The organism is Variovorax sp. P4_B11 (assembly GCF_056402355.1).
This window is the reverse complement of the sequence record NZ_JBFUHO010000013.1, coordinates 56154-112205: the sequence shown is the minus strand read 5'-3', so window position 1 is coordinate 112205 and position 56052 is coordinate 56154. Positions and strand designations below refer to the sequence as shown.

Here is a 56052-nt window from a genome sequence, read left to right as displayed (position 1 = left end):
ACCGGCGACCACACGCCAGTGCACACCGACGAGGCCTATGCCCGCACCACGCCGTTCGGCACCCGTGTGGCCCACGGACTGTTCGGCCTGTCGGTGGCCGATGGCCTGAAGACCCAGAGCGACATGCGCTTCATGCCCGGCATGTCGCTGGGCTGGGAATGGAGCTTTGTCGCCCCCATCAAGTTCGGTGACACGGTGCGGGTGAGGTTCCATGTCGGCACCAAGCGCGAGTCGAAGAGCAAGCCGGGCTGGGGCATCCTGGTGCTGCCGTCGGAGCTCATCAACCAGCGCGATGAAGTCGTGCAAAAGGGCGAGCACCGCGTGATGGTGCCGAGGAAGACGGCATGAACGCGGCACCACAACAAGCGCTGCCGCTGGCCGGCATCCGCGTCATCGACTACAGCCACTTCCTGGCCGGCCCTTACGTCGGTCGATGCCTCGCGGCACTGGGCGCCGAAGTCATCAAGGTCGAGCGCCCCGGTACAGGTGACGCCGGTCGCCAGCATGCCTGGTTCGTGGGCGACCACAGCGGCTACTTCCTCCAGCAGAACATGGGAAAGAAGGGACTGTCGGTCAACACCAAGGACCCGCGCGGCCGCGCCTTGATGAAGAAGCTGGTCGACAGCGCCGACGTGTTCGTCGAGAACTACCGCCCCGGTGCGCTGGACAAGCTGGGCTTGGGCTATGCGGAACTGGCCGAGACGAATCCGGGCCTCGTGTACTGCTCGATCTCCGCCTATGGCCACACCGGACCGGACTCGCATCGCGCCGGCTTCGGCCTCATCGCCGAAGCCAAGAGCGGCATCATGCAGATGGTCGGCAACCCCGGCGAGGCGCCGCCGCTGCTGCGCATCTCGCTGGGCGACATGTACACCGGCATCCACGCCGTCGCTGCGATCAACGCCGCGCTGCTGGGTCGCGTGAAGTCGGGCCGCGGTCAGCACATCGACATGGCGCTGTACGACACGCTGGTGTCGATGCACGAATACGCGGTGCAGTGCTATACGCTCTCGGACGGCAAGGAAGTTCCGGTGCAGACCGGCCACGACATGCCCAACTCGACGCTCTACGGCGTGTTCCGCGCCCAGGACGGCGATCTGGTCATCGCCGCGCAGGTGGACGATGCGTGGAAGCGATTCGCCGCCCTGGTCGAGCACACTGGCGGGCCGGCGGGCTTCGGCAGCGACACGCGGCTGCATGCCGCGGCCGGGCGCAATGCGAATCGCCTCGAGATCCTCGAAGTCGTTCGCCCCTGGGTTGCAGCGCGCCCCGTCGTCGACGTATTGCAGATGCTCGATGGCATCGACGTGCCCTGCGCCAAGGTGCAGCGCATCGACGAGGTGCTGGCCGACCCGCAGATCCAGGCGCGCGGCATGGTGGTGGAGCAGGACCATCCCGTGCTCGGCAAGATCCGCCTGCCCAACCTGCCGTTCCGCATGTCGGGCTGCGACACCTCGATCACGCAGGTTGCGCCTGAACTCGGGGAACACAACGCCGAGATCGCCGCCAGCCTCGGCTTCGACGCCGCGCAGATCGCCGACATGCAGGCCGACGGTGTGCTGTTCAGCGCATGAGGAGGCACGCACCATGACCGACAAGTACGCCGTCATCGGCAACCCCATTGGCCACACCAAGTCGCCGATGATCCACGCCAGCTTTGCGAAGGTGACCGATCAGGACATCGACTACATCGCGATTGAAGGCTCGCTCGAGCACTTTGCGGACGACGTGCATGCATTCCGCAAGGCAGGCGGCCTGGGCATGAACGTGACCGCGCCGTTCAAGCTGCAAGCCTTTGCGCTGGCAACGGATCGGCTCGAACGTGCCGAACTGGCCGGTGCCACCAACGCGCTGAAGTTCGAGGGCGACCGCATCATTGCCGACAACTTCGATGGCGTCGGCCTGACCAACGACATCCAGTGCAACCTGGGCTTCCCGCTCAAGGGCGCGCGCATGCTGGTGCTGGGATCCGGCGGCGCGGTGCGCGGAGCTTTGCTGCCGTTCCTTGCGCAGCAGCCGGCCGAATTGGTGCTGGCGAACCGCACCGTGTCGAAGGCAGCCGATCTTGCCGCGCAATTCGCCGTGCAGGGTCCCGTGCGGGCTTGCGGCTATGGTGATCTGACCGGGGAGAAATTCGACATCGTCATCAACGGCACCTCGGCCAGCCTGAAGGCCGAGTTGCCGCCGGTGCCGGCCGAGGCGCTCCGCAGCGCGAAGCTGGCCTATGAACTGGCCTACGGCAAGGGCCTGACACCCTTCCTGCGTCTGGCACGGAACGCCGGCGTGCCCAAGCTCGCCGACGGCGTGGGTATGCTGGTCGAGCAGGCTGCGCAAGCCTTCGTCTGGTGGCGCGGCGTGCGACCCGACACCCGGCCGGTCATCGAGCGCATGACCATCCCGTTGGTTTGAACCCGCGACAAGAAGGAGACACTCCATGAAGATCCTCATGCTCCACGGCATCAACCACAACATGTTCGGCAAGCGCGACCCGAAGCAATACGGCACCACGACGCTGGCCGAGATCGATGCACAGTTGCAGGCGCTGGGCAAGGAACTCGGCGCCGAGATCGAGAGCTTCCAGACCAACGGCGAAAGCGCCATGTGCGAGCGCATCCACCAGGGCTTCACCGATGGCGTCGACGCGGTGCTGATCAACGCCGGCGCCTGGACGCACTACAGCTACGGCATCCGGGATGCGCTGGCGATCCTCACGGTGCCGGTGGTCGAACTGCACATGTCCAACATCCATGCGCGCGAGGAGTTCCGCCATCACTCGGTGTTTGCGGAGATCGTGAAGGGCCAGATCTGCGGCTTCGGGGTGGACAGCTACCTGCTCGGCTTGCGTGCTGCCGTATCGGCGGCGCGGGTCGCTGCCTGACAACAGGGCAAATCCTGGCATTGACTTGATGGACCGCAGTATCGTTCCCCATCGAAGCAAGGAGACTTCCCCGTGATCATCAAGACCCAACAAGACGTGACGGCCGCAGTGCTGGCCGAGGTGGCCCGAAGCGAAAACCCGCGCTTCAAGGAACTCATGACCGCAGCGGTGCAACACCTGCACGGCTTCGTGCGAGATGCCAGGCTGACCGAGGCCGAGTTCCACCAGGCTTGCGGCTTGATCGCCAATCTCGGCCAGTTGACCACTGCATCGCACAACGAAGTGGTGCTCATCGCCGGTTCGCTGGGCATCTCGTCGCTGGTCTGCCTGCTCAACAACGGCGATCACGGACAGACGGACACGACCGCCAATCTCATGGGCCCGTTCTGGCGCAAGGACTCGCCGGCGACGGCGAACGGTGAATCCATCGTTCGCTCGCCCACGCCCGGCGCGCCGATCTTCGTCAACGCCTGGGTGCGCGACAGCCAGGGCCGGCCGGTGGAAGGCGCCGAAGTCGACGTGTGGCATACCTCAGCGGAGGGCTTCTACGAGAACCAGGACCCGGGGCAGACCGACATGAACCTGCGCGGCAAGTTCACCACCGATGCGCGCGGCCGCATCGCCTTCAGGAGCGTCAAGCCGGCTGGCTACCCGATCCCTTTGAGCGGCCCGGTCGGCGCGCTGTTGCGCGCACAGGGCCGTCACAACATGCGCCCGGCCCACATCCATTTCATGATCTACAAGCCGGGCTTCAAGACGCAGTTCTCGCAGGTCTATTCGAGCGACGACCCACGCCTTGAAACCGATGTGCAGTTCGGGGTGACGCAAGCTCTGATTGGCCAGTACGTGCTGCATGCCGACGAGCCGGCGCCGGCCGGCGATGTCAGCGGGCCGTGGTATTCGCTCGACCATCACTTCGTGATCGAACCGGGCGAGGCCAGGCTGCCGAAGCCGCCGATCACCGGCAAGGCGAACGGCGAGCGGCCGACCTTGCAGGTGCTGGAGCGCAAAGCCTGAAGCCCTCGGCGCACCGATGCCACGCGTGAGTGACAGGGGGATAGCGCGCGCTCTACTCCGCCTTGATGTTGTTGTCCTTGACCACCTTGCCCCAGCGCTGGGTCTCGGTTTGCATCCATTGCGCGATCTGCTGGCGGTTCATGGTCGATGGCTCGGAGCCGAGTTCCTGCAGACGGGTGGCGAAGTCGGGGCGCGTCACGATGCGCTGCACGGCCTCCTGCAACTTGTCCAGCACCGCTGGCGGTGTGTTGGCGGGCGCCAGCAAGCCCTGCCAGGAACCCGTCACGAAGTTGGGGATCTGCGAGGCGACGGTCGGCACACCCGGGGTCGCTGCAAAGGGCTTGGCGCTCGTGACCGCAATGGCCTTGACCTTGCCGCCCTGCACCAGTTGGTTGGTGGCGACCACGCTCGCCATCGCGCTGTCGATCTGGCCCCCCGCGAGATCTGCCAGGGCCTGGGCGCCGCCCTTGTAGCCGATGACGTTGAATTCGAAACCGCGGTCCTGCGCGAGCAGGATGCCCGCCAGTTGACTGATGGAGGCCAGCGGCGTGCCGAAGCTCACGGGCTTGCCGCTCTTCTTGGCGTAGGCGGCGAGCTCGTCGATGTTCTTCACCGGCAGATCGTTCCGGACCACCAGGAGGTGCGGTGAATACGCCGGAATCGCGATCGGCGTCAGGTCCTTCTGCGGGTTGTAGGGCAGTTGCGCCACCACGCTGGGGCCGATGGTCAACACGCTCATGTCCAGCAGCAGCAGGTTGTAGCCGTCCGGCGCAGACTTGGCCACGAACGCCGCACCGATGTTGCCATTGCCTCCGGCCTTGTTCTCCACAATGACCGGCTGCTTGAACATCTCGCCCAACTCCTTGGCCAGCAGGCGCCCCAGCACGTCCGAGGTGCCGCCCGCCGGGTTGGGCACGGTGATGCGGATCATCTTGCTGGGGTAGCTCGCCGCGTCCTCTGCGTGGACCGGCAGGGACGCGCCTGCCAGCATCGCCACGGCGGCCATGCCGAGCAGTGCGCGCCTGGCCCGGGGGAGGGCGGACGGGGTCGTTGAAGTCTCGGCTTTCATGGGTATCTCCGTTGAAGGTGGTCAGGGCGCCTGGTAGATCACGTTGAAGAGCGGCTGCCCCTGTTGCAGTCGCACGATGTTCTGGGCCATGAAGCGGTAGCGCCTCTCGAGCAGCGCCGGCGTCATGGCCGAGATGTGGGGCGTGGCGCGGACGTTGGGCAGTTCATGCAGCGGCCAGCGTGAGGGGTTCACTGGCGCCCCGCCCTTTTTCGGGTACTGGTACCAGACGTCGAGGACGGCCCGTCCCAGTTGCTTGTCACGCAGGGCTTCATAAAGTGCCTGCTCGTCGACGACTTCTGCGCGGGCCACGTTGACCAGCAAAGAGTGCGCGGGCAGCAATGCAAGCTGGCGCGCGCCGATCAGGCCGCGGGTGCTGTCGTCCAGCGGGCAACAGACCACCAGGACTTGAACCCGTGCCAGCACTTCGTCCAGCGCCGACACCGCGACGTATTCATGCGCCAGTTCCTCCGGGCCCTGTTTGCCGCTGCGCGTCACGGCCATCACGTGCATGCCGCAGGCCCGCGCGCGCCGGGCAATCTCCTGCCCGATGTGACCAAATCCCAGGATGGCGACGGTCTTGCCATTGGCCTCATCGTGCTGGGCGCGGCTGGCGTAGGCCTGCGCCCAGGCGCTCGCGTCCAGTTGCGACGGGTACTGCCAGAGTTGCAGGAAGTGCTCCAGGATGGCGTGCAGGGTGAACTCGGCGATGGGCACCTCGTGACCGTGCACATTGCACACCGTGGTTCCCGGGGGCAACGACCGGCAGGCGATCTGTTCCGATCCTGCCCCAGGCACATGCACCAGCCGGCAGCGCAGGCGGTCGGCTTCGTCGGCGCTGATGCTGTTGCTGATGACGACGTCCGAGGGGATAACGCCAGCCTCGGGAAAGGCGTGACGCGCCTCGACCTCGTGCCCGGGGCCGAGGAGCGCGCGCAACCGGGGCGCGTTGGGCGCATGAAGGCCGACGATCTGGATATGCATGGGAAGTCTTGCGAAGGCGTGGTCGAGACGGCGAGGCAATGCCCGCTATCAGCTTTCGCGGACGATGAGGTCCGGTCGCTGCTTGAGGCTGTCCTGCAAGCGCGTACCCAACCCAGGCGCCACGGGCGGCTGGGCCATCCCCTCACGGATCACCGGCAGGTCGGTCACGATGTCGCGGTACCAGGTGGCCAGCGTGGCGCGCACCACCTCCTGGTAGATGGCCGTCGACGCGTGCAATGCCATCTGCAGGCCTGCCATCAACGTGACCGGGCCGGTGCAGTCGTGCGGTGCCAGCGGCCGGTTGTAGGCTTGGGCGAGCGCTGCGATCTTGCGCCCTTCGGTGAAGCCGCCGCACCAGGCGAGGTCCAGCATCACCACGTCGAGCGCGTCGCTGGCAAGCAGGTCGCGAAAGGGGCGCAGGCCGCCCAGCGTCTCACTTCCGCATACCGGCACGCGCGTGCGGCGCCGCAGGTCGGCGAGGCCGGCGGCGTCGTCCATCTTGCACAGCGGGTCTTCGACCCAGAACACGTTGTAGTCCTCCAGCGCCTGGCAGATGCGCAAGGCCGAGTGGCCACCGAAGAGGCTGTGCAATTCGCACATGACCTCGATGCGGTTGCCGACGGCATCGCGAATGCGCCGGAACGGCTCCAGGCCCTTTTCCAGGTCCGGCAGGCTGATGAGATGGCCGCCGCTTCCGGGCGCGTAGATGTCGAAGGGCCAGATCTTCATGGCCTTGTACCCTTCGTCCAGCAGGCTGCGGGCGAGCGCGCCGGCGTCGCGCATGAAGGCCACCTGGTCGTCGTAAGGCCCCTGGGACTGGTCGTGCGCGCCGATGTCGCGACGCTTGCCGGTGGTGTTGAAGCTGTAGCCCGCGCAGGTGTTGTAGACCGGCACGCTCGGGCGTGCCGCGCCGCCCAGCGCCTCGTGGATGGGCACGCCCTGACGCTGGCCCGCCAGGTCCCACAACGCGATGTCGACAGCACTGGCTGAGCGCACTTCCACACCCGAACCGTTGTAGCCGACGTAGGGCGTGAGCAGATGGCGCGAGATGCCTTCGATGTGCCGCGCGTCGCGCCCCAGCAACCAGGGAGCGAGTTCGTCATGCAGGCAGGTTTCGACCGAAGCGGCCCCGCGAAAGGTCTCCCCCAGCCCGACGAGGCCATCGCTCGTTTCCAGCTCGAGCCAGATCAGGCTGGGCCGGTCCGGCAGCCGGTAGGTACGAAGACAGCGGATGGTTGACATGATTTACAGCTTTTTATATCTTCAGGGGCAAATCTGGAGATTTTTCGAGCGAGTTGGGTCTGAAGTGAATTGTCTGTGTGTAGGCGCTTGAACTTTTGGCCGATTACCCTGTAAATAGCTGTTATATGCAAGAACCCGTTTCAGACGCCACGGATCTGGCCATGCACGCACACAGGGCGGACCGGTTGCTGGGCGACAAGGTCTACGAGGACCTGATGCAACTTCTCGGCACGCCGGGCTTCGAGCCGCGCGCACGGCTGCCCGGTGAAACGGCGCTGTCACAGCGCCTCGGCGTGTCGCGCCCGGTGCTGCGCCAGGCGCTGGCGCGCCTTCGCGACGAGGGCCGCATCTACGCGCGCAAGGGCTCGGGCACTTTCGTCACAGATGCGCTGCCTCAGGCCAAGCCCATCTCGCTCAGCACGCTGGAGAACATCGCAGACATCCGCGCCTTTCTGGAATTCCGCTGCTTCATGGAAGGCGAAGCCGCCGCCCGCGCGGCGCTGACGCGCACCACCGATCAGATGCACCATATCCGCCTGTGTCGCGAGCGTTTTGAGCAGGCCCTTGCGGACGGAAGCGATGCCGTGGAAGAGGACGTCGCCTTCCACGACGCGGTGGCCCAAGCCTGCGGCAACCGCTTTTTCAGCATGACGATGAACGCCCTGGCGCCGCAGACCCGCTTCAGCATCGGACTCTCGCGCAGCCTCGCGGGGCGGCCGCAAGGGCAGCGACGGACTGGCGTGTGCCAGGAGCACGCGGCCGTGGAACTGGCCATCGAGCAGCAGAATGCCGCCGCCGCACGGCAGGCCATGGAGGCGCACCTGCGCGGGGGCATCGCGCGGCTGTTCGGCCACTGACTCTCGGCGGATCAGACTTTCGCTAGTGGACGAACATTTTTCGATGAAGGCGCCGCAGCGACCACCAGATACTGGTCGCAACGAGTGGAATGGCCAGTGCAGCCGTGGTCTCCGGCGACAGCGGCCAACCGATCTGCTGAGCACCCTTGGCGAGGTAGCTGACGAGGCCAACGATATAGTAGGTGATGGCCGCAACCGAAAGTCCTTCGACGGTGGCCTGCAGCTTCAGTTGAAGGTCCTGACGGCGGTTCAGCGCCTCCAGCAGGGCTTGGCTGACTTGTTGCTGTTCGATCTCGACGCGGGTGCGCAGCAAATTGCTCATTCTGGAGACGCGTTGCGACAGCGAATCCTGTCGCTTGGCCGCCCATTCGCACGTTTTTCTCGCGGGGGTCAGGCGTCGGTCCATGAACTCGGCAATGCTCTGGAGACCATCGAGCTTGGCTTCGGAAATCTGCACGATGCGCTGGTCCAGCAGCTCGAAATAGGCGCTGCTGGCGGAAAGGCGTGAATGCGTGGCGGCGTGCTGGCTTTCGACCTCCCCGGCGAGGCGCGTGAGCCGGTCCAGCAGGGCCGGCTCGGCGTCGCGTTGAGCGCTGCGAATGGCTTGCGCGAGCGCAGCCAACTCGCCTTCCGCGCTGCCCAGAGCCTCACCTGCTTGCCGCGCCGCCGGCAGTCCGAGCAGGGCCGCCAACCGGTACGTCTCGATCTCGAGGACCCGCTGCACCATTCGGCCGAGTCGACGAGGCTCCAGCGCATCCGAGAAAAGCAGGATGCGGGAGGAGCCGTCCGCGTGGATGGCGAAGTCGGTGTACACCTGTGCCTGCCCGGCCGCGACGTTGGAGCCCACCAGCATTTGCTCGTTGAGCATGTCCTTGACGTACGGGTCGTCGACGCTTCCTCGCGCCGGAAATACCCAGAGATTGAGGCTGCAAAGGCATTGTCCGGGAAGCCCGGCGAGCCATTCTTGCGGTACGGCGCTGAAGGCACTGGCTGGCAGGCGGGGACGGCGTGCTTCTGCGGGTTCTTGTAACGTGAATGTCCAGGTGACAAACTCCGTGTGCAGTTCCCAGCGCAGGCGAATCGATCCGAACTCGACCCGCAGGTGCGTGGTCTTCTCGTCCGGTGGCGTCAGATGATGATCACGCAACAGCCTTGCCAGATGGGCCTGGCTCTGGGCGCGTTGCGACGTATCCGCGAGCATAACGACATGCGCAATGCTCAGGGCGCCCGTCAGCGCTTCGGGCGGACGGGCGTGGACTTCGTTGTGCAGCTCGGCGCGCTGCGGATGCTGGGTGAGGCGGCTGGTAAGGGGCATGGGCGACGAGTGAAAGATCGGGCGATGCCCAGTTCAGCGAGCATACGGATTTTTCAAGCACATCCGCCGTCACTGTTCGACTCGGAGCTGGAGCTGCGCCGAATCGGTGAGCGTTTGCAGCAATGCGGTTTCGAACTTCACCCTGACAAGACGCACATCGTCTACTGTCGGCACGTCAACCGACACGAAAGTCAACCGCACCGAGACCACCTGCGGCAGGCGGCCCAGACCCCCACCTTGCGCTCATACCGCTCATGCGCCAAGCCATTGTTCGACCTTGTCACGGCTGGGCACACCCCCGGCATGGACCACCTTGCCGTCGATCACAACGCCTGGGGTCGACATCACGCCGTAGTTCACGATGTCGCGCATCTCCTCGACCTTCTGCAGCGTGACGCTGACGCCCTTGGCCTTGGCAACCTGTTCGATCATTGCGACCGTACTCTTGCATTTGGCACATCCCGTGCCGAGTACCTTGATGTCCATATCAATCTCCATTCAGGGTTGAAGTCTCAAGTGGCCGCCCCGGCGCGTGCACGTCTATTGCATTCGGCACACTCGAAACTCGGCCACCTGATAGCAGGGCTCGCATTTGCGCATGCTCTGCAGTTGTCGGCCAGCTTGCGTCCTCGGGAACGGTCGCTGAGCCAGGACGGTGCGGGTGCGCCGCCGGCGTGCCAGGCCAGTCGATGCGTCCCTGGGCGTCAAATCGGACCAAGCTGTACGTCTCGTTGACCACTGTGCCGGCCTCTCCGGGCGCTTCGCGCACGTACCAATCGGCCAGTCGCAGGGTTCGGCCCGCCAACGCGGGTGCTGTGGCCTGGCCGCGAGCAAGCGCCACGTACAGGGCATGGGGAACGGGATGGACCCCGCTGTCTTCATCGAGCAGGAAGACGTAGGAGGCGTGCTCATTCGCTGCGACGCCATCTGCGCCATGCGGGAGGCTGCGGCCCGAAATGTCGACCGTGCTGTACACGGGCGCAAAGCCGCCGCCCGGCGTTCGAAAGTTCGTGGTCTGGCCTTGGTACAGGCGCGCCGCCACCCACTGTACCGACCCCTCGTAGGCATAGGCTCGCAGGTCGAACTTCAGGGGCCGCACGGCCTCCCCCTTGTCGAGCTTGCGTTCACCCGGCGCAACGATGGTCTGGGCGACGTAGTCACCGCCGAGAATGTCCGCCCAGACTCGCTGTGTCAGTTTGTCGCCTCGGTACGCCGCGCGGCTACCAAAACCGGCCACGGGCTTGAAGAAGAGGTTGCGGCGCGCCGCCCACAGTCGATCGGCGTTCGCCGCAGAGACCACCTCGGTGTGCGGCACGCAGGACAGCAATATCTCCTGTGTTGCCGGCGGCACGCCCAGCGCCTGGAGACGAGCCGGATCGCTGAAGAGCGCGAGCTGTCGCTTGTCGGCATAAAGGGCGTGCGCTTGCGGGTGAGGGGTCAGCACCGCGCCGCGCTGTTCGTAGGCGTCACGCAGCGCAGCACTGTCCGGTTGTTCAAGGTAGAAGTCGGTCAGCCGGTTGTAGACCAGATCGATCGCGAGCTCGTCGCACCAGAGCACGCCGTCACGCCACACAAGCTCCGACGGATCGGCGATGACAGCACGCAGTCCGTGTCGTTCGAACAAGCGCTGGAACAGGACAAATTCGGGGTACAGGTATTGATCTGCAGGCGCTGCGTCGACGATCGCTATGCTTGCCAGCGGTCGCGCCGCGCGGCCTTGGCCTGCCAGTCGCCACTCTCGGCGAAACATGTCGACGATGCGTTGCTCGAACGCCAACACGCTGGCTGGCGTGGGCACCATGGCATCCATCGCGTCGCAGCAGGCCCGCTGCGCGCGCGCCAGCACCGCGTTGAGCATGGCGCCGCCCGCATTGGTGTTGATCTCGATGAGGCCCAGGCGCCCCTGGTCGAGGTGAAAGTCGTATCCGAGGAACACGCCGTGCGGGCCTTGCCCGCCCAAGCGAGCGATGGCTGGTGCCGCTGCCAATGTCTGCTCGCGGTACGCCGGCATGGCTACCACCGATTCGATGGCCTGCACCAGCTGCGCCATGCGCTGCAACTGCGCTGCGGCCACGAACACCGGTTGGGCGGAGAACACGAAGGGACAGCGCCCGCGAATGAGATCCGACAGGCCCGGCCGCCCCAACTCGGCATCGAGCGCATGCGCCAGCGCTTCGCGGTCGAGGCTGAAGCAAAAGCACTCGCTGTTGAGCAGTGCGATCGAATCGCCCGTGCGTGCCGATTTCATTTGATCAAAGCAATGCGTTGAAAACGTAGCCGACCGTCAATATGCCGGCGGCCACCACACCTGCGAAGGTGGCGATCAGGCGCACTTTCAGCACCTTGCGCAAGATGATCATCTCGGGCAAGGAAAGCGCGATCACGCTCATCATGAACGCCAGCACGGTGCCGAGTGCCGCGCCCTTGGCCAGCAATGCCTGCACGATCGGGATCACACCGGCGGCGTTCGTGTACATCGGTACGCCAATGAGCACCGCGAGCGGCACCGACCACCACGGAGCGTCTTTGCCCATGAACGAAGCCATGAAATCCTCTGGTACCCAGCCGTGGATGCCTGCACCGATGGCGATGCCGGTCAGGATGTAGGGCCAGACCTTGCCGACAATCTCGTGCACGCTGGCAAAGCCGGCATCGATTCGCTCGGTGAGCGTCATGCCCTGGTCACCGGCAGCCGCCTGCACCTTGGGCATGTCGCGCACCCAGTCTTCCAGGTGCCGCTCCATCTTCATCCGGCCGATCACCCAGCCCGCCACAATCGCCACGCTGAGGCCCAGGGTGAGGTAGAGCAGCGCAATCTTCCAGCCGAACAGGCTGAGCAGCAGTGTCAGCGCCACCTCGTTGACCATCGGCGCCGAAATCAGGAACGAAAAGGTCACGCCCAGAGGCACGCCGGCCTGAACGAAGCCAATGAACAAGGGCACAGCGGAACAGGAACAGAAGGGCGTCACGATGCCCAGGCTGGCGGCCATCACGTTGGCCACGCCTTCGGTCCGGCCGGCCAGCAGGGCGCGCGTGCGCTCAGGGGTGAAGTACGAGTTCACCATGCCCATCACGAACACCACCGCCGTCAGCAGCAACAACACCTTGGGCGTGTCGTAGAAGAAGAACTGCACGGCCCCGCCCAGGCGGCTTGTCCGATCGATCGGCAACGCGGCGACGAGAGCCTCTGACGCCGGCGTCAACGCCTGGTAGAGCACCCACCAAACCAGCGCGGCCATCAAAAGAAAGACGCGGGGGTGCTGTCTCGGCAACTGCAGAGTTCGTTGGCGTAGCGTGGAAGCGGTCAGTTCGGTCATGGTCCGTCCTCTCCAAAGCGGAGATGAAGACCTGCAAAAGGATGCAGCAACTGGATTTCTGACGTTTGATCGACGTCAAGCCACGGGGCCGTCAATCGCAAGGAATTCGCGCAGCGTTCTGATCGGCGCGGCCTACGGGCCTGTTTCGCAACACGCTCAAGAGGTATTTGCGTTCGGGCGCGGCGTCGAACTCCATGAACGCCTTGGCGATCGAGGATTGGTTTGGAATCGTGATCATTCGCTTCCAGCGGCCGAGCCGCGCAGCTGGTTCACCGCATTGAACGACTGGGAGCCGCCCGACACCTGCATGACCGCGAGCGTTTCCCCTTGGGTTGGCCGCACGGCGCACACGCTCGAAGGGATCCAGTCGATCTGCGCCTTCATGATGCCAGTCGGTTCACGCCAACCAGCACGTCGACCACTCTGATTGCAGCCTTGGGACTCATGATCAATCCTGATCCCTCGCGATACGCCGGAGCCACGCGAGCCTTGGGAAATGCACGGGGCGGGGCGAGGCTAGAGTGCTTGAACATTTTGAAGGAACGGATCGTCGAGACCGGCGCCAGGGAATTCCCGCTGAGGGTCATCCGGTCCGGCAGAAATCTAATGTGACCGCGAGACCTTCGGCGAAGCTTAAGACCATCCATGGCGTGTGACGTGGCAACTTCTCGGTCATCTCGGAATCCAAATCGCGGCAGCTCACTTTGGCTGTATGCAATAGTTCGATTGGGCCAAGGAGGCTTCGTGTACCAACATATCCTGGTTCCCCTCGATGGCAGCGCCACCGCCGAGCGTGGCTTGCAGGAAGCAGTGCAACTCGCCGTCGAGCACAAGGGAACGTTGCGACTGCTGCATGTCATCGAAGACGCTCCCGACCTCGATGAGATGTCGGCCCTATCCAGTCTTGATGAATCCAGGCAGAAGAAACGCGCACTCGGCGAGGAAGTGCTTACAACCGGCAAGCGATGGGCCGCCAAGGCCGGCATTCAGGCCGAAGTCGTCCTGAACGAGGGAATACATGGCAGCATTGCGAGCGTCATCGTGGACGAAGCCAGGCGTTCCGGCTGCGACCTGATCGTCATGGGCACGCACGGGCGCCGCGGGCTGAGGCGCCTCACCTTAGGTAGCGAGGCAGCGGCGGTGGCACGCAGTAGCCCGGTGCCAGTCCTGCTCGTCAAGAACGATCTGGCTGTCGACTGAACAGCAATGGAGGTGGCCGTCGCGAGATTTCACGGCGTTCCTTCGATTGCTGTAGGGCTGGGCGTGCAACAGTCGAGCGAAGTCGATGTCGTTCCGTGTCACTCGAAAGAAGGCGAAGTGGGCGATGCTACGGGCTTGCCGGCAGCGACCCAGGCGTCAAACCCGCCCGCTATCGACTGCACCTGCAGGTAGCCCATGTCGTGCATGGCGCAGGCGGCCAAGGCCGCGCGGCCGCTTGTCTTGCAATACAAGACCACCTTGAGGTCGCGCGATGTGAGTCGAGGACTGCTGCTGAGCTTGAATTCCAGCAGTCCGCGCGAGGCATGGACGGCACCTGGCAGGTGTCCTGCCTGGTACTCGTCGGTCTCGCGCACGTCGATGAGAACGTCGGCCTCGCGGATGGCTTGTTCTGCCTGGTCGATGGAGACTTCCTGGACGCGAGCCTTGGCGGCGGCAACGAGATCGTGAGCAGATTTCATGACGATTAACTTATGTGAATGATCAATGTCACCGGTTCAGTGCACAGGAAGCGCGTTGACCGGGATACGGAGGTAGGCGACCCCGTTGTCGTCGGGGGGCGGAAGCTGTCCGCCCCGCACGTTCACCTGAATCGAGGGAAGGATGAGCGTCGGAACATCCAGGGTTGCGTCCCGGGCCGTGCGCATGGCGACGAAGGCGTCCTCGCTGACGCCGTCGCGGACATGGATGTTGTGGGCTCGTTGCTCGGCGACGGTGGTCTGCCATCGGGGCTGTCGAGACCCCGGTGGGTAGTCGTGACAGACGTACATCGTGGTCTCGGGCGGCAGGTCCAGCAGTCTGCGCATCGAGGCGTAGAGCTGGCGTGCGTTGCCACCAGGGAAGTCCGCGCGCGCGCTGCCGACGTCGGGCATGAAGAGCGTGTCGCCGACGAAGACGGAGCCGTCCACCAGGTAGGCCATGTCAGCCGGGGTGTGACCCGGCACCAGCAGTGCGGTGGCCTCGACGCTGCCAATCTTGAACACCTCGCCGTCCCTGAGGAGGTGGTCGAACTGGCTCCCGTCCGGCAGAAAGCTGCGCTCGAGGTTGAAGAGCTTCTTGAAGGTCGCCTGCACGGTGCGGATGTTCTCGCCGATGGCGATCAGGCCGCCGACCTGGGCCTGGACGTAGCGTGCGCCGGACAGGTGGTCGGCGTGCGCGTGGGTTTCCAGAATCCAGTCGACCTGCAGGCCTTTCTCCCGCACATAGGCCAGCAGCCGGTCGGCCGAAGCCGTGCTGGTGTGCCCCGACTTGAAATCGTAGTCCAGCACCGGGTCGATGACCGCGGCTCGTCCCGTCGCATCGTCCCAGATGACGTAGGAAACCGTCCACGTGTGGGGGTCGAAGAAGCCTTGGGTCGTCGTGCGGGTCTTCATGGGATCACTGGGTCACCGATTGACGTATATTATCGATGTATACATAATATGTCAATCGAAACTGTCCATTTCTTCTCTTTATGAAGGCTTCCGCTTTGGTCATCGATCCCGACGCCCTGCGCGGCGCCGCAGGCAAGGCTGTTGGCGCTCTCAAGGTGCTCGCCAATGAAGACCGACTGCTCCTGCTTTGCCAGCTCTCGCAAGGAGAGATGTGCGTGAGCGAGCTGGAACGCGCACTGGACATTCGCCAGCCGACCCTTTCACAGCAACTGGGCGTGTTACGCGGCGAGGGAGCTGTCCATACGCGCCGCGAGGGAAAGAGCATCTTCTACAGGGTGGCCGATACCTCGATGCTTGAGATCCTCGCGCTGCTCTACCGTCTCTACTGTCCGAAGGAGACCTGATGCCTATGGACTGGAACCGTCTACCGGCTGTTTGCGTCGCTGCCCGAGCTGCAGATTGATGCCTGAGGCCTGAGCCCCACTCTGTTCGCGAGGCGGGCGCGGCAAGCCCCTCCGGCTCAAAGGACATGGCCGGATCGGATTCTCGCCAGATTCCTGGCCTGGTTCTCAACCGCGTTCGCTGGAAGGCCCTCCGAGACCCGCTGGAGAACGCGGCCTCCGCCGCCGCCCGGCGGGCGCGGCGAATGCGGCCCGCTTCGGAGCCGTTCGCTCGAACTGCCGCGCAATGTTGCCGCACACCAGATCGCACAGCTCGTAGACCGCGGCATCCGCGATGCGGAAGTAGGCACTGTTTCCACGGGTTTCCCGCGACACCAGCCCGTGCTGCGTCAACAGAGTGAGGTGCCGTGAGATGTTGGCCGAGCTGTAGCCGCACAGCTGCGCCAGCTCGCCCACGTTTCGCTCCTGCTGGCGCAGGAGATTGAGAATCTGCAGCCGAGTCGGCTCGGCCAGCGCCTGGAAATACGCCGCCACCTGCACCAACGCTTCGTCGGAAAGGCCTTCCATGCTTGGACATGCCTGAAGTTGATCTGGCGCAATCATGCCTCAGTGCTCCCTTCTCATACTCGTCTCCGCGCAATCAGTTACTTACACACTTGACTATTTAGCTATGTGCGCAAATACTATACAAAACATCGGTGCTGTTCCAGTCCCAGCGTATTCGGACTGGGCACCGCCCTCTGAACTGTCCGTATGCTCAAGATTCGCTCGATCACTCTCACAGCCCTTCTCGCCGGGGTCACGCTGGCCGCGTCCGCCTGGGCGGCCGCTGAGCCATTGAGTGCCGTGACGGCCCGGCCTTCTGCGACCGCCGCATCGGGTTTTGACGGCGTCGTCGAAGCTGTGCGACAGACGGTCATCGCCGCGCAAGTGTCTGGCGCGGTGGTCCACCTTGACGCCAGGGTCGGCGACTCCGTCAAGGCCGGCCAAGTGCTGCTGCAGATCGATGCCAGGGCAGCCGACCAGAACGCCGCTGCAAGCGATGCTCAGGTCCAGGCCGCACGCGCATCGCTGGAGGTCGCGACCAAGGAATACGAGCGGCAGAAGCAGCTGTTCCAGAAGAACTACATCAGCCAGGCGGCGCTGGAACGCGCCGAATCCGAGTTCAAGGCGACCCGGGCGCAAGTCGCGGCACAAGGCGCCCAAGCCGGCGTGGCACGAACGCAGAGCGGCTTCCATGTCATCCGAGCGCCTTATGCAGGCGTGATCGCGGAAGTCCCGGTGTCGTTGGGCGACATGGCGATGCCGGGCCGTGCCCTGATCACTGTCTACGATCCTTCCGCCCTGCGGATTACCGCAGCCGTGCCCCAGACCGTAGCAGCGCAAGTGGCGACCGGCCAGTTGCCGCGGGCGGAATTGCCCGGACTGACCGCACAGCGCCAATGGGTCACTCCGGTACGCATGCAGATCCTGCCCACGATTGACGCAGCCACCCATACGGTGCAGTTTCGCGTCGATCTTCCGCCCGGTCTGGACGGTGTCGTACCCGGCATGTTCGCGCGACTGTGGCTGCCCGTGGCCGGCGGGGGTGCGAGCGCCATGCCGAGCCTGTCGGTCCCGCTTTCCGCCATCGTGCGCCGTGCTGAGCTGACCGGACTCTACGTCCTCAATTCGGAAGGCCGTCCCATGCTCCGCCAGGTGCGGCTGGGCCGTGTCGACGGCGACAAGGTCGAGATCCTCTCGGGCCTGATGCCCGGCGAGAAAGTGGCCACCGACCCGCAGGCCGCCGTTCGCATCCGCCAGACCACGCCATGACACAGCAAGGGCGGTCCTCGTCGCTGGGCATTTCAGGCCGGATTGCGGCGTTCTTCCAGAGCGCCCAGATCACGCCGTTGCTCGCACTGATGGCACTTCTGCTCGGCGCGTTCGCCGTGCTGGTGACGCCGCGCGAGGAAGAGCCGCAGATCAACGTCACGATGGCCAATGTGCTCATCCCCTTCCCGGGTGCGAGCGTGCGGGACGTCGAGCAGATGGTGGCCGGGCCGGCCGAGCAGGTGCTGGCCCAGATCTCAGGCGTCGAGCACGTGATGTCCGTGTCGCGACCGGGCCTGGCCGTGATCACGGTGCAGTTCAAGGTCGGCGTGCCGCGTACCGAAGCCCTGGTGCGCTTGTACGACACGGTCAACGCGAATGCCGACTGGCTGCCCAAGGGCCTGGGCGTTCTCGATCCGATCGTCAAGCCCAAGGGCATCGACGATGTGCCGATCGTGACACTGACGCTCTTCAGCAAGAACGCCGCGGTCGGACCCTACGATCTGGAGCGCGTGGCACACAGCATCGAGGCTGACTTGAAACGCGTGGCAGGCACCCGCGAAGTGAACACGATCGCCGGAGCGGGCCGCGCCATTCTGGTTGAACTCGACCCCGCGCGCATGGCCGGCGCCAGCGTCACCGTGTCAGACCTCCGAACCGCGCTGCAATCCGCCAACCTCGGGTTGCCGGTCGGAGAACTGATCTCGGGGAACCAGGCCGTGGCCATCGAATCCGGTCCGTTTCTGCGGCAAGCCAGCGAGGTCGGCGAACTGGTGGTCGGCGTGCATGGCGGAAAGCCGGTGTTCCTGCGCGATGTCGCCACGGTGCGCGATGGCCCGCTGCCGCCCAGCCGCTACGTCTGGTATGGCGAGGCTGGCAAGGACGGTGCCGGCGCGGCTGAGTTTCCAGCGGTCACCCTCGCGGTCACCAAGAAGCCTGGCGAAAACGCCATCGATGTCGCCAACGCCGTGATGCGGCGCGTCGACGTTCTGCGCAATGCCGTGATTCCCGCCGACGTACAGGTTGCCGAAACCCGCAACTATGGCGCGACTGCCAACGACAAGGCCCAGAAGCTGATCCAGAAACTGCTGTTCGCCACCGCCTCGGTGGTGGCGCTGGTGTTCCTCGCGCTGGGTCGGCGGGAAGCCGCGATCGTTGGCGCTGCGGTGATCCTGACGCTGACGGTCACGCTCTTCGCATCCTGGGCCTGGGGCTTCACGTTGAACCGGGTGTCGCTGTTCGCCCTGATCTTCTCGATCGGCATCCTGGTCGACGACGCGATCGTCGTGGTCGAGAACATTCACCGCCATCAGAAGTTGCATCCCGAGCGCACGTTGGCGCAGATCATCCCGGGCGCGGTGGACGAAGTGGGCGGACCGACCATCCTGGCCACGCTGACGGTGATCGCCGCGCTGTTGCCGATGGCCTTCGTGTCCGGCTTGATGGGGCCCTACATGAGCCCGATCCCGATCAACGCGAGCATGGGCATGCTGCTGTCGCTGGCGATCGCTTTCATGGTCACGCCCTGGCTGGCACGCCTCTGGATGAAGGCAGCACCGGCCCACGTTGCCAAGGCCGATGGCCCCAAGGCTGCTCACGGCCTGGCAGCCAAGCTCGCGCCGCTGTTCGCACGCGTGTTCCGTCCGCTGCTCGATGAACAGCGCGGCTCGCGCAATCGCCGCCTGCTCGGCCTTGGCATCGGCATCCTGATCGCGCTCTCCCTCGCGCTGCCCGCGACTGGCCTGGTCCTGCTGAAGATGCTGCCTTTCGACAACAAGTCGGAGTTCCAGGTCGTCGTCGACATGCCGGCTGGCACCCCGGTCGAACAAACCGCCGCGGTGCTGCAAGAGCTGGGCGCTTACCTGACCACCGTGCCCGAAGTCACCGACTACCAGGCCTATGCCGGCATCGCTGCGCCGATCAACTTCAATGGACTGGTGCGCCAGTACTACCTGCGCGCCGGCGGCGAAGTCGGCGACCTTCAAGTCAATCTCGTCGACAAGCACCAGCGCAAGGCGCAGAGCCACGCGATCGCCACGCGCGTGCGGCCCGCTCTGCAGAAGATCGGCGAACGCTTCGGTGCCAACATCAAGGTGGTGGAAGTTCCCCCAGGCCCGCCGGTGCTGTCGCCGATCGTGGCCGAAATCTATGGACCCGAGGCTGAAGGGCGGCAGCGGGTCGCGAAGGCCGTACGCGCAGTGTTCGAGAAGACCCCGGGGGTGGTCGACGTCGACGACAGCAGCATCGCCGCGGCACCGAAGACCCTGCTGCTCGTCGACCGCCAGAAGGCGGCGATGCTGGGCGTGCCGCAGCAGGCCATCGTGACCACGCTCAGGGCGGGCCTGGCTGGCGAGGCCACGGCTTACCTGCACGACCAGAGCAAGTACCCCGCCGCGGCAACGCTGCAGTTGCCGGCCGAACGCCAGGGAGACCTGAATGCGCTGCTGCAACTCACGGTGCGCAGCGCCGCGGGCAACCTGGTGCCCATTCGCGAACTCGTCAAGGTGACGGACACCGTGCGCGAGCAACCGCTCTATCACAAGGACCTGCTGCCGGTGAACTATGTCGTCGCCGACATGGCCGGGAAGCTCGACAGCCCGCTCTACGGCGTCTTTTCGATGCGCAGTGAGCTGGCCAAGATAGCGACACCAGGTGGAGGCTCACTTGTCGAGTATTTCATCCGCCAGCCCGAGGACGCCTACCGCGATTACGCGCTCAAGTGGGATGGCGAGTGGCAGATCACCTACGAGACCTTCCGCGACATGGGTGCCGCCTATGCCGTCGGCCTGATACTGATCTACCTCCTGGTCGTGGCACAGTTCGGCTCCTATCTGACGCCGCTGATCATCATGGCGCCGATCCCGCTGACGATCATCGGCGTGATGCCCGGTCATGCGCTGCTGGGCGCGCAATACACGGCGACCAGCATGATCGGCATGATCGCGCTGGCCGGGATCATCGTGCGCAACTCGATCCTGCTGGTGGACTTCATCAACCTCCAGGTCCGCGAGGGGATGCCGTTCAAGGACGCCATCGTGCACTCGGCCATCACGCGAGCCCAGCCGATCATGCTGACCGGTCTTTCGGCGATGCTGGGCGCCTTCTTCATTCTCGACGACCCGATCTTCAACGGACTGGCGATCTCGCTGATCTTCGGCATCTTCGTCTCCACCGTGTTGACGCTGGTCGTCATTCCGATCCTCTACTACGTCGCCTATCGCAACCGCCTGGGCGCGATCACTGGGTCTGTACAACCAGACTCGTCGTCTTTCTCTGTCCTACCTGAAGGAGCTTCATCATGACTTCCTGGCAACTCGTGCGTCTCGTCGCCGGCTCATTCATCCTGCTGTCGTTGGCACTGGGCATCCCTGGCAGCCCGATCTTCGTCAGTTCCTGGTGGCTGGCCTTCACCGCGTTCGTCGGTGCGAACCTGCTGCAGAGCGCACTGACGAAGTGGTGCCTCATGGAGACGATCATGCGCAAGCTCGGTGCGCGCCCGGGCGCCTGAACGTGGCAGCACGCGGCCTCACCGTCGGGCAATCGGCGAGTGGAGCGAGCCCGGCCGCTGCCCGAAGGTTGTCGATCCCGCGGGGCTGGCTCCTGGTTGGCGGGATGGCGCTCGCCTGCACCTCGCAGGCAGCCCGTGCGGACGACCTGATCGAAGTCCTGCGGGCGGCCGAGCAGAGCGATATGGACTACGCCGTGGCACGGGCTACACATGAGGCCGCGCTGCCGCGCCGCGACCAGGCCGCAGCACTCTGGCTGCCGCGTGTCAACGCGAGTGCCTCGGCCGGATTCGCCACCCGTGACACGGAGACCCGCGGTGCGCAATTCTCCGCGCCCGGTTTCGGCGTCTCGAACAACGTGAACTTCAACACGTCGGTCAATGGAGGCACGGCGGGACGTTGGGCGCTCACGGCAAGCCAGCCCCTCTACAACCCCGAGCGACGCGCCCAGCAACAACTGCTCGGCTTGTCGGTCGACCTGGCCGACCTCGAGTGGCAGACTGCCCGGCAGTCCCTGATGCTGCGCACCGCGCAGCGCTATTTCGACCTCGCGCTGGCGGAAGAGTCGCTGCGCGTTCTGAAGCTCCAGCTGGATGCCGTGCAACGAGCTTCGACCGAGGCGAAGGACCGTTTCACGATGGGCGCGACACCGGTCACCGACACGTATGAGACGGGCGCCCGACTGGCTGGCATTCGGGCGCAGGTGCTGGCAGCCGAAAGCGATGTGCAGCTCAAGCGCAACCTGCTGGCCGACAGCACCGGGATGCCGGCCCCGACGCTGTCAGCCCGCCTGCCGGCCGGCCGCTCCGCGGACACCCAGCCGCGGCCATTGGCGGCGTGGCTGGCCGACGCGCAGGCCGGCAATCCCGACATCCGCATCCGGGAACTGGCCTCCGAAGTCGCGAAGCAGGAAGCGTCGAAATTCAGCCTGCAGTCGTCCGTCGCGGTGGACGTCGTTGCTCAGGCCTCGCGCGAGCAGCTCAACGGCAGCGGTGACTTCGGCTCCGCCTCCAACAAGGGAACGGACCGCATGATCGGGGTGCAGATCTCCGTGCCCCTGTTCACCGGCGGCTATCGCAGCGCCAAGCAGGAAGAGGCCCTGCGCCTGGCCGACAAGGCAGCCACGGAAGCCGATCGCAGTCGGCAGACGACCGCACAGCAGGTCCGGTCCGCCTGGCTGGGCTTGAGCGTCGGTGCCGAACGGGTGCATGCCCTCTCGGATGGCGTGAAGGCGAGCGAGGCGCGGCGGGATGCAACGCACCTGGGACACCAGGTCGGCCAACGCACCACCCTGGACCTGCTGAACGCCGAGAACGATACCGCCGCAGCCCGCCTGGCGCTGGTGCAGGCCCGCGCCGGACTCTTGATGGATCGGCTACGCCTCGCGGCGCTTGTCGGGCAACTGGACGACGTCTCCTGGCGCTCGGTCAATGAGGACCTTGAGCCGATCCCGGCGCCTCGGCAATAACCACCCGCTTCAGACCACTTTCACTACCGATGGCCGGGCACACCGGCAACGAGGAGACACAACCATGGCCCACATCGTCATTCTTGGTGCCGGTACCGGCGGCATGCCTGCCGCCTACGAGCTACGCGGCGCACTGGACAAATCGCATCGCATCACGGTTGTGAACGCCGTCGACTACTTCCAGTTCGTTCCTTCCAACCCGTGGCTCGCGGTGGGCTGGCGGGAGCGCAGCGCGATCACCTTCCAGATCCGCCCCTACCTGGAGCAGAAGGGCATCGAGTTCGTCGCCCAACGCGTGACGCGCATCGATGCAACGGGCAACGCGCTCGAGCTGCAGGACGGCAGCAGGCTCACCTACGACTATCTCGTCATCACCACCGGCCCCAAGCTCGCCTTCGACGAGGTGCCTGGCGCCGGCCCGGATGGGCACACCCAGTCGATCTGCCTGGTTGACCATGCCGAGAAGGCCTGGGCGCAGTACCAGCAGTTCCTGAACGACCCCGGCCCGGCAGTCATCGGTGCGATGCCCGGTGCATCGTGCTTCGGGCCTGCCTACGAGTTCTCTTTCATCTTCAACACCGATCTCAAGCGCCGCAAGCTGCGCAACAAGGTGCCCATCACATACGTGACCAGCGAGCCCTACATCGGCCACCTGGGGCTGGGCGGCGTTGGCGACTCCAAGTCGATGCTCGAAAGCGAGTTCCGCAACAACGACATCAAGTGGATCACCAACGCCAAGGTCACGCGAATCGAGCCCGGCAAGATGTTCGTCACCGAGATGGACGAACACGGTCAGCCGAAGAAGGAGCACGAGCTGCCTTTCAAGTTCAGCATGATGCTGCCTGCGTTCAAGGGCGTCGACGCGGTGGCTTCGGTCGAGGGCCTGTGCAACCCGCGCGGATTCGTATTGATCGACGAGTACCAGCGCAGCAAAAATTACCGAAACATCTTTTCAGCCGGGGTCTGCGTCGCCATTCCGCCGGTCGAAGTGACCCCCGTTCCGACGGGCGCACCGAAGACCGGCTACATGATCGAGACCATGATCACAGCCATCGTGCACAACATCGTCGCCGAACTCAACGGCCGGCCGGCAGACGCCAAAGGCACTTGGAACGCGATCTGCCTTGCCGACATGGGAGACACCGGCGCTGCCTTCGTGGCACTGCCGCAGATCCCGCCGCGCAATGTCAACTGGTTCAAGAAGGGCAAATGGGTCCACCTGGCCAAAGTCGCATTCGAGAAGTACTTCATGTACAAGATGAAGAACGGCACATCCGAGCCGATCTACGAGAAGTATGTCCTCAAGGCGCTCGGCATCGAGCGGCTCGAGCGCTGATTCATCGGTTCCGGAGACCATCGATGGAAGCTGGCGCCGCGAGGTCTCAGGTTCGCCGGCGCAAGTTCGTCAAGTCGAACGACCCGGTCCGCGCGCCGGACGGCCTGCCTCTCAAGGCCGGCATCCGGCGCCGAGGTGCCAAGGCAGGCCTCGACGATTTGATTTCCGTCAAGGTCGGTCTCGGGCAAGCAGCCTAGGCTGCAGTTCGACAAACATGGCGTATGGGAGCAGCGGATGGACATGCTGGACTGGGCGAGAGGGCCATTGTTCTATGCGGCATTGGCGATTTTCGTGTTCGGTGTGGCATGGCGACTGTTCGCCCTGGTTCGACTTCCGGCCGCGCCGGAGCCAGCCCCCGCCCGCAAGCCCTTCGGCAAGACCGACGCGTTTCGCGCAGCGCTCATACGAATGTGGCCACGCCAGGGCATGCCGGGCAGCGCAACGCTGGTGACATTCAACCCCTATGTGTTCCACATCGGTCTCGCGCTGATCTTCTTCGGCTATGCACCGCACATCGCCTTCATTCGCTATCTGACCGGCCTGGGATGGCCGGCACTGCCCGACTTCGTCATGTATCTCTCAGCCGCAGCGACCATCGTCTCCCTGTTAATGGCGCTGATGTTCAGGCTGACTGACCCCGTGCTCAAGAAGATCTCCCGAGCCGACGACATGGTGACCTGGGCAGTGACGATGCTGCCGCTGATGACCGGCATGGCGCTGGTGGGCGAGCCTTCCTCAGCCATCCTGGCGCAGCACCATGTTCTGTATCGCGGGCCGCTCGCGATCCATCTGATGAGCCTTGAGCTGCTGCTGATCTGGTTTCCATTCGGCAAGCTGATGCACGCGTTCCTCTTCCTGCCTGCGCGCATGCAACTGGCCACCTTCCTCGGGCGCCGCGGAGTACGGCCATGATCGACATGGCCGTCTTCAAGCAGTTCCAGGAGGCCATCGAGCACCTGGGCGAGATGGCGAGGCCCGAGCCGATGGCCGACGAGGAGCGGGTCATCCGGGCCAAGGCCGTCATGCGACGCAAGACCGACCGCGCATTGGCGCTCGATCTCGAGGCATGCGTGAATTGCGGCTACTGTTCCGAGGCCTGCCATTTCTACCGGAGCACGCAGGATCCGAAGTACACCCCTACGCGCAAGCTGGATCTTCTACGGCGCGTGCACGCCCGGGAGGGCTCGGCGTTCGCAGCCATCCGGCGCTGGTTCACACGTGACATCAGCGCGGATGATCTGCGGGAATGGCAGGAGTTGGTCTACGACTCATGCACCGAGTGTGGCCGCTGCAGCATGGTCTGCCCCATGGGCATCAACGTCGCTCGCGGCGTCAACGTGATGCGCGAAGCGCTGTCGGAGGCGGGCCTGGTGCCGCTGGAACTCATGGCGGTTGCGCAGGAGCAAGCCGGACGCTGCACAGTGTTCGGCGTTGGGCCGGCTGAACTGGCACACGTGGTGGAGGTGCTGCGCGCCAGGGGCATCCGGATACCGCTCGACGAGCCACGGGCCGACGTGATGCTGGTCACGACAGTAATCGACGTGCTGCTGTTCCAGGATGCCTTGGCCGCAACTGCAAAAATCCTGAACCATCTGCATATCGACTGGACATTGCGCAGCGCAGGGTTCGAGGCGGCCAACTTCGGACTGTTGTCCGGAAACGAGGCATTGCAGAGAGCGGCGAGCAAGCGACTTATCGACGAGGCCGTTGCAATCGGCGCCAAGGCAGTGATCCTGCCCGAATGCGGCCATGCGTACCCGGCGCTGCGCTGGGACGGGCGGCTGCCCGATGGGAAAGCGTTGCCATTCGAGGTGTTGGCGGCTGCCGAGTTTGTCGGACGTGAGATCCGCGACGGACGTCTCGCGTTGGTGCCCGGTGATCCCGATCGCAAGTTGACCTATCACGACGCCTGCAAGCTGGCGCGCCATGGCGGCGTTCTCGATGAGCCACGAGCCGCGCTGAATGCGCTGGGCGTGGATTTTCGGGAGACCTCGCCCACTGCGGAGCTGAATTGGTGTTGCGGCGGAGGCGCCGGGGCTTTCCTGATCAACCGCGCAGCGCCTCTTCGACACAAGGCCTGGCAAATCAAGCGCGCGCAGATCGATGCCACGGGCGCCGACACGGTCGTGCTGTCCTGCGCAAGTTGCCGCCTCAATTTCATGGAAGGTGCCGAGGCCGAGCAAGCGCAGATCCACATCGAAAGCCTGGTCGAGACGGTCGCGGCCCAGTTGCCGCGAGAACCTAAGCAAGCCGCCATCGATGTCTAGGGGTCCACAAGAAGAACAATCGTAGGGCAAGCACGTGAAGCCTCCTCGCCCCCTCATTGACGTCGAAGTGATGAGCGGCCCACAACATGCACACCGGCATGCAATGCGGCGTTGATGCTCGCGACCGCCGGCCTGGCGGCGGCCTACGGGCCCCTGGGGTGCGCGTGAACGCGGTCAACCCGGCGCTGACCCTGACCGAGGACACGGTGCTCCGCTTTCTGGCCTTTTACCTTCATCTTCTACGGAGGGAGGAGTTTTGTTCGTACATGGTCGACGAATGCCCGCAGCTTCGGAGATGAGTGCCGCGAGGTAGGCCAGACGGCCCAGAACGTGACCGGGTCGTCGATGAATTCGTCAAGCACCTTGCGCATATCGCCCCGGGCAAGGTCGTCCGCGACGCCGTGACGATCGAGGTATACGCTCGATGCAGCCAGCACTCGGCGTGAGGTGCCGATCTTGCGCGATGCCAGTCTCGAGTCAGCCTGATCGCCGGTGCGGATCACGACATCGAAGCCTTCCTCGATGATGTCGACCATGCGATCGGAGAGATCCAGGTCGACGTCGATCTCGGGGTAAGCATGCATGAAACTGTGAATTGCTGGCATGACGAGCTCCGTGAGCTGCGGCGCACTGATGCGCAGTCGTCCCCTCGGTGTGCCGCTGGCGTTCGACAGCTCGGCTTCCGCGGCAGCGACCTCGTTGAGGATGCGGTGGCAGCGGGTGAGGAACATCTCCGCCCGATTCAGCGCAGCAGTTTGTCGAACGCGAAGGTCATGAAGCGGTCGAACGCCGCGGGGCTCCTATCGACGCGAGCACGCAGGATCGCTCCCTCATAGGCGTCCAGGAGAAAGGCGGCGAGATCGGCTGCGCTCGTGTCGCTCCGGACTTCACCGCGTTGCTGTGCTTCGGCGATTGCAGTCTCGGTTTCGGCGGACCAGCGGGCAAAGAGCGCAGACAAGCGCTCGCGGATTGCCGGGCTCGAATCGGCCAACTCCGCACTGAAGTTGCCCAGCAGGCAACCGTTCGCGAATCCGGCGTCCGAATACATCTTGTTCAGGCCGCAGAAGTGCCGCCGCAGGCGCTCCAGCGGCGGCAGGGATTCGTTCTTGAGGTCTTCGCGATGCCCGGCGCCCTCGGCATAGAGATCGACGATCTCTGCGCCGAGCGCCTCCTTGCTTTCGAAGTGGTTGTAGAACGATCCCTTTGGAACGCCGGCCTCTTCGGTGATGTCCTGAACGCTGCTCGCAGTGAAGCCTCCGCGCAGGAACACGCGGAGGCCCGCCTCGACGATCAAATGACGAACACTGGGTCTGCCCATAGGCTCATTGTGCGACCGGCCATCTTGAATCGAGGTGCATCAAGATCAACCCGCCACGAATTCGTCATTGAATTTCAGGGCGAATGCGCCATTGTCCGGCCCGACCGCCGCGCGCAGCGGCTTGGCAGCATCGACGACGAGTTCGTTCTCGTCGGTGGCAACCAGCGCCATCGTCTCGACGACGAACTGGGCAAGGGGCATGGCGCGAGGCTCGTCGTTGCTGCCGAGCAGGTCGGTTTGCACCCAAGGGGGGGCGATCTCGCGCACTTTGACGGAAGTGCCCTGCAGGCGCCAGCGCAGCGACTGGCTGTACGAGTGCATCGCAGCCTTTGTCGACGAGTAGACCGCCGAAACGGCCAGCGGAACAAACCCCAGAACGGACGACACATTGAAGATCGTCGCGTCAGGTTGCTTCTTGAGGTGTTCAACCAAGGCGGATGTCACGCGAATCGGGCCCAGCAGGTTGGTGGAAACCGTTGTCAGCATCAGCTCTTCATCAATGGCCGCCGATGCATCGTCGATGTGCATGACGCCAGCGTTGTTGATGATGACGTTGAGCTTTGGGTACTCGTGCGTCAATTGAGCCGCCACGGCTGCGATGCTGGCGGGGTCGTTGACGTCCATTTCAACGGACGCCATCCCTGGATTGGCTGCCGTGGTGGCGTCCAAGTGGCTCTTGCGACGGCCGGAGATGATGACCTGGTTGCCTGCCTGATGCAGCGCCTCCGCCAAGCCGCGACCGATGCCGGAACCGCCGCCGGTGATGAAGATGGTGTTTCCTGTGAGTTTCATGATCGCTCCTTGGGTGCGAGGGAATGTAGAAGATGTACGTAGTATATGACCGGTCATCTTAAATTGATTCGCCCACTCCGAGCGTAGGGTTTTCTGGTCGCTCACCGGTCGCCAACCCTCTGCACGGGTGCCGCTCAGAACATGGTGTTCGTGTTGTTGCCGGTCTCGGGCACGGGCTGCAGCACGTCCCAGTGCTCGACGATCTTGCCGTCCGCGTCGAAACGGAAGATGTCGACGCCTGCGGTTTCCTTGCCGCCCCAGTCGAGGTAGCGCACGTGGACGAAGGCAAGGTCGCCATCGATGGCGACTCGCTTGACCTCACACGGAACTTTTCCAACCTGCTTGAGGAAGCCGACGATGAAATCGGTGCCGTTCGGGAATTGAGGGTTGTGCTGGATGTAGGGCCCGGTAACCAGGGGCGGAAGCAGCTCGCCCCGGCCCTCGTTGAAGATCTTGTCGTAGATGGTGGCCACGGCGGCCTGCATTTTTTCGCGTTGCATGATTGCTCCGGTAGTTGAACTTGGCACCCCCTCGCATGCGGGGATGTAGAGGTATTGGATCGATCACAAGGGAGATGAACAATGTGCATAAGTCGCTATTCCATAGCTGTTCGTCGCATTTGGACTATGATGGAGCGATGCAAGCACTCGATGGTTGGCTCAAGGCCGTGCGCGGCGATGGCATCGTGCTGGTGCGCACGCGCATGGCCGGTCCGTGGGGCTTCGCTGTTGCGCCGCGTGACGCGGCGGTCTTTCATTTCGTCGCCGAGGGGCGCGCCATCGTGCGCCAACCCAACGCAGACGCCATCGAGGTCCTGCCCGGCGAACTCATCTTGTTCCCACGCGGCAGCGCGCACGAGGTCGCGCATTCGGCGCGAGGAAAGACACTGCCGCTGGCCGAGTTCATGGCGTTGCGCCATGACGTGGTCGACTCGGCAATCCGAACCAGCACGCTGGTCTGCGGCGAGTTCGGCATCGACCGGCATCTGGCGTTGCCTGCCATGCGTGCCTTGCCCAACGCCGTGCACATGCGCGCAGATGGCGCGTCCGGCAGCTTCGCACTTGGCGCCACGCTTCGCCTGTTGCGCGCCGAGGTCGAGGCACCGAACTTCGGCAATCAGATCGTCGTGCGCAACCTGCTGTCGTTGCTCTTCGTCTACTTCATGCGTGAATGGGCTGAAACTGCCGCGCCCGACGCCGGCGGCTGGTTCTCGGCGGTGCGCTCACCGCACACCGCACGGGCGCTCGCTTGCATCCACGAGTCACCCGAACACAATTGGACTCTGGAGGCGCTCGCCAAGGAAGCCGGTCTTTCGCGCGCGGCCTTCGCCCGCCAGTTCAATGCCGCAGTCGGTGAGCCGCCTCACAACTACCTGACGCGGTGGCGCATGGGAATTGCCGCGCGATTGCTGCAAGAGACGGACTTTCGGTTGTCGGAAATTGCGGCACGTGTCGGCTACAAGTCGGAGTTCTCCTTCAGTCGAACCTTCAAACGCTGGCGCGGTGTGGCACCGGATCGATTCCGGCGAGCCGCTGTCCCTGCGGCGAGTTGATGAGCGGCGGGCATCTCGGAAACGATCCAGAGTGCTCGCTCAACGAGTCTCAGGTACCGTCCGTTGCGGCCGCACCCTTCTGTGGCTCGTCGATCAGCTTCCGGTCCCAACCTCCGCCCAAAGCCTGGAACAGCGTGACGTATGCATTCAACTGTTCCGCCGAGACTTGCGAGAGCAAGAGTTGGACACTGAGCAAGCTGCGTTGGGCGTCGAGTTGGTCGAGGAAAGGCGAATAGCCCGCCTTGTAGCGCTGCGACGAGATCTGGACCGTCCGCTGCAGCGCTTGCCTTTGTGCTTCGAGCGAGCTGAGTTGTTCGCGCAGTCGCTGCGTTGCCGAGAGGGCATCCTCTACTTCCGAGAAAGCACCCAGCGCTGTCTTGCGATAGGCATATGCGGCCTCGTTGCGTCGGGCGGCGGCGACGCTTTGCTGGGCCTGCAGGCGTCCGGCATTGAAGATCGGCGCCAGGATGCTTGCCCCGATCGTGAAGACGTTGATGGGGTGATCGAGCAGCGTGGAGTGCACACGGCCGAGGTCCCCGGACAGTTCCAGGTTCGGCATGAAGGCGGCGCGAGACGCATCCAGCGTGTGATCGGCAGCGACGATGCGTTCTTCCGCGTCGACGATATCGGGCCGGCGTCGCAAAAGCGATGCAGGCAGCGTTTGCGGAATGGGCGGCAGCTTCGGCGCGAGCGCTTGCCCTTCGCGCTCGATATCGCCCGGATTGCGCCCGACGAGAACACAGAGCGCGTCTTCGGCGCGACGGATGGCAAGCTGCGTGGCCGGGATCTGCTGGGCAGTGCTCTGGTACTCGGCCTGCGCCTGCGCGAGATCGAGTTGCGCAGCATAGCCAACGGCCACTCGTCTGCGCACGAGCTCGACCGTCTGCTCTCGCGCGACCAGCGTTTGCTCCAGGATGGCCAGACGTTGATCCAGCGAGCGCAATGTGAACCAATCGCGTGCGGCGGTGGAGGCTACCAGCAGCTTGACGCTCGCCTCCGCCGCCTGAGTCGCGAGCAGATTTGCACGCGCGGCTGCCGTCGCCGACCGAAGACGGCCGAACAAGTCCGCATCGAAGGAGAATGTGAGCAGCGGCTCGGTCGCGGTCTGAACCTGTGGAACGCCGAATGCGGGATTGATGCTGCGATCCCGCTCCAGGACAAACCGGCCGTCAACCTGGGGAAATTGCTGCGCATGCGCGAAGTCTGCCTGCGCCATCAGCGCTTCGACGCGCTGCGCCGCAATGTTGATGTCGTCGTTGTTCGCCAATGCCTCTGCAACGATACGCGTCAATCCCGGATCATCGAACCCCTCCCACCAATTCGCCGACAGCCTCACGCCCGGCTGGCTGGCCGAGCTTCGCCACTCGACAGGTGGCGTCACGCGGGCCTCGGACGGAGCGGGTGGCCGCGGTCCGGCACATCCGGCCAGCACAGTCAGGGCGACGATCGTCAGCCTATTGCGCATTCGCCGTATCCACATTGGCCTCGACGGACATCCCGGGCCGCAGTTCACGCAACTGCGGGTTGGAGGCATCCAGCCGCAATCTGACGCCGATGCGTTGCGGGATCTTGACAAAGTTTCCCGTTCCGTTGTCCGGCTTGACGACCGAGAATTCCGAGCCTGCAGCGGGGGCGACTTCTTCGACCTGACCGTCGAACCGATGCCCGCCCAGCGCATCGACAGTGATCCAGGCCCGCATGCCGGGCCGCATGCCGAAGGTCTGGGCCTCCTTGTAGTTCGCGATGACCCATCGGTCTGCCGGTACCAAGGGCAGCAGCTGCGTTCCATTCGTCACGTATTGACCCAGCCGAACGCTCACCTCGCCCAGCTGACCCTTTTCCGGCGCACGGATGACCGTGTTCTCGAGGTCGATCTCGGCCGCACGCAACTGCGCAGCCGCGGCATCTATCTGCGCGGTGAGACCGTCTCGGCTGACTTCTACAGTTCGAACATCCTGGCGAGCGATCTCGTGAGCCGCGTGCGACTGATCGAGTTGTGCATTCGCCTGGGCGAGTGCCGCGCGCAGCTGATCACGTTCTCGCATCGACACAGAGCCGTCGGAAACGAGTTCGTCCACCCGTCCCAGATCACCGCGCGCTCGAATCAGCTGCGCTTTCGAGTTGGCGATGGCGGCGGACTGCGCTTGAAGCGCTGCGACTCGCGACGCATGCGCTTGCTCGAGGTTCGCCAATGCGGCCTTCTGCGCCGCGAGTGCGGCGCGCGCCTGGTCGACTTTTGCTCGATATTGCCGGTCATCGATGCGCACGAGCACCTGGCCCGCATCCACGAACGCATAGTCGCGCGCCAGGACCGCCGTCACGTAGCCGCTGACCTGCGGTGCAATGATCGTGGTGCGACCACGGAGATAGGCGTTGTCGGTCGCGCGAACGCCACTCTCGAACGGAGGGAGTTCCCAGGCGCGGAGCACAGCCAGCAAGGCCAGCCCGGCCGCTGCGACGATGGCAACGATGACGAGGGGGTGCTTCCCAGGCAACGGCCAATGCTGGCGGGGCCCCGAGGGGGTCGACGAGGCGGAGGGTGCCGGATCAGTCATGAGGGTTCACTTGAACGTAAGCGCCGCAGGGCGCCGAGCAGCACCAGGAGCGCGGCCAACAACGCCGTTCCAAGTGCCAGTTGGCAGACGAACCGAAACACGTCGTTGAAAGCGAGAATGTTTGCTTCCCTGGAAAGCGACGCTGAAAGCAAGGCGCCGCCCTGTTGCGAACGGGCGGCCGGATCTCCGACAACGCCGTTGAGCGACCGCGATGACCGTTGGGTTCGATCGGCAACCTGCTCGTTTCCGACCACGATCTTCTCGGCAAGTTCCTGGTAGTGAGAGCGCGCGGCGATCGTCTGATAGCTGCCCAGGAATGCCGAGCCGATCAGCCCCCCGACGTTCTGCGTCATGCTGAAGACGACCACCAGGGTGACGAGATAGGCGGGCCCCAGGCGTACGACCTTGATGATTCCGTGCGCTAGCGTCGGGCCGATGAACAGACTGGTCCCAAAGCCAATCAGGGCTTGATTGAGATAGAGCTGCTCAGGCCGGGTCAGATTGTTCGCGTGACTGTCCATCCATGCACCAAGCGCAATCGCCAGGGCAGCACCGATGACTTGAAACGGAAGGGCCCGCTCGGACAGCGTCAGCACGCAAGTTGCTATGCCGAGCAGCATGCCGACGATGACCCACAAGAACAACCGACGCAATTGGTCGTTGTCGAGGTTGCCTGCCGTCAGCAAGCCAACAGCCCCGTAGGTCTGCTCTGCGAGCGCAAGCCGCATCAGCAACGCGATGGCCGCGAAGCCAAGGAACTCTCTGGTGCCCATCCAGGCGATGCGGATCAATGGGCGTGTGCGCACCGTCTCTATCAAGATGGCGGTCGCCAGCAAGGGAATCGCAATGGCCAGATCGATGCCGAGCCAAGGCGTATCGGTCCACCAGGCCAGACGACCGCGATTGAGGATCCCGCAGATCAGCAGCATGGCCGGCAGCAGGAAAGCGACGGTCACGAAGTCCAGCGGTTGAAACGTGCGCAGACGGGGGGTTGGCGGGAGTGGCAACAGCAATGTCAGCGCGAGGGCCACCAATGCGGATGCCAGCTCGATGAAATGCTGGCCGCGCCAACCCTGGGCGGACAGGAGATCGACGGGCAACAGACGGGCGAGAGGCGTTCCCAATTGAGTCATGCCCAGGCCCGTCACCAGCGCCACCGCGCGTGCCTTGGGCGGCACTGCCTGCAGCAAATAGTAGATGCCCATCGTCGTCATTCCCGCAGCGACCACGCCGCTCACGAATCGAACAACGACTTCCGAAGACATGCCGGGCCACACGAACCTGAGTGCTGCAGCGATCGCGTACAGGATCAAGAGCACCCGCATGACGTTCTGCATGCTGAACTGGGCGCGGGCCTTCACAAGCATCGTGTTCGCGCACGCGTTTGCCGCGACATAGATGGCCGGCAACCAACTCAGCTGCGCGACGTAGGTTGCCAACTCACCGGACAGATAGGGCACATTGACGGTGATGGTCGCGTTCGCAAACGTCGCGGTTGCACCGATATAGAGGCCGACGGCTGCATAGCCGATACGGCGAAGCGGAGGGTGCGGTGGCGAAAACGGGCCGCCAGGGAAGGTCGGCTGGTCTTCGGGTGCGAAATCGTAGGCGTCCCCGCCAGGTGGATTCGCAGGCGGTCGGATGACTGCCACAAGGCTAGGCGCCATGGCTCAAGATGTCTCCCGGTAGTCGCCTCAAAAGAAAGATCTCCTTGATCAGTTCAAAGACATCGTCGCCCTTGCCGGGGAAGGCTCCCGCTTCCCCATGCAGCATGTGCGGCAAGGGTCGGCCAACGCGCTGATCGCCGATCGCCACGTCTTTGCATGTCTAGTCTGCCCGCGCGGGCGCGGTGGACCTATCCCCCGTACGGGGCACCAGACACCTCGGCGCGGGTGCGTCACCCAATCGGGGGATGCCGCGTCGCGGCTTCAATGGAGAGACTGCGCCTATTTCGTATGTTGTCGAATTCCGGTCCCGCAGTCTCGATGGTGGCCCATATGAGCCTTGCACTGGTGCTTGGCTGGTTCGTGGGCTATGAACGGTATTTCAGCGGCCGTGCGGCAGGGACCCAGGTCTACTGTCTGGTCTGCACGACTTCCTGTGCCGTCACGCTGTTGGCCGGATATCCTTCGCTTTGGTACTGGGGGAGCTCACACGAAGCTGCTGGAGGAGATCCGACGCGCGTGATCGGCAGCATTCTGACGGGCATCGGTTTCCTGGGCGCGGGCATCATCGTCCAGAGCGGTCTCAACGTGCGTGGACTGACAACGGCCGCGTCGATCTGGGGCACCTCGGCGATCGGGATTCTGGTTGGCGTCGGGTTCTATCTCCCGGCGCTCGGACTCGCGCTTCTGTTCGTGCTGTGCATGGCCGTGATCCCGAGACTCGAACACAGGCTCCCGGCGCATGGCGCCATTGCAGCGACGCTGAGGTTCCGTGAAGGATACGAACTCCGTACCGAAGAAATACATCACTTCCTGGCCGAGCGGGGTCTCAGCATTCCACCGGACAGCATCAAGATCGCCTACGGCAAGACTGGATTCGAGTTGCAGTGCTTGATCATTGCGGATTCGGTGGCGCGTGCCAACGCCCTTGGAAGGATTGCACTCGAGTTGCCGAAGATTTCGGAGATCGAGAGTTTTTCCGTCACGCATTCGAGTCGCGCCTGACCGGGAATGGCGCTAGCCGGCAGTCGCCCAAGGAGCTAGAAACCGGGGCCGCACGCACTGTGCGCAAGATACCGCGGCGCGACCTGCGCACGCACTAGATGATGCCCAGGCTCAGTGAGCGTGATACGGCCTCGACGCGAGTTTGAGCCGCGAGCTTTTGAAGAATGTGCTTGGCATGCGACTTGACTGTCTCCGGAGCGATGCCGAGCTGTTTCGCGATGCGCTTGTTTGACAAGCCATGACTCATCAGCGAGACGATGTGACGTTCGCGTGGCGAAAGCGATTCACCCGACCTGTGCCTGTTTCGTGCACCCTTGGTGGTTTCGGCGCGCCCGGGAAATCCGGTCAACAGGGCGCGCACATAGGGTCGCAGTTCGGCGAGGATGCCGCCGTCAGCCGCACTTCGATCGTACATCGAGGCGAGAAGCTGACGGACCGGCTCGCCGCCATCCAAGAATGTCCGATACAAGCCGCCTGCTGCGCCGAGTTCGATGGCGCGCGTGAGTTCGATCGAAGCCTCATCGAGTTCACCGAGACCGTGCAGGACGCACGCGAGCAACAGCGTCAATTCCACGGCAAGGTAGCGCTCGCGGCGAAGCATGCTTGCCGACACCAGCGAGCGCAGGGTTGCCGCAGCATGCGTTGAGGGCCCTTTGGCGAGGGCCAGGTATGCATCCGCGATGGCCGATTGGCGAGAGAGAAGCTGGGCGTTCGCCGCAATCGTTGAATTGGCTGCCGCCTCGGCCAGTCGCCTCGCGCAAAAGTCGGCTTCCTTGAGTTGCCCATCGGCGACGAGAAGGCGCACGCGCTCGGCGAGACTGGCGGCGACGAGGCGTGACCATCCGCGTTCCTCGGCGAGAATTTCGGCTTCGCGAAGCATGAGCACGGCAAAAGGTGTTTGCTGCCGCGCCGCGGCGACCCTGGCCCCGACGATGTAGGCAATGAGTGCGCCTTCGATTCCTCCCTGCGATCCGCTCAGCATGAGTCGATCGCGGATCAGCTGGTCGGCGGCGTTGAAGTCGTTCTGTTCGTACAAGATTCGAGCGTTGAGCGCGGCAGCGAGACGCGATCCCGAGAAGCCGGGTCCGAAAGCTCTTGCAGACAAGTCAAGCGCCTCGACAGCAAGCCGTTGGGCGCTGACCAGGCGCAACTGCTCGAATTCGAAAGCAGCCTCCATCGAGAAATGATGAATGGTCGATAGCGCTTCCCGACGCTTGGTGACTTTCTGGTGCGGCGGGCGCGCCATTTCGCAGAACGCATCGATACGTCGTGCCTTCCAATGGCCGTGACGCAGCAAAATTGACGCTGCCGGATGGTCCACTCCGGATTGATGCCTCGCTAGCGCTTGTTCGACCAGGTCCTGCGCAGACTCCGCGTCATCGTTCAGTGCCGCCAGAGTGGCATGCAACAAGTCGATTTCGAGCGCGAGTGAAGGAGGGGCCTCAACGACGGCCGCGCGGAGCAGCTTTTCGATGGCGCTGAGCGCAGACAGCCCGTCGTCGACCCTCGTGTCCGCAAGCGCCGACCACGCTCGACAGACCAGTGCGCTCACTGGTCTGCTGCTGGCAGGGTTGAAGGTCATTGACGCATCCTCTTTTCAGACAAGCGCCGGCCTTCCGGCCGCCGGTGCGAACTCATGCATTGCGCACCTCCCAACTCAGATACCCTTCCTCGGCCTGCGAGGCGAGCAGCTGGCGGGCACCGAAGGCCTGGACTGGCGACACGAAGCCCGTGGCCAGCAGTTGCCCTCGGAGCACGCGACGTGCCGCTTCCGCACCGAACACGCCGGTCTGCGCGTAGGGCGAATTGCCCCGGATGACGACTTCGATCGCGGCCGTGTTGCCGCGGCCGTGGCAGGCCAGCACGCAGCGATTGAGTTGCGGGTCCTCGCGGGACGGCTCGGAGGTGGTGATGCCCGCGCCCCACGCATTGGTGGTCGCCTCTCGCTCGGCCTGAGGCAGTTGACGGCATTCGGCCTCGAACTTCTGCAGCAGCTCGAACACGCCGGCAAAGAGCCGCTGGTTTCTGAAGGAGACCAGCACACTGCAGTTGCGCACGCGGGCATCGTCCTGGTACCACAGCGGCTCGCCGCCGCCGCTCCAGGGCAGCGCATTGAAGACCTTGACCTCGCCGGGCACGGTGACGGTGTAGTTGGTCGCGTAGGGCCACATGACCAACTGCCTGTTCTGCAGGTAGTGCTGCGGGTTCGTGCACATGCGCAGGAAGGAGGCGGTCGAGGCCTCGCTCACCGGCGAGTCACCGAGGTAGGCGATATCCAGCGTGTCGATGCCCGGCGTCTCCAGCGCGATCTCGGCGGCGATGTTTCCCTCGGCCCACATGTAGGAGTTGGCCGGGCACAGCGCAAGCCCCTTTTCCTTGAACCGGGGGCCAAACTCGTGCTTGAGCATCTGCACCCAGTCCATCTCGCCGGTGGTGTCGAAGTAGTGGCAGCCTGCATCCAGGCAGGCCTGGACCACCGGCAAGCCCAGCTGCATGAAGGGGCCGACGATGTTGATCACGACCTTCTTGCCTGCGAACAGGGCGGCCAGGGCCTTGCGCTCGTGGGCCACTTCGACGCACTGGTAGTCGGCACCCTTGAGCTCGGGGACCTTGTCCAGCTCCATCTTCAGCCGCTCCGCATTGCGCCCGGCCGCGATGAAGGGGATGCCGCGCTCGGCGAGCTTCCAGACGGTCAGCTTGCCGGTGTAGCCGCTGGCGCCGTAGACGACGACCTGATAGTTGGTGTTGCTCATGATGAAGTCTCCTTGGGGGTTGTCGAAGGGAAGAGGGGTGAAGGCGCTAGCCGCGCTGCTCGGTGAAGACGCTGGCCGGCTGCGTCTCGAAGCGCTCGATCAGGAAGCGCTCCTGGGGCTTCTCGGAAGCCGTCTTGGGAATCTGGTCGAGGACCTGGATGTAGCGCGGGACGAAGTTGGCCTCGAGCCGCTGGCGGCAGGTCCGGAACAGCGCCTGCGCGTCGAAGCTGGCGCGGTCCTTCGGCACCACCGCGGCAACGGGGTCCTTCTCGCCCGGCACGCCGGAGCTTGCAGGCACGCCGTAGACATAGACGTCGTCGACCTCGGGACATTCGGCGATCGCCTTTTCCACGAAGGCGGAGTTGATGAAATCGCCGTTGCATCGGATGCCGCCGCCCTTGCGGTACTGGAAGAAGAGCCAGCCCTCGGCGTCTTCGGTCACCACGTCGCCCATGCGCAACCAGCCGTCCGCGGTCTTCTTCGCCGAGGCCTCCGGGTTGTTCCAGTACTCGACCTGGAAGGGCGCGCCGTCGGCATGGCGGAACAGCAGCTCGCCCGGCTGGCCTGGCGCCACATCCTTGTCGTTGTCGTCGACGATGCGGTGCCGCAGCGAGGGGATGGTCTTGCCGATGCTGCCCTCGGGCCCGACGCCGATCGGCTTGACGGTGAGTCCGCCTTCGGCCGCGCCGTAGAACTCGAGGATCTGCAGGTCGAAGCGCCGCTCGAAATCCGGCCAGATCGCCTGCGGCATGCCGGCCGAGACGACGAAGCGCACCGGGTTGTCGCGGTCGTCCGGCTTCGGCGCCTCTGCATAGACTGCGGTGGTCATGCCGCCCAGCAGGCTGAAGCTGGTGCAGCCGTAGCGGCGGGTGATGTCCCACAGCCTCGACTTGGTGAAGCGGCGCGACATCACGCATCGCAGGCCGGCCGCGAGCGATGCGCCGAGCGTGACCAGCTGGGCATTGGCGTGCGTCAGCGACAGGCCCGAATAGGGACGATCGTCGGCGCGATAGCCGAACAGGCGCGAGGCCACCAGGGCGGTGTCGCAATAGCGCTTGTGGGTCATCACGATGCCCTTGGGGTCGCCGGTGGTGCCCGAGGTGTAGATCAGCTGCATCGGCGATTCGGGGTCGATCGCCGCGGCCGCGAAGCCTTCGGTCGACATGGCCAGCAGCCGGGCGTACGGCACGATGCCGTGCGCCTTCAGCTGCTCGGGCGTGGCTCGGCCCTCGTCGGTGGCCAGGCCCACCACCCATCTCAGCTGCGGCAGCCGGTCACGGACTGCGGCCAGACCCGGCAGCGCGTAGTCGGCGGCGATGACGCCCACGCAGTTCGCTGTCTCGAGCATGTAGGCCAGCCGGTCGCCCTTGGTGCGCGGATCGACGGGCACGAACACGGCGCCGGTGGCCCCCGCGGCGACCATGGCCTCGACGAACTCGGCATGGTTGGCCATCACCAGGCCGAAGCGTTCGCCCTGCCGCAGGCCCAGCTCGCGCAGTCCGGCGCCGAGTCGGCATCCGCGGTCCCACAGCTGCCCATAGGTGCGGACCTCGTCGGGGCGCTGGCCGCCGCCTTCGAAGGTGAGAACGTCCAGGTCGGGGTTCGAAGGGGCACGGTTGGCGATCAGCCCGGCGAACGTCAGTCCAGAGTCGGTCGTGCTCATTGGGTAAGCTCCGTGCTTCGCACTGCGGTGCGAGCTTGCTTGGAGCGGTTCGGTGCGGTGCTCATGCCTCACTCCTTCTGCAGGACGGAGATGACGATGGCGGCCACGTCCTTGCCGATGAAGCCGCCGCCGTTCTCGGCCATCGCCGTGCGTGCGCCGGCCACCTGGCGGGGGCCGCAGCGGCCGCGCAGCTGGTCCACCAGCTCGACGATCTGGCCCGCGCCCGAGGCGCCGATGGGATGGCCCTTGCGCAGCAGGCCGCCGGAGGGGTTGACCGGGACACGGCCGCCCAGCGCAGTGGCGCCGCTCTCGATCAGGGCCACGCCCTCGTCCTTCTTCGCGAGGCCCAAGTATTCGTAGTAGATGAGCTCGGCCGGCGCCGAGGCGTCGTGCAGCTCGACCACGTCGAGATCGGCCGGGCCGACGCTCGCGGCCTCGTAGGCCAGCCCCGCGGCGTATTCCGGAACGGTCTGCGCGCCTTCCTCGTAGTCGAAGCCGGTGGCCAGCACCGAGGAGAGCACCCGCACGCGGTCCTTCAGGCCCAGTTGCTTCGCCTTTTTCTCCGAGACCAGCACGAGGGCCGCAGCCCCGTCGCCGATCGGCGAACACATCAGCAAGGTCATCGGGTCGGAGATCATGGGCGCCGACAGCACGTCTTCGATGCTCACCTTGTCCTGGTACTGCGCCTTCGGATTCAGGCTGCCGTGCACCGAGTTCTTGGCCGACACCATCGCGAAGTGGCGCGCGGTCGCGCCGGTGCGCTGCATGTAGGAGCGCGCCATGCTCGCGTAGATGTCCATGAAGAGCGAGCGCCTGGAGCCGGCGCCGTCCAGGTCTGTCCGAGCCCCCGTCGCCCGCATGTTCCTTTCCAGATCGCCCAGCACCTGGTCGATCGCCTCGAGGTCCACCGCACCCTGGAAGACCGAGAAGGTCTTGCGCTTGTCCTCGTTGTAGAGCTTCTCGAAGCCGCAGACCAGGACCACGTCGTACAGGCCGAGCGTGATCATCTGCGCCGCCTGCTGGAAGGCCGTGGCGGACGTGGCGCACGCATTCTCGACATTGACCACCGGGATGCGCCCGATGCCCATGCCGCGCAGCACGGCCTCGCCCGGGATCAGCACCTGGCCGGTGGTGACGCCCGCGGCGCCGTTGCCCATGTAGGCGGCCTGCAGATCCGAGGCCTGGATGCCGGCGTCTTTCAGCGCCTCCTCGATGGCCTCGGCCGCCAGCGACTTGAGTCCGCGGTCGAGGAACTTGCCGAAGCGCGTCATGCCGACACCGGCGACGTATGCGTTCATTCGCATGGAAATCTCCTGCTGTGTGGATCGAGAGCGTGGTTCGCTGCGGCGGCGCCTTACAGGCGGCTCGGGTCGGCGAGAAAGCTGCCGCCCTTGATCGCCAGCATCTCGTTGCAGCCGTCCTCGATCAGTGCGGAGCGCGCATCGCGCAGCAACTTCTCGACCGGGTACTCGCGCGTCACGCCGTTGCCGCCGAAGAGCTGGATCGCGTCGGAAGCGACCTCGAAGGCGGCCTGGGTGCCGGTGATCTTTGCGGCGATCGAACCCTGCAGCGCGCCCACCGGCATGGTGTGGTTGTAGAACATCACGCGCCGCGACATGGCGCGCGCCGCCTCCACCTTGCGGAACATGTGGAAGAGCCGATAGCGCACGTTCTGGTGCTGGATGATCGGCACGCCGCCCTGCTTGCGGGTGTGGACATAGTCCAGCGCGTGCTCGTAGGCGGCGCGCGCCGCCCCGGTCCAGATCGAGCTCATGATCGAGTTGGCCTCGGTCAGGACGCCGTAGATGGCCTGGGCGTACTCGTTGCCGGGCCTGGCGAGCATGTGGTCGAGCGGGACGCGCACGCCGTCGAAGAAGATCTCGCCCTGCGGCAGCGGCCGCTGGCCCAGCTTGTCGAGCACCTTGCCGCGCGAGACCCCGGGGCGGTCCAGCGGCACCAGCACCACGCACTGCTTGTCGTCGCCCGAGCCGTCGTCCAGCGCGGCATACAGGCAGCAGAGCCGGGCGATCGGCCCGTTGGAGACCCAGGCCGACTTCTGCCCCTGGATCACGAGCTCGTCGCCCTCGACGCGAACGATGCAGTTCGGCTTGCCGTAGCTGGACCCGGGGTGGGCCACCTGGCGGCCGAAGTCGAGGATGTCGGAGCCGTGGTCGGGCTCGGTGATGCCCCAGCAGCCGACGCGGTCCTCGGGGTACTTTTCCAGCAGGTCCTGCCGGCCCATCATGTGCATCACGATCCAGGGCACCGTCGACGCGGCCAGCACGATGGCCAGGCCGCCGTCGCCCCAGCCCAGTTCCTCGAAGGCCGAGGACATGATGCGGCCGCGCTCCTCGGGCGGGAGGCTGAAGATAGCTTCCACCGTCAGGCCCAGGCCCTGGAACTCGCCCAGCAATCCCCACAGCGGCGACTCCGGCGCAATCACCTGGTTGGGATCGTGCAAGGCGTCGAGCTTGCGGCCGACCGGGCGCATCATCTTCTCGGCAAAGCGCCGCACGCCGGTCAGGATCGTGGTCTCGGTTTCGCCCTGCCTGGGTTCCAGGCCCATCGGTTCCAACTGGACCCGGATACCGTCGTATGCCATTTTTCGTCTCCTTGGGGTGAATGCGGTTGGCCGCGATGGAGCCAAGTCTGGTTTCCGGGCGCTGAAACGTCCCCTATCGAAAGTGAGGACTTGGATAGGTTCGAGCGCGGCCGGAGGCTCTCGCCACCATCGATCCCCACGGGTAGCATCAGGCGGAAGACAGGCACGGAGACAGGCCGCCGACATGACCCACAGGAAGCTCGAGGTGCCCATCCTCGAAGCCAAGCTCTACCCCGCCGTCGCCACGGCGAGTCCGCTGGCGCGTCCGCGCCTCGACGCATGCAGCGAGGTGCTGGACGGGCGCTGCCCGGTGGTGGTGGTGGCGGCCCCGGCCGGCTATGGCAAGTCGACGCTGATGGCGGGCTGGCACGCGCGGCTGGTCGAGCGATCGGTGCCCTGTGCCTGGCTTTCGATCGACAAGGACGACGGCGACAAGGTGCGCTTCATGCGCCACCTGGTCGCCGCGCTGCAGATGGCGGACGCGCGCATCGGCCAGACGGTCGCCGGGCACCTTTCGCGCGACTTCACGAGCGGCGCCAAGCCCCTGCTGGAAAGCCTCGCGGGCGACTTGGCACGGGTCCAGGGGCGGATCGTGCTCTTCCTGGACGATCTGCAGTTTGTCGTGGAGCAGCCCGAGGTGATGGAAATCGTGGACTGGCTGGTGAAATACGCGCCCCGGACCGTGCAGTTCGTCATCGGCACCCGTGAGGAACCCCGACTTCGCCTGGGCGCGCTGCGCGTGCGGCGCCAGCTGTTCGAGGTGGACATCCGGCAAATGCAGTTCGACATCGAGGAGGTGGCGCAGTTCTGCCGCAGCCGCCTCGGGCATGCGTTGCCGCCGGCCGAGCTGCAGCAATTGCTCGCCAAGACCGAGGGCTGGCCGGCCGCCCTCGAACTGGCCGCGCTGGCGTTGCACGACGCGGGCGACCCGGCCGATTTCATCGAGCAGTTCGCGGGCACCGACAGCAGCGTGGTCGACTACCTGGGCGAAGTGGTGCTGTCTTGTCTGGACGAGCGCACCCGCGCCTTCGTCTTCGCGATCTCGCAGTTCGACCGGGTCAACGTGCCGCTCGCGCAGGCGGCGAGCGGCGTCGACGACGCCGAGGCCTTGCTTCGCGAGCTGCGCGCGCGCCACCTGTTCCTGATCCCGCTGGACCGCGCCGGCGAATGGGTGCGCTTCCATCACCTGGTGGGCGAGTTCTTTCGCGAGCGCTTCCGGCGCAGTGCGCCGGCGCAGGCCCGGGAATGCCTTGCGCGCGGCGCGCGCTGGCTGCACGCCAACGGCCTGATCGAGGAGGCCGTCGGCTGTGCGATCCGGGCCCAGGACTGGGAGCAGGCGGCGCCCTGGGTCGCCGCCTGCGTGGAGGAGCTCGTGTTCCGCCATGGCTATCACCAGACCCTCCTGCGCTGGATGAACGCGCTGCCCGAAGCATGGGTCGACCGCTACCCGGTGATCCGTATCCAGTACGCCTTCGCGCTCTCCTTCTACCCGCGACATCAGGAATACGAGGCCCAGGTCCATCGCCTGGAGCGCCAATTGCAGGGGCTGGAAGCCCAGCCTGAGGCCGACGCCCGCCTGGTCGACGAACTACGCTGCGCGGTCGAACTGCAAGCCGCGATGTCGCTGGCCCTGCGCGACGAAGGAAAGCGCGGCGGCGAACTGGCTGCAGCCTGGCTGGCGCGCTGGCCGGACGCGCCGCTGCTGCAGAAGGGCGTGATGGGCAACGTCCGGGCCTTTGGCCACAAGACGGTCGGCGAGATCGACAAGGGACTGGACACGATCAGCGAGACGCGCCGATGGCTGGAGCAGGGCGAGGGCTACTACGCGCTCGCCTGGACCGCCTACGTGGAAGCCGTGCTGCTTCTCAAGCGTGGCAGCTACATCGAGGCCCGGCGCGCCTGCACCGGCGGGCTCGAACTGGTCGATCACAGGCTGCTCGGCCATCCTGCGCATGCCAGCTTGCTGCACACGCTGCTGGCCGGCATCGCCTACGAGTTCGATGAAATAGGCGCTGCCGTGGAGCACATGGATCGCGCCATGAGCAGCGTCGCCGAGTACGGGCCCGCCGACGCCGTGATCGTCGCCTACCTGACGCACGCGCGCCTGCAGCGCCTGCGCCATGACGAGGGCAGCGCCCTGGTCATCCTGCGCGAGGGCCAGGAACTGGGCGCGCGCCGCGGGCTCCGGCGCGTGACCTTGGCGCTCGCGGCCGAGGAATGCAGCGGCCTGGCCCGCGTCGGCCGCCACGACGAGGCACGGGTGGTCGCCGCTCGCTTCGGCTTCGGCGAATTGCCGCACGGGAACACCATCCCGGGCCTGGTCGCCGACAAGGCCTTCCGGGCCGCCTCGCGCTTCCTGCTGCAGCAGTCGCCCGGACAGGTCGCGCGGGCGCTCGACGAGGCGATCGCGTATTGCCAGGAGCGCGGGCTGGCGCACCGCTGGGTCGAGCTGCTGCTGCTGCGCGCGCTGGCGCGTCGCCAGGACGGTGAATGGGCCGGCGCATTGACGGACCTGCAGCAGGCCCTTTCCATCGGTGCGCCCCGGCACTACCTGCGCGTGTTCCTCGACGAGGCGGATGAACTGCGCCCGCTGGTCGAGCGGCTGGAGCCGGAGCGGCTGCGCGGCTCGGAGGCCGGGCCGCTGGCGCGCCAACTGCAGCAGTCGATGCGCAGGGACGAAGGGCAAGGGACAGTCGAATCTCCGGGCGCCATCGCCGCGGAAGAACTCACCCGGCGCGAAGTGGCCATCCTCAAGCGCCTGGAATCGGGCCTCAGCAACAAGGAGATCGCCGAGGCCATCTTCATCTCGGAGGGGACACTCAAGTGGCATCTTCACAACGTCTACGGCAAGCTCGGCGTCAAGAACCGCTCCGGTGCGCTGACCAAGGCACGGACGTTCGGTCTCCTCTGAGCTCACCTCTAACCTGACTCGTGCGCGGCTCACAGACTTGATGGCAAGGCCATGGACGACGCCGACGACCGGGCAGGGGCTGACGTCCAGCGAACAGCACACGATCGATCCCTCCAATGACGGAGCAAGCCATTGACCTTCTTGGACTGGCGGACATGGCAATGATTTCCCATGCTTGAGCCCGGGCCAAGTTTCAGGAGTCAGTCGTTTGCAGATCGGGGATGGCCAAAGGTCGCTCGTTCGTCTGACAGAGGCAAGCGCGCCTCGTCTTGCTGATGCAGTGCCTCACGCAGGCGTCGATCATGGCGCCATGGATGCGCAGTCAAAGGAACCCATCGCACAGGAACTCGAATAGAGAGCTGTCATGGGAAAGACCCCGGTGAGTATCGGCCTCGGACACCTGCTGCTGGTTTCGCTGCTTTGCGCGAGTCAAATGGCGATGGCTCAAAGCAGCGTCGAGCGGCCGGGCTTCAAGGCCTTTCGCTTCGATGAGGACTGGACCGCCCTGCGCGATCCGTCCATGCGCACGAGCTTCCTGGACCCTGTCAAGTGGATAGCGCTGAACGAAGAGGGGTCCTGGTACATGACCCTCGGCGGAGAACTGCGCGAACGCTACGAGTACTCGCGAGAGCCCGTCTTCGGCCTCGCTCCGCCGCCGCGCAACGACTACTTCCTGAATCGGGCCTTCCTGTTCGCCGACGTCCACTTCGGCCCCAACTTTCGGACATTCGTGGAGTTCGTCAGCGGCTATGCGCCCGGATGGAGCGGCTCGCCACCCCCCACGCAGAAGGACACGCTCGACATCCTGCAGGGGTTCGGCGAGGTGCGGCTACCTGTGAGCGAAGGAGAGCTCTCGGTGCGGGCCGGCCGCCAGGAGATGAGCTTCGGCTCGTCGCGACTCGTCTCCGTCAGGGAGAGTCCGAACGTCAGGCGTTCCTTTGACGGCGTCCGCGCCACATGGATCGAATCGAAGGATCTGCGGGTCGACGCCTTCGCGGCACAGCCGGTCGCGCCTCAGACCTGGAGTTTCGACGATCGAGGCGACCCGACGCAGGATCTCTGGGGCGTCTATGCCACCACCGATGTGCCCGCCGTCGCGGGCCTGAAGGCCGACCTCTATTACCTGGGATTCAATCATCAGGATGCCCGCTTTGCACAAGGTGTCGCGAACGAGCACCGACAAACCGTCGGCACGCGCCTGTTCGGAAGTCGCGCCAACTTCGACTGGAACGTCGAAGGAGTCTTCCAGTTCGGGACCTTCGGCAGCTCCAACATCCGTGCGTGGGCTCTCTCGTCCGATACCGGCTATACCTTCTCCGACCGGACCTGGAAGCCACGCCTGGGTCTGAAGGCCGACGCGTTCAGTGGCGACAAGAACCTGCATGACGCAACTCTCGGCACCTTCAATTCGCTGTTTCCGAAGCTTCCCTATTTCTCGGAGGCCAATCTCGTGGCCCCGTCGAATCTCCTCGATCTTCAGCCGAACCTGACCCTGGCGTTGGCGCCGACCGTGGAGGTCAACCTTGGCTGGAATCCGCTCTGGAAGCAAACGAAGGCCGATGCGTTCTACGCGCCGCCCTTGTCCCCAGTGAAGGGTACAGCGGGAACGGAAAGTCGCTATATCGGCCAGCAGGTGATCGCTTCGATCGAGTGGTCGGCGACGCCGCGCCTCACCGTCGCCGCAACCTACGTCCATTTCGAGCCTGGCAGCGTAACCCGGCAAGCAGGCGGTCGTTCAGGCGAGTTCTTTGCGACGTGGCTGCAGTACAGATTTTGATCGGTGCCGCGCTTGCGATGGCGCTGCTGAACCTGGAGAAGCTGTCATGACTTCACACGCATGGCCTGTTCTGGTCGTCTACAGCGCGGTGCTGTTGCTGCTGCTGCTGGCCCTCCCGATGGGCCGATACATCGCACGTGTGATGGAGAGGCGGCTGAAGTTCGGCCGCCGCACCGAGGTCCAGGCTGCCACGTTGCGCGGCATGAAGGAGGACACCGTGGCCAAGAAGCTCACCGAGCCCAGGCACGGCGCGCGCTGGTTCGCTGCACTGGGCAGCGAACTGCGCAAGGGCGACGTGGTGCTGGTCACCGCCGACGACGTGATCCCCGCCGACGGCGAGGTCATCGAGGGTGTGGCCAGCGTCGACGAAAGTGCCATCACCGGCGTATCGGCGCCCGTCATCCGCGAGAGCGGTGGCGATTTCTCCGCGGTCACCGGCGGCACCCGCGTGCTGTCGAACTGGATCGTCGTCAGAATCACGGTCAACCCCGGCGAGACCTGAGTGGTCACCGGCGTTGCCTACCCGATGGTCACGACGGGCGCTGCACAGTTCGCTTTTCCCGATCAAGCTGCAGGCAGCCTGCGTGCGCCATTCCCCACGTCCCCCGGTCGGGTGATGGCGCACACATCCCCCGTTTCAAAGAATGCGATCCAGGTCGGCGCACATCCGGCCTGCATGCCGGTTGCGCGTTCGTGCCGCGAACGGTCTGAGTTGATGTTTCGTCGGCACGCGCCTGAAGACGCTGAAGGTCGCCGAGCCGCCGAAGCGCAGCGCGGGCGTGAAGTCATTGCCGAACACGACAACGCATCGATCAAGCCAGCAACGCGAAACGCGGTGGCAGCAGCGCAGAAGATTGGCGGCGACGTGCATGTGCTTGTCGCGGGCCACAACGCGCAAGAAGGATTCCAAGGTGATCGTCGCGATCAACAAGGACCCGGAGGCGCCGATCTTCGGCGTTGCCGACTACGGCCTGGGGGGCGGCCTGTTCACGGTCGTGCCGGCACTGGTCGCCGAACTGGGGTGAGGGCAGCTCGTTACCGGCGCTGGACAGGCAGCTCGGCATACGCGACGCCGGTCAGGTTGCCCAGCGCGAACTGCAAGGTCTTGCGGTTCGACCCGTCGAGGTTGGCGCTGTACAGCGACCCTCCGAAATCAGTGATGAACATCCGGCCGCCCTTGGGGTCCAGCGCGAGGCCGATGCCCTCCATCAGGTGATCGAACACGATCTCGGGCGCGGCGCGCTTGCCTGCCGGCGAATCGAGCGGCGCACGGTTGACCGTGTTGCCGTTGGGCGGGTCGCCACGGTCGGTCCAATACAAGATGCGCGTGTCCGGGTCGATGTCCAGATCGATCGGCTCGGGCAAGGCCTCGTACAGTACTTCGATGTCTTGCCGGGTCGCCGCCGTCTGCCCGTGTGGCATGTCGACATGGGCACGCAAGATGCGTCCTTGCCCCGCGTTGTCATCGCCTTTCTGGGTCCAATAGAACGCTCCCCGTTCCACGTCGACGGCAATGCCCACGCACCACTTGGTGGGATCAGGCCCCGGTCGTGGATCGCCTCCGCTCGTGTCGACCAGTGTCTCGATGCTTGAGCCGTCGAGGTTCGCTCGCATCACGCGCATGCCTTCGCGGTCGCACCAATAGAGCTTTCCGGACTTCTTTTCGATCTGGATCTGCTTGGGCGTGAACGTGCCGCCAGGTGCAACGATGGTGGTCAGGTTCCTGCCGTCGTGGTCGGAACGCAAAATTGTGCCGTCGTTCGCCTTGGGATTTCCCATGTTGGTCCAGTAGAGATGGCCCGCCTCGACGTCCACGGCCAGGCCGTCCGGCAGCCTTCTGCCTTCCTCGACGATCGTCGTGAGATTGGAGCCATCGGGATTTGCAGTCAAAACCCGTCCGCCCCCGAGGTCGAGGAGAAAGAGTCGGCCGATCGTGATCGGTTTGGTCAGCGACATGGCTTTGGTTTCCTTTCAAATGATCGCAAGCAACGGGAGCAACTTTGCTGACGGACCAGAGATGCTCATATCCCCCGTGTGGGGGCCCCGCCTCTGAGCGCTCAACGCAACACCGCAGGCTGCTCAACGTTGAGCCGGGGCGCACGCTGCCTGTGACCAGGGTCCGGTTCACGTCCGCTGCGCCTCCCGCTGCCTCAGGTCGTGCCAGGCCACGAGGACGAAGCCGCCGATCAGCCCGATGTGCTCGAAGAAGGCATTTGCGGCCATGAAGCGCTCCGGTGGCGCCATCTCCCAGAAGCGGTTGGCGACGAAGGTGGCGAACAGGGTGAAGCCGCCGAGCATCAGTGCACCCGCCCAGCGGTAGATTCCGGTCAGGATGAGCAGCGATGCGCCGATCTCGACCCCGATGGTGAGCACGGCCAGCGGCGCGGCGGGCGCGACGCCGAAATGCTGCAGCTCCGCGACCGCGCCTGCGAAATCGAAGGCCTTGTTCAAGCCGCCCTGCAGGTAGGCCGCGCACAGCGCGAGCAAGGCCAGCCACCGGACCGTCACGCTGCCCAGCATGCGCATCCCAGTGCTCCCCAGAAGGACTTCAGATCGGCCGCGGGAATCGAGCGGCTTGCGGCAGCGAGGTGGTCGTGTTCGTGCACCGCGCAGGCACTGCTGCACGCGCATGCGGCCATCGCCTTGCGGCGCAGCGCAGCCTGCATGGGCGCACCTTCCTTCTCGCCCCAGGCGCCGTAGCCACCGAAGCGGCGCACCGGCGACCAGTCGGGCATCGGCGGCGGCGACACGCCTTCGTCCCAGGCGCTGAACTCACCGGCGCTGTAGACCACATTGCCGCCCACCACGGTGAGCAGCGCCGTGGTGTCGGCGATCTCGCTCTCCGCGCAGGCGAAGAAGTCTCGGTCCGGCACCGTGAGGTCCGCGAGCAGACCCTCCTTGATCACGCCCTTTTGCCCGACCTCGTTGGAGAACCAGGCGACCCTCTCGGTCCACATGCGCAGCGCCGTGTCGCGATCGAGGCAGTTGCGCTGCGGCGTCACCTGCAGGCCGCCCACGGTCTTGCCGGTGACGAGCCACGCCAGTGACACCCACGGGTTGTACGATGCCACGCGCGTGGCATCGGTGCCCGCCGACACGTTGACGCCCTTGGCGATCATGCGCGCCACCGGTGGCATGGCCTGGGCCGCGGCGGCGCCGTAGCGCTCGACGAAGTACTCGCCCTGGTAGGCCATGCGGTGCTGCACCGCCACGCCGCCGCCGAGCGCGGCGATGCGATCGATGGACTTCTCCGAGATGGTCTCGGCATGGTCGAAGAACCAGTTCAGGCCCGCCAGAGGAATGTCGCGGTTCACCTTCTCGAACACATCCAGCGCGCGGGTGATGGTCTCGTCGTAGGTGGCGTGCAAGCGCCAGGGCCAGCGGTTCTGCGCCAGGATGCGCACCACTTCCTCCAGCTCGCCCTCCATCTCGGGCCTCATGTCGGGTCGCGGCTGGCGGAAGTCCTCGAAGTCGGCGGCCGAGAACACCAGCATCTCGCCCGCGCCGTTGTGGCGAAAGTAGTCGTCGCCCTGCTGGTATTTCGAGCTCGCCGTCCACTTGAGGAAGTCGTCCTTCTCCTGCTTCGGCTTCTGCGTGAAGAGGTTGTAGGCGATGCGCACGGTGAGTTGACCGGCGTCGGCGAGCTGCTGAACGACGGCGTAGTCTTCCGGGTAGTTCTGGAACCCGCCGCCGGCGTCGATGGCGCTCGTGATGCCGAGGCGGTTCAGCTCGCGCATGTAGTGGCGCGTCGAGTTGAGCTGCCACTCCAGCGGCAGCTTGGGGCCTTTGGCTAGCGTCGCATAGAGGATTGCGGCATTGGGCTTGGCCAGCAGCAAGCCGGTCGGGTTGCCGCTGGCGTCGCGCACGATCTCGCCGCCCGGGGGCTCGGGCGTGTCCCTGGTGTAGCCCACGGCGCGCAGCGCGGCCGCATTGAGCAGGGCCCGGTCGTAGAGGTGGAGGATGAACACCGGCGTGTCGGGCGCCACCGCGTTGAGTTCCTCGATGGTAGGCAGGCGCCGCTCGTCGAACTGGTGCTCGGTGAAGCCGCCCACCACGCGCACCCACTGGGGCGGCGGTGTCACGGCCACCTGTCGCTTGAGCATGCCCATGGCATCGGCGAGGCTGCGCACGCCGTCCCAGCGCAGCTCCATATTGAAGTTCAGCCCGCCACGGATGATATGGGTGTGGTTGTCGCAAAGGCCGGGCAATGCGCGGCGGCCGTGGAGATTGATGACTGTCGTGCCCGGACCGGCGAGGGGAACGACGTCCGAGTCGTCGCCCACGCGCATGAAGAGACCGTCCTTGACGGCGACCGCATTGGCCACCGGGTTCATGCGGTCCAGCGTCGTGAAGACGCCGTTGTGGAGGATGAGGTCGGGAACGGCAGGCTCAGCCACGATGAGGTTCTCCAGCGGACTTGCATTTGGGCAGTTGACCGAACATGTGCGGCTTGACCTGATCGTCCATCCACGAGCTCGTCTTCTGGATCTTCAGCGTCTGCTTGACGAGCGGCGGGATCTGTTCGCCCAACAGGATGCCGAGCAAGCCGACCAGGGCGATGACTGGCGGCGCCGGCGAGCGAACGTTGAACAGCGCATAGATCACGCCGACGAGCAATCCGACGGCGAGAGAGACGATGTAGGGCTTCATGGGGGGTTCCTGCTTCTCAAGCCGCGGGGGGTCTTCGACGCGCCACGGCGTGGCGTCAGCCTTCGTGCGCGCCGAACATCGTCTTGGCGTAGATGACGCCAAGGCCGTAGGCACCGCCGTGCGTCTTGGCAATGCCTGTGGTCAGGTCATAGGTCTCGGCGCGTGCCCAGTCGCGCTGCAACTCCAGGAGGTATTGCAGGGACGTCATGGGGCGCGCGCCGGCCTGGACCATGCGTGTCACTGCACGCTCGTGCGCCTCGGCGGAGACATCGCCGCATGCATCGGTCACGATGTAGACCTCATAGCCCTGCGCCAGCGACGACAGCGCCGGGCCGACGATGCAGACCGACGTCCACAAGCCGGCGAACACGAGTCGGTCCTTGCCGATCGCGTTCAGCGCCTTGATGACATTCGCGTCCTCCCAGGTGTTCATCGACGTGCGATCGACGAGCTTCTGCCCGGGGAACGGCTCGGTGACCTCCGAGAACATCGGCCCGGAGAAGCTCTTCTCGGCCACAGTGGTCAGCACGGTGGGTACCTTGAATCCCGCCGCGGCCCTGGCGATCAGGCCGGCGTTGGTGCGCAGCAGGACCGCGTCGATGGACTTGGTGGCGAATGCCATCTGCGATTGGAAGTCGATCATGACGAGCGCATGGTCCTTGGGTGTGAGCAGCGCGGGGCCGGGGGTGGGCTTGCCGGTGATGGACATGGGACTGTTCCTTTTGAAAGTTGAGGCCGGCTGCGGGCCAGGGCTGGGGAAGAGGGGAGGCCGGTAGGCGCTGTCGCGAACCAGTGAGAAGTCTGGGCGAGCGCAACCGATCCGGGATCGTTCGGAGGTAGCAGATCAGGGGTGGCCAAAGGTTGCTCGTTCGTCTGACAGAGGCAAGCGCGCCTCGTCTTGCTGATGCGGTGCCGCGTGCAAGCGTCGACCATGGCGCCATGGATGCACAGCAAAGGAACCCATGGCACAGGAACTCAATGTCTTCTCAGGTCTGAAGGTCGTGGATCTCGCGAGCTATATCGCGGGGCCCGCGGCAACAACGATCCTTTCGGACTTCGGCGCCGACGTGATCAAGGTCGAGCCGCCAGACACCGGCGATCCCTATCGCTACTTCTATGCCACACCGCCCAATCCGGTTTCCGACTGGAACTACGCTTGGCAGCTCACCAACCGCAACAAGCGGAGCCTGGCGCTGGACCTCAAGAGTCCAGGCGCGAGGGACGTTCTCGCTCGGCTGGTGCAATGGGCCGACGTGCTGGTCACCAACTTCCCGCCGAGCGTCAAGGCCAAGCTCGGACTTACGTACGAGGCCATCGCGCCGCTGAATCCGCGGCTGGTGTATGCCGACATCACAGGCTACGGTTCCAAAGGTCCAGAGGCCGACAAGCCGGGCTTCGACATCACCGCGTACTGGGCGCGCACCGGCCTCATGCAGGTGACGCACGACGAGGACAGCCCGCCCACACTGCCCATTCCCGGCATCGGAGACCACGCGACCGCGAGCACGCTGTACTCGGCCATCGTGACGGGCTTGTACCGCCGCGAGCGGACCGGGCTGGGCAGCCATGTCAGCACGTCGCTGATTGCCGAAGGCGCATGGGCCGCCGCCACGTGGATCGAAGGCGCGCTTCATGGCGCGAAGTTCTTTGGCCAGCACAACCGCAAGCGTCCGCCGAACGCCCTGCTCAATCCGTACCGCACCGCCGACAACCGATGGTTGCTGCTGGTGGCAGCTCAGAAAAAGGACTGGCCCGGCTTTGCCAAGGCGATGGGTATGCCGGAACTGTTGGATGACCCGCGTTTCGTGGACGGTCCCACGCGTGCCCACAACGCCGCTGCGCTGGTGGAGATCCTCGATCCCGTGTTTGGCGCCGAGCCGCTTGCGCATTGGAAGAAGACCCTGGACGCAGGACGCGTCATCTATGGCGTCGTGCAGGTCGCCGAAGAGATCATCCGCGACCCCCAGATGCTGGAGAACGAGATCCTTGCGCCGGTCAGTGATCCTTCGATCGGCGCCACCCACACGGTCAACAGCCCCGTGCAGGTTGCGGGCGTGCGCAAGGTGGTGCCGTCTCGGGCGCCGCGCCTGGGCGAGCACAGCGCCGAGGTCCTCGTTGAGCTGGGCTACGCCCCCGAACAGGTGGCACAGCTTGCTGCAGCAGGCGTCGTCCGCAACGAGTCGGCAGCATGAGACGCGTCGGTGCAGACCGGCGCCATCCATCACATCCCTAGAACCCTCTTTGTCAAAGGAAAGACGCCATGGCCGACGCCAATTCATTGAAGAGCGCATCTCCCGCCGCACTGCCCAATGCAGACGGCGACTTCTACAAGCTGTCGAGAACACTTTCCGCCGAGGACAACGCGCTGAGACTCAAGGTGCGCGCCTTCATGGAGGAAGAGGTCCAACCCATCATCAACGGCTACTGGGAGCGCGACGAATTCCCGTTCGAGCTGCTCCCCAAGTTCAAGACCCTGGGAATCGCGGGTCTGCCCTACCAAGGCTACGGGTGTCCCGGCAAGAGCACGACCATGATGGGCTTCATGATGATGGAGCTCGCACGCGTTGACGCGTCGATCTCCACATTCTTCGGCGTGCACACGGGGCTGGCGATGGGTTCCATCTACGTGTGCGGGTCTGAGGAGCAGAAGCGACGCTGGCTGCCTCCGATGGCGGCGATGGACAAGATCGGATCCTTCGGCTTGACCGAGCCCGACGTGGGCTCGGGGACCTCCGGCGGGCTCGCCACCACCTGCCGCCGCGAGGGCGACACCTGGGTGCTCAATGGCCAGAAGAAGTGGATTGGCAATGCGACCTGGGGCGATCTGACCATCATCTGGGCACGCGATGTGGCCGACAACCAGGTCAAGGGCTTTATCGTCGAGAACAAGACGACGCCCGGCTTCCATGTCGACAAGATCCTGCACAAGATGGCGCTGCGTGTCGTGCAGAACGGCCTCATCACACTCACCGATTGCCGCGTGCCGGAGGCCAACCGACTGCAGAAGGCCAACAGCTTCCGCGACACGGCGCTCGTGCTGCGCCAGACGCGTGCCGCGGTGGCGTGGGAATCGGTGGGCTGCGCCACGGGTGCCTATGAGCATGCACTGCGCTATGCGCAGAGGCGGCATCAGTTCGGGCGGCCTATCGGCAGCTTCCAGCTCGTGCAGGATCTGCTGTCGCGCATGCTCGGCAACATCACGTCCACCCAGGCGATGTGCCTGTGCCTGTCGCAGATGCAGGACGAAGGCATCCTGCGCGACGAGCACGCTTCGATGGCCAAGGGCGTGTGCACGGTGCGCATGCGCGAGACCGTGGGCTGGGCGCGCGAGATCCTCGGGGCCAACGGCATCCTGCTGGACCAGCACATCGGCCGCTTCGTGGCCGATTCCGAAGCTCTCTATTCGTACGAGGGCACGCGCGAGATGAATTCGTTGATCGTCGGCAAGGCGATCACCGGCTTCAGCGCCTTCGTCTGATTCACCTATCTCCCAGGAGCAACCGCTATGACGAGTTCCATTCAACATGTCGCCGTGATCGGAACGGGCGTGATCGGCGCCAGCTGGACGGCGCTGTTCCTCGCACACGGTCTGAAGGTGATCGCCACCGACGTCGCCCCGGGCGCCGAAGATCGCCTGCGCGAGTACATTCGCAACGCGGCGCCGGCGCTGCAGCGCCTGGGTGCGCAGTCGCCGTTGTCAGCGGGTCGGCTGTCCTTCACCACCGACCTGGCGGAGGCGGTGGCCACGGCCGACCTCGTTCAGGAGAATGGTCCCGAGCGTATCGACTTCAAGCGCTCCCTCTACGCAACATTGGACGCGCTCCTGCCGCCCGAGGTCATCATCGCTTCGAGCTCTTCCGGCCTCACGATGAGCGACATCCAGGCGGCTTGTCCGGCATATCCCGAGCGCTGCGTGATCGGGCATCCGTTCAATCCGCCGCACCTGATACCGCTGGTGGAGATCGTGGGTGGCGCCAAGACGTCGGAGGACACGATCCGCCGCGTCGCCGAGTTCTACACGGCGCTCGGCAAGCGCACGATCCGGTTGCACAAGGAAGTGCCCGGACACGTGGCCAACCGCCTGCAGGCCGCACTGTGGCGAGAGGTCGTTCACCTGGTCGCGAGCGGCGTCGTGAGCGTGAGCGACGCCGACACCGCGGTATGCTGGGGGCCGGGTCTGCGGTGGGGCGTGATGGGTCCCAACCTGCTGTTCCACCTGGGCGGCGGCGAAGGCGGCATCGAGCACTTCTTCGACCAGTTCACCGGGCCGATGACTGCCTGGTGGAAGGTGCTGGGGTCGCCCGAGATCACGCCGGAGCTGCGCAAGAAGATCGTGGCCGGCGTGCTGGAGGAAGCCGGCACGCGGTCGCTGGAAGACCTGGCCACGCAACGCGACGAGGACCTGCTCGGGCTCCTGGCGGTCCGTGCTCGCACATGACACAAGCATCCGTGGCGATGCCACGCGTCGTCATCGTGGGCGGCGGGTTCGCCGGCGTCGCCGCGGCGCGCGAGCTTCGCGCTTGCAAGGCGGACGTCCTCCTGATCGATCGCCGCAACCATCACATCTTCCAGCCGCTGCTCTACCAGGTTGCCACCGCAGTGCTGGCGCCGGCCGACATCGCCGCGCCGCTGCGGCAACTGGCCGAGGAACAGGCCAACCTGTCGGTCATGCTCGGCGAGGTGGGTGCGGTGGACCGCCGCGCGCGTACGGTTGCGGTCACGCCCGCCGGCATGGCGCAGCGCACGATCCCCT

51 protein-coding genes and 5 pseudogenes (2 of these 56 running past the window's edge) are annotated in these 56052 nt (G+C 65.0%); 28 read left to right on the top strand and 28 right to left on the bottom strand.

What is annotated here, in order from left to right:
- From AC1DYD_RS14610 to AC1DYD_RS14590, 5 genes are all read left to right on the top strand, one after another.
- On the top strand, positions 1-348 hold the 3' portion of the coding sequence (locus AC1DYD_RS14610) for a MaoC family dehydratase (RefSeq protein ID WP_478173463.1). It extends 114 nt beyond the left edge of the window; 348 of the gene's 462 nt are visible here — the last part of the coding sequence; its start codon lies beyond the left edge, outside the window; its stop codon occupies positions 346-348.
- Positions 345-1574, top strand: coding sequence for a CaiB/BaiF CoA transferase family protein (locus AC1DYD_RS14605; protein ID WP_478173462.1), 1230 nt, complete (start codon positions 345-347; stop codon positions 1572-1574). The genes AC1DYD_RS14610 and AC1DYD_RS14605 overlap by 4 nt, the downstream gene beginning before the upstream one ends.
- 13 nt (positions 1575-1587) lie before the next feature.
- Positions 1588-2409 carry a shikimate dehydrogenase gene (gene aroE / locus AC1DYD_RS14600; protein WP_478173461.1) on the top strand — a complete coding sequence of 274 codons (822 nt, stop codon included), beginning with the start codon at positions 1588-1590 and terminating at the stop codon, positions 2407-2409.
- A 25-nt stretch (positions 2410-2434) separates the two neighbouring features.
- Complete coding sequence (gene aroQ / locus AC1DYD_RS14595) at positions 2435-2878, top strand: type II 3-dehydroquinate dehydratase (protein ID WP_478173460.1); 444 nt, start codon at positions 2435-2437, stop codon at positions 2876-2878.
- Positions 2879-2950: 72 nt separating this feature from the next.
- Positions 2951-3895, top strand: coding sequence for a dioxygenase family protein (locus AC1DYD_RS14590; RefSeq protein WP_478173459.1), 945 nt, complete (start codon positions 2951-2953; stop codon positions 3893-3895).
- A gap of 52 nt (positions 3896-3947) precedes the next feature.
- On the opposite strand, the gene AC1DYD_RS14585 is transcribed toward AC1DYD_RS14590, so the two are convergent.
- From AC1DYD_RS14585 to AC1DYD_RS14575, 3 genes are read right to left on the bottom strand one after another with little or no spacing between them, the layout of a single operon-like run.
- Positions 3948-4964: a Bug family tripartite tricarboxylate transporter substrate binding protein gene (locus tag AC1DYD_RS14585; protein ID WP_478173458.1), complete on the bottom strand. Its 1017-nt coding sequence runs from the start codon at positions 4962-4964 to the stop codon at positions 3948-3950.
- A gap of 21 nt (positions 4965-4985) precedes the next feature.
- Positions 4986-5945 carry a 2-hydroxyacid dehydrogenase gene (locus tag AC1DYD_RS14580; protein WP_478173457.1) on the bottom strand — a complete coding sequence of 320 codons (960 nt, stop codon included), beginning with the start codon at positions 5943-5945 and terminating at the stop codon, positions 4986-4988.
- A 48-nt stretch (positions 5946-5993) separates the two neighbouring features.
- Positions 5994-7187: a mandelate racemase/muconate lactonizing enzyme family protein gene (locus AC1DYD_RS14575; RefSeq protein ID WP_478173456.1), complete on the bottom strand. Its 1194-nt coding sequence runs from the start codon at positions 7185-7187 to the stop codon at positions 5994-5996.
- Between the two features lie 185 nt (positions 7188-7372).
- Between AC1DYD_RS14575 and AC1DYD_RS14570 the strand changes: the two genes are divergently transcribed.
- Entirely contained in the window at positions 7373-8044 is a 672-nt protein-coding gene (locus AC1DYD_RS14570; RefSeq protein WP_478173455.1) for a FadR/GntR family transcriptional regulator, read from the top strand.
- Between the two features lie 22 nt (positions 8045-8066).
- On the opposite strand, the gene AC1DYD_RS14565 is transcribed toward AC1DYD_RS14570, so the two are convergent.
- The 5 genes and pseudogenes from AC1DYD_RS14565 to AC1DYD_RS14545 form a co-directional block, all read right to left on the bottom strand.
- Positions 8067-9359 (bottom strand): DUF3422 family protein, encoded by a 1293-nt coding sequence (locus AC1DYD_RS14565; RefSeq protein WP_478173454.1) that lies wholly within the window; start codon positions 9357-9359, stop codon positions 8067-8069.
- A gap of 252 nt (positions 9360-9611) precedes the next feature.
- Entirely contained in the window at positions 9612-9845 is a 234-nt protein-coding gene (locus tag AC1DYD_RS14560) for a thioredoxin family protein (protein WP_478173453.1), read from the bottom strand.
- 1 nt (position 9846) lies between these two features.
- On the bottom strand, positions 9847-11607 hold the full coding sequence (locus AC1DYD_RS14555; RefSeq protein WP_478173452.1) for a hypothetical protein: 1761 nt from the start codon (positions 11605-11607) through the stop codon (positions 9847-9849).
- Between the two features lie 4 nt (positions 11608-11611).
- On the bottom strand, positions 11612-12676 hold the full coding sequence (locus tag AC1DYD_RS14550) for a permease (RefSeq protein ID WP_478173451.1): 1065 nt from the start codon (positions 12674-12676) through the stop codon (positions 11612-11614).
- Positions 12677-12842: 166 nt separating this feature from the next.
- Positions 12843-13069 (bottom strand): annotated as a pseudogene (locus AC1DYD_RS14545) (NAD(P)H-dependent oxidoreductase); the annotation flags it as partial.
- A gap of 351 nt (positions 13070-13420) precedes the next feature.
- On the opposite strand from AC1DYD_RS14545, the gene AC1DYD_RS14540 reads away from it, so the two are divergent.
- Positions 13421-13876, top strand: a complete 456-nt coding sequence (locus AC1DYD_RS14540; protein WP_478173450.1) for a universal stress protein — start codon at positions 13421-13423, stop codon at positions 13874-13876.
- Between the two features lie 98 nt (positions 13877-13974).
- Here the strand turns inward: AC1DYD_RS14540 and AC1DYD_RS14535 are convergent, their stop codons facing one another.
- Together AC1DYD_RS14535 and AC1DYD_RS14530 are read right to left on the bottom strand one after the other, a co-directional pair.
- Complete coding sequence (locus tag AC1DYD_RS14535; protein ID WP_478173449.1) at positions 13975-14355, bottom strand: rhodanese-like domain-containing protein; 381 nt, start codon at positions 14353-14355, stop codon at positions 13975-13977.
- Positions 14356-14391: 36 nt separating this feature from the next.
- Positions 14392-15267 (bottom strand): MBL fold metallo-hydrolase, encoded by an 876-nt coding sequence (locus tag AC1DYD_RS14530; protein WP_478173448.1) that lies wholly within the window; start codon positions 15265-15267, stop codon positions 14392-14394.
- Between the two features lie 80 nt (positions 15268-15347).
- Here AC1DYD_RS14530 and AC1DYD_RS14525 point away from each other — a divergent pair, with 80 nt between their 5' ends.
- Complete coding sequence (locus tag AC1DYD_RS14525) at positions 15348-15671, top strand: metalloregulator ArsR/SmtB family transcription factor (RefSeq protein WP_478173447.1); 324 nt, start codon at positions 15348-15350, stop codon at positions 15669-15671.
- Between the two features lie 165 nt (positions 15672-15836).
- Here the strand turns inward: AC1DYD_RS14525 and AC1DYD_RS14520 are convergent, their stop codons facing one another.
- On the bottom strand, positions 15837-16235 hold the full coding sequence (locus AC1DYD_RS14520; RefSeq protein ID WP_478173446.1) for an ArsR/SmtB family transcription factor: 399 nt from the start codon (positions 16233-16235) through the stop codon (positions 15837-15839).
- 186 nt (positions 16236-16421) lie between these two features.
- On the opposite strand from AC1DYD_RS14520, the gene AC1DYD_RS14515 reads away from it, so the two are divergent.
- The 8 genes from AC1DYD_RS14515 to AC1DYD_RS14480 all read left to right on the top strand — a co-directional run bounded on the left by AC1DYD_RS14515 (position 16422) and on the right by AC1DYD_RS14480 (position 26057).
- The gene (locus AC1DYD_RS14515) at positions 16422-17483 is read left to right on the top strand and encodes an efflux RND transporter periplasmic adaptor subunit (RefSeq protein ID WP_478173445.1); all 1062 of its coding nucleotides are present in this window, start codon (positions 16422-16424) and stop codon (positions 17481-17483) included.
- Complete coding sequence (locus tag AC1DYD_RS14510) at positions 17480-20782, top strand: efflux RND transporter permease subunit (RefSeq protein WP_478173444.1); 3303 nt, start codon at positions 17480-17482, stop codon at positions 20780-20782. Before AC1DYD_RS14515 ends, AC1DYD_RS14510 begins: the two co-directional genes overlap by 4 nt.
- Positions 20779-20988: a YgaP family membrane protein gene (locus tag AC1DYD_RS14505; RefSeq protein WP_478173443.1), complete on the top strand. Its 210-nt coding sequence runs from the start codon at positions 20779-20781 to the stop codon at positions 20986-20988. Before AC1DYD_RS14510 ends, AC1DYD_RS14505 begins: the two co-directional genes overlap by 4 nt.
- A 104-nt stretch (positions 20989-21092) precedes the next feature.
- Positions 21093-22454 (top strand): TolC family protein, encoded by a 1362-nt coding sequence (locus tag AC1DYD_RS14500; protein ID WP_478173442.1) that lies wholly within the window; start codon positions 21093-21095, stop codon positions 22452-22454.
- Between the two features lie 64 nt (positions 22455-22518).
- Positions 22519-23790 carry an NAD(P)/FAD-dependent oxidoreductase gene (locus AC1DYD_RS14495; RefSeq protein WP_478173441.1) on the top strand — a complete coding sequence of 424 codons (1272 nt, stop codon included), beginning with the start codon at positions 22519-22521 and terminating at the stop codon, positions 23788-23790.
- Between the two features lie 23 nt (positions 23791-23813).
- Positions 23814-23987 carry a hypothetical protein gene (locus AC1DYD_RS14490; RefSeq protein ID WP_478173440.1) on the top strand — a complete coding sequence of 58 codons (174 nt, stop codon included), beginning with the start codon at positions 23814-23816 and terminating at the stop codon, positions 23985-23987.
- A 37-nt stretch (positions 23988-24024) separates the two neighbouring features.
- Positions 24025-24702, top strand: coding sequence for a hypothetical protein (locus tag AC1DYD_RS14485; protein ID WP_478173439.1), 678 nt, complete (start codon positions 24025-24027; stop codon positions 24700-24702).
- The gene (locus AC1DYD_RS14480) at positions 24699-26057 is read left to right on the top strand and encodes a (Fe-S)-binding protein (protein ID WP_478173438.1); all 1359 of its coding nucleotides are present in this window, start codon (positions 24699-24701) and stop codon (positions 26055-26057) included. Before AC1DYD_RS14485 ends, AC1DYD_RS14480 begins: the two co-directional genes overlap by 4 nt.
- 239 nt (positions 26058-26296) lie before the next feature.
- On the opposite strand, the gene AC1DYD_RS14475 is transcribed toward AC1DYD_RS14480, so the two are convergent.
- The 4 genes from AC1DYD_RS14475 to AC1DYD_RS14460 all read right to left on the bottom strand — a co-directional run bounded on the left by AC1DYD_RS14475 (position 26297) and on the right by AC1DYD_RS14460 (position 28667).
- Complete coding sequence (locus tag AC1DYD_RS14475) at positions 26297-26788, bottom strand: LysR substrate-binding domain-containing protein (RefSeq protein WP_478173437.1); 492 nt, start codon at positions 26786-26788, stop codon at positions 26297-26299.
- Positions 26789-26799: 11 nt separating this feature from the next.
- A complete protein-coding gene (locus AC1DYD_RS14470; RefSeq protein ID WP_478173436.1) occupies positions 26800-27375 on the bottom strand; it encodes a TetR/AcrR family transcriptional regulator in 576 nt (191 codons plus the stop codon).
- A 45-nt stretch (positions 27376-27420) separates the two neighbouring features.
- On the bottom strand, positions 27421-28167 hold the full coding sequence (locus AC1DYD_RS14465; RefSeq protein WP_478173435.1) for an SDR family oxidoreductase: 747 nt from the start codon (positions 28165-28167) through the stop codon (positions 27421-27423).
- 134 nt (positions 28168-28301) lie between these two features.
- Positions 28302-28667 (bottom strand): nuclear transport factor 2 family protein, encoded by a 366-nt coding sequence (locus AC1DYD_RS14460; protein WP_478173434.1) that lies wholly within the window; start codon positions 28665-28667, stop codon positions 28302-28304.
- Positions 28668-28681: 14 nt separating this feature from the next.
- On the opposite strand from AC1DYD_RS14460, the gene AC1DYD_RS14455 reads away from it, so the two are divergent.
- The gene (locus AC1DYD_RS14455; protein WP_478173433.1) at positions 28682-29719 is read left to right on the top strand and encodes an AraC family transcriptional regulator; all 1038 of its coding nucleotides are present in this window, start codon (positions 28682-28684) and stop codon (positions 29717-29719) included.
- A 49-nt stretch (positions 29720-29768) separates the two neighbouring features.
- Here AC1DYD_RS14455 and AC1DYD_RS14450 read toward each other — a convergent pair whose 3' ends face one another.
- Genes AC1DYD_RS14450 through AC1DYD_RS14440 form a run of 3 tightly spaced genes read right to left on the bottom strand, consistent with a single transcriptional unit; the run spans position 29769 to position 33926 of the window.
- Positions 29769-31184, bottom strand: coding sequence for an efflux transporter outer membrane subunit (locus AC1DYD_RS14450; RefSeq protein WP_478173432.1), 1416 nt, complete (start codon positions 31182-31184; stop codon positions 29769-29771).
- On the bottom strand, positions 31174-32274 hold the full coding sequence (locus AC1DYD_RS14445) for an HlyD family secretion protein (protein ID WP_478173431.1): 1101 nt from the start codon (positions 32272-32274) through the stop codon (positions 31174-31176). Before AC1DYD_RS14445 ends, AC1DYD_RS14450 begins: the two co-directional genes overlap by 11 nt.
- Positions 32271-33926, bottom strand: coding sequence for an MFS transporter (locus AC1DYD_RS14440; RefSeq protein ID WP_478173430.1), 1656 nt, complete (start codon positions 33924-33926; stop codon positions 32271-32273). Before AC1DYD_RS14440 ends, AC1DYD_RS14445 begins: the two co-directional genes overlap by 4 nt.
- 345 nt (positions 33927-34271) lie before the next feature.
- On the opposite strand from AC1DYD_RS14440, the gene AC1DYD_RS14435 reads away from it, so the two are divergent.
- Entirely contained in the window at positions 34272-34943 is a 672-nt protein-coding gene (locus AC1DYD_RS14435; protein WP_478173429.1) for an MgtC/SapB family protein, read from the top strand.
- 94 nt (positions 34944-35037) lie between these two features.
- On the opposite strand, the gene AC1DYD_RS14430 is transcribed toward AC1DYD_RS14435, so the two are convergent.
- The 5 genes from AC1DYD_RS14430 to AC1DYD_RS14410 form a co-directional block, all read right to left on the bottom strand.
- Positions 35038-36525 (bottom strand): LuxR C-terminal-related transcriptional regulator, encoded by a 1488-nt coding sequence (locus AC1DYD_RS14430; protein ID WP_478173428.1) that lies wholly within the window; start codon positions 36523-36525, stop codon positions 35038-35040.
- A 52-nt stretch (positions 36526-36577) separates the two neighbouring features.
- A complete protein-coding gene (locus AC1DYD_RS14425; RefSeq protein ID WP_478173427.1) occupies positions 36578-37696 on the bottom strand; it encodes a saccharopine dehydrogenase family protein in 1119 nt (372 codons plus the stop codon).
- Positions 37697-37742: 46 nt separating this feature from the next.
- Positions 37743-39359, bottom strand: a complete 1617-nt coding sequence (locus AC1DYD_RS14420; protein WP_478173426.1) for an AMP-binding protein — start codon at positions 39357-39359, stop codon at positions 37743-37745.
- A gap of 68 nt (positions 39360-39427) precedes the next feature.
- Complete coding sequence (locus AC1DYD_RS14415; RefSeq protein WP_478173425.1) at positions 39428-40663, bottom strand: thiolase family protein; 1236 nt, start codon at positions 40661-40663, stop codon at positions 39428-39430.
- Between the two features lie 50 nt (positions 40664-40713).
- Positions 40714-41961, bottom strand: a complete 1248-nt coding sequence (locus tag AC1DYD_RS14410) for an acyl-CoA dehydrogenase family protein (protein WP_478173424.1) — start codon at positions 41959-41961, stop codon at positions 40714-40716.
- A 184-nt stretch (positions 41962-42145) separates the two neighbouring features.
- Here AC1DYD_RS14410 and AC1DYD_RS14405 point away from each other — a divergent pair, with 184 nt between their 5' ends.
- The 6 genes and pseudogenes from AC1DYD_RS14405 to AC1DYD_RS14380 all read left to right on the top strand — a co-directional run.
- Positions 42146-44872, top strand: coding sequence for a winged helix-turn-helix domain-containing protein (locus AC1DYD_RS14405; RefSeq protein ID WP_478173423.1), 2727 nt, complete (start codon positions 42146-42148; stop codon positions 44870-44872).
- A 364-nt stretch (positions 44873-45236) separates the two neighbouring features.
- Entirely contained in the window at positions 45237-46649 is a 1413-nt protein-coding gene (locus AC1DYD_RS14400; protein WP_478173422.1) for an alginate export family protein, read from the top strand.
- 169 nt (positions 46650-46818) lie between these two features.
- Positions 46819-47148 (top strand): annotated as a pseudogene (locus AC1DYD_RS14395) (P-type ATPase actuator domain-containing protein); the annotation flags it as partial.
- Between the two features lie 3 nt (positions 47149-47151).
- Positions 47152-47220, top strand: a pseudogene (locus AC1DYD_RS14390) (potassium-transporting ATPase subunit C); the annotation flags it as partial.
- 216 nt (positions 47221-47436) lie between these two features.
- Positions 47437-47547: pseudogene (locus AC1DYD_RS14385) on the top strand (electron transfer flavoprotein subunit alpha/FixB family protein); the annotation flags it as partial.
- Between the two features lies 1 nt (position 47548).
- A pseudogene (locus tag AC1DYD_RS14380) lies at positions 47549-47674 on the top strand (electron transfer flavoprotein subunit alpha/FixB family protein); the annotation flags it as partial.
- A 10-nt stretch (positions 47675-47684) separates the two neighbouring features.
- Here the strand turns inward: AC1DYD_RS14380 and AC1DYD_RS14375 are convergent.
- The 5 genes from AC1DYD_RS14375 to AC1DYD_RS14355 form a co-directional block, all read right to left on the bottom strand.
- Positions 47685-48605 (bottom strand): SMP-30/gluconolactonase/LRE family protein, encoded by a 921-nt coding sequence (locus tag AC1DYD_RS14375; RefSeq protein WP_478173421.1) that lies wholly within the window; start codon positions 48603-48605, stop codon positions 47685-47687.
- Positions 48606-48773: 168 nt separating this feature from the next.
- The gene (locus AC1DYD_RS14370; protein ID WP_478173420.1) at positions 48774-49175 is read right to left on the bottom strand and encodes a DoxX family protein; all 402 of its coding nucleotides are present in this window, start codon (positions 49173-49175) and stop codon (positions 48774-48776) included.
- On the bottom strand, positions 49154-51046 hold the full coding sequence (locus AC1DYD_RS14365; protein WP_478173419.1) for an amidohydrolase: 1893 nt from the start codon (positions 51044-51046) through the stop codon (positions 49154-49156). Before AC1DYD_RS14365 ends, AC1DYD_RS14370 begins: the two co-directional genes overlap by 22 nt.
- Entirely contained in the window at positions 51039-51299 is a 261-nt protein-coding gene (locus AC1DYD_RS14360; RefSeq protein WP_478173418.1) for a DUF1427 family protein, read from the bottom strand. Before AC1DYD_RS14360 ends, AC1DYD_RS14365 begins: the two co-directional genes overlap by 8 nt.
- Positions 51300-51354: 55 nt before the next feature.
- Positions 51355-52008, bottom strand: a complete 654-nt coding sequence (locus AC1DYD_RS14355) for a hydrolase (protein ID WP_478173417.1) — start codon at positions 52006-52008, stop codon at positions 51355-51357.
- 253 nt (positions 52009-52261) lie between these two features.
- Between AC1DYD_RS14355 and AC1DYD_RS14350 the strand changes: the two genes are divergently transcribed.
- The 4 genes from AC1DYD_RS14350 to AC1DYD_RS14335 all read left to right on the top strand — a co-directional run.
- On the top strand, positions 52262-53491 hold the full coding sequence (locus AC1DYD_RS14350) for a CaiB/BaiF CoA transferase family protein (RefSeq protein WP_478173416.1): 1230 nt from the start codon (positions 52262-52264) through the stop codon (positions 53489-53491).
- Between the two features lie 68 nt (positions 53492-53559).
- Entirely contained in the window at positions 53560-54777 is a 1218-nt protein-coding gene (locus AC1DYD_RS14345; RefSeq protein ID WP_478173415.1) for an acyl-CoA dehydrogenase family protein, read from the top strand.
- Positions 54778-54804: 27 nt separating this feature from the next.
- Positions 54805-55737 (top strand): 3-hydroxyacyl-CoA dehydrogenase NAD-binding domain-containing protein, encoded by a 933-nt coding sequence (locus AC1DYD_RS14340; protein ID WP_478173414.1) that lies wholly within the window; start codon positions 54805-54807, stop codon positions 55735-55737.
- On the top strand, positions 55734-56052 hold the start of the coding sequence (locus AC1DYD_RS14335; RefSeq protein WP_478173413.1) for an NAD(P)/FAD-dependent oxidoreductase. The gene runs 965 nt beyond the window's last position; 319 of the gene's 1284 nt are visible here — the first part of the coding sequence; the start codon lies at positions 55734-55736; the stop codon falls past the right edge of the window. The genes AC1DYD_RS14340 and AC1DYD_RS14335 overlap by 4 nt, the downstream gene beginning before the upstream one ends.

Excerpts from the sequence above, each read along its gene's own strand:
- AC1DYD_RS14605 (WP_478173462.1), top strand. The coding sequence starts at position 345 with ATGAACGCGGCACCACAACAAGCGCTGCCGCTGGCCGGCATCCGCGTC.
- aroE (WP_478173461.1), top strand. The coding sequence starts at position 1,588 with ATGACCGACAAGTACGCCGTCATCGGCAACCCCATTGGCCACACCAAG.
- aroQ (WP_478173460.1), top strand. The coding sequence starts at position 2,435 with ATGAAGATCCTCATGCTCCACGGCATCAACCACAACATGTTCGGCAAG.
- AC1DYD_RS14585 (WP_478173458.1), bottom strand. The coding sequence starts at position 4,964 with ATGAAAGCCGAGACTTCAACGACCCCGTCCGCCCTCCCCCGGGCCAGG.
- AC1DYD_RS14580 (WP_478173457.1), bottom strand. The coding sequence starts at position 5,945 with ATGCATATCCAGATCGTCGGCCTTCATGCGCCCAACGCGCCCCGGTTG.
- AC1DYD_RS14575 (WP_478173456.1), bottom strand. The coding sequence starts at position 7,187 with ATGTCAACCATCCGCTGTCTTCGTACCTACCGGCTGCCGGACCGGCCC.
- AC1DYD_RS14565 (WP_478173454.1), bottom strand. The coding sequence starts at position 9,359 with ATGCCCCTTACCAGCCGCCTCACCCAGCATCCGCAGCGCGCCGAGCTG.
- AC1DYD_RS14560 (WP_478173453.1), bottom strand. The coding sequence starts at position 9,845 with ATGGACATCAAGGTACTCGGCACGGGATGTGCCAAATGCAAGAGTACG.
- AC1DYD_RS14555 (WP_478173452.1), bottom strand. The coding sequence starts at position 11,607 with ATGAAATCGGCACGCACGGGCGATTCGATCGCACTGCTCAACAGCGAG.
- AC1DYD_RS14550 (WP_478173451.1), bottom strand. The coding sequence starts at position 12,676 with ATGACCGAACTGACCGCTTCCACGCTACGCCAACGAACTCTGCAGTTG.
- AC1DYD_RS14535 (WP_478173449.1), bottom strand. The coding sequence starts at position 14,355 with ATGAAATCTGCTCACGATCTCGTTGCCGCCGCCAAGGCTCGCGTCCAG.
- AC1DYD_RS14530 (WP_478173448.1), bottom strand. The coding sequence starts at position 15,267 with ATGAAGACCCGCACGACGACCCAAGGCTTCTTCGACCCCCACACGTGG.
- AC1DYD_RS14525 (WP_478173447.1), top strand. The coding sequence starts at position 15,348 with ATGAAGGCTTCCGCTTTGGTCATCGATCCCGACGCCCTGCGCGGCGCC.
- AC1DYD_RS14520 (WP_478173446.1), bottom strand. The coding sequence starts at position 16,235 with ATGGAAGGCCTTTCCGACGAAGCGTTGGTGCAGGTGGCGGCGTATTTC.
- AC1DYD_RS14515 (WP_478173445.1), top strand. The coding sequence starts at position 16,422 with ATGCTCAAGATTCGCTCGATCACTCTCACAGCCCTTCTCGCCGGGGTC.
- AC1DYD_RS14510 (WP_478173444.1), top strand. The coding sequence starts at position 17,480 with ATGACACAGCAAGGGCGGTCCTCGTCGCTGGGCATTTCAGGCCGGATT.
- AC1DYD_RS14505 (WP_478173443.1), top strand. The coding sequence starts at position 20,779 with ATGACTTCCTGGCAACTCGTGCGTCTCGTCGCCGGCTCATTCATCCTG.
- AC1DYD_RS14500 (WP_478173442.1), top strand. The coding sequence starts at position 21,093 with ATGGCGCTCGCCTGCACCTCGCAGGCAGCCCGTGCGGACGACCTGATC.
- AC1DYD_RS14495 (WP_478173441.1), top strand. The coding sequence starts at position 22,519 with ATGGCCCACATCGTCATTCTTGGTGCCGGTACCGGCGGCATGCCTGCC.
- AC1DYD_RS14490 (WP_478173440.1), top strand. The coding sequence starts at position 23,814 with ATGGAAGCTGGCGCCGCGAGGTCTCAGGTTCGCCGGCGCAAGTTCGTC.
- AC1DYD_RS14485 (WP_478173439.1), top strand. The coding sequence starts at position 24,025 with ATGGACATGCTGGACTGGGCGAGAGGGCCATTGTTCTATGCGGCATTG.
- AC1DYD_RS14480 (WP_478173438.1), top strand. The coding sequence starts at position 24,699 with ATGATCGACATGGCCGTCTTCAAGCAGTTCCAGGAGGCCATCGAGCAC.
- AC1DYD_RS14475 (WP_478173437.1), bottom strand. The coding sequence starts at position 26,788 with ATGTTCCTCACCCGCTGCCACCGCATCCTCAACGAGGTCGCTGCCGCG.
- AC1DYD_RS14470 (WP_478173436.1), bottom strand. The coding sequence starts at position 27,375 with ATGGGCAGACCCAGTGTTCGTCATTTGATCGTCGAGGCGGGCCTCCGC.
- AC1DYD_RS14465 (WP_478173435.1), bottom strand. The coding sequence starts at position 28,167 with ATGAAACTCACAGGAAACACCATCTTCATCACCGGCGGCGGTTCCGGC.
- AC1DYD_RS14460 (WP_478173434.1), bottom strand. The coding sequence starts at position 28,667 with ATGCAACGCGAAAAAATGCAGGCCGCCGTGGCCACCATCTACGACAAG.
- AC1DYD_RS14450 (WP_478173432.1), bottom strand. The coding sequence starts at position 31,184 with ATGCGCAATAGGCTGACGATCGTCGCCCTGACTGTGCTGGCCGGATGT.
- AC1DYD_RS14445 (WP_478173431.1), bottom strand. The coding sequence starts at position 32,274 with ATGACTGATCCGGCACCCTCCGCCTCGTCGACCCCCTCGGGGCCCCGC.
- AC1DYD_RS14435 (WP_478173429.1), top strand. The coding sequence starts at position 34,272 with ATGAGCCTTGCACTGGTGCTTGGCTGGTTCGTGGGCTATGAACGGTAT.
- AC1DYD_RS14430 (WP_478173428.1), bottom strand. The coding sequence starts at position 36,525 with ATGACCTTCAACCCTGCCAGCAGCAGACCAGTGAGCGCACTGGTCTGT.
- AC1DYD_RS14425 (WP_478173427.1), bottom strand. The coding sequence starts at position 37,696 with ATGAGCAACACCAACTATCAGGTCGTCGTCTACGGCGCCAGCGGCTAC.
- AC1DYD_RS14420 (WP_478173426.1), bottom strand. The coding sequence starts at position 39,359 with ATGAGCACGACCGACTCTGGACTGACGTTCGCCGGGCTGATCGCCAAC.
- AC1DYD_RS14415 (WP_478173425.1), bottom strand. The coding sequence starts at position 40,663 with ATGCGAATGAACGCATACGTCGCCGGTGTCGGCATGACGCGCTTCGGC.
- AC1DYD_RS14410 (WP_478173424.1), bottom strand. The coding sequence starts at position 41,961 with ATGGCATACGACGGTATCCGGGTCCAGTTGGAACCGATGGGCCTGGAA.
- AC1DYD_RS14405 (WP_478173423.1), top strand. The coding sequence starts at position 42,146 with ATGACCCACAGGAAGCTCGAGGTGCCCATCCTCGAAGCCAAGCTCTAC.
- AC1DYD_RS14400 (WP_478173422.1), top strand. The coding sequence starts at position 45,237 with ATGGGAAAGACCCCGGTGAGTATCGGCCTCGGACACCTGCTGCTGGTT.
- AC1DYD_RS14375 (WP_478173421.1), bottom strand. The coding sequence starts at position 48,605 with ATGTCGCTGACCAAACCGATCACGATCGGCCGACTCTTTCTCCTCGAC.
- AC1DYD_RS14370 (WP_478173420.1), bottom strand. The coding sequence starts at position 49,175 with ATGCGCATGCTGGGCAGCGTGACGGTCCGGTGGCTGGCCTTGCTCGCG.
- AC1DYD_RS14360 (WP_478173418.1), bottom strand. The coding sequence starts at position 51,299 with ATGAAGCCCTACATCGTCTCTCTCGCCGTCGGATTGCTCGTCGGCGTG.
- AC1DYD_RS14355 (WP_478173417.1), bottom strand. The coding sequence starts at position 52,008 with ATGTCCATCACCGGCAAGCCCACCCCCGGCCCCGCGCTGCTCACACCC.
- AC1DYD_RS14350 (WP_478173416.1), top strand. The coding sequence starts at position 52,262 with ATGGCACAGGAACTCAATGTCTTCTCAGGTCTGAAGGTCGTGGATCTC.
- AC1DYD_RS14345 (WP_478173415.1), top strand. The coding sequence starts at position 53,560 with ATGGCCGACGCCAATTCATTGAAGAGCGCATCTCCCGCCGCACTGCCC.
- AC1DYD_RS14340 (WP_478173414.1), top strand. The coding sequence starts at position 54,805 with ATGACGAGTTCCATTCAACATGTCGCCGTGATCGGAACGGGCGTGATC.